This is a genomic window from Vibrio sp. Isolate24, from assembly GCF_022398215.1.
Taxonomy (GTDB): domain Bacteria; phylum Pseudomonadota; class Gammaproteobacteria; order Enterobacterales; family Vibrionaceae; genus Vibrio; species Vibrio coralliilyticus_A.
The window spans coordinates 115,343-167,724 of sequence record NZ_JAKEUU010000004.1 but is presented as its reverse complement, the minus strand read 5'-3'; the positions used below and the strand labels follow the sequence as shown (position 1 = coordinate 167,724).

Annotated in this window: 48 protein-coding genes and 1 other RNA gene (1 of these 49 cut by a window edge); 21 read left to right on the top strand and 28 right to left on the bottom strand. The window is 45.3% G+C overall.

Going from position 1 to position 52,382, the window contains the following annotated elements; genetic code table 11:
• Window positions 1-588: 588 nt before the first annotated feature.
• The 5 genes from L1D23_RS17485 to L1D23_RS17465 all read right to left on the bottom strand — a co-directional run bounded on the left by L1D23_RS17485 (window position 589) and on the right by L1D23_RS17465 (window position 4,370).
• Window positions 589-1,344 carry a hypothetical protein gene (locus tag L1D23_RS17485; RefSeq protein WP_239868993.1) on the bottom strand — a complete coding sequence of 252 codons (756 nt, stop codon included), beginning with the start codon at window positions 1,342-1,344 and terminating at the stop codon, window positions 589-591.
• A 578-nt stretch (window positions 1,345-1,922) separates the two neighbouring features.
• Window positions 1,923-2,213 (bottom strand): DUF167 family protein YggU, encoded by a 291-nt coding sequence (gene yggU / locus L1D23_RS17480; protein ID WP_239868991.1) that lies wholly within the window; start codon window positions 2,211-2,213, stop codon window positions 1,923-1,925.
• Window positions 2,213-2,770 (bottom strand): YggT family protein, encoded by a 558-nt coding sequence (locus L1D23_RS17475; RefSeq protein WP_239868989.1) that lies wholly within the window; start codon window positions 2,768-2,770, stop codon window positions 2,213-2,215. The genes yggU and L1D23_RS17475 overlap by 1 nt, the downstream gene beginning before the upstream one ends.
• Window positions 2,771-2,808: 38 nt before the next feature.
• Window positions 2,809-3,627: a pyrroline-5-carboxylate reductase gene (gene proC, locus L1D23_RS17470; protein WP_239868987.1), complete on the bottom strand. Its 819-nt coding sequence runs from the start codon at window positions 3,625-3,627 to the stop codon at window positions 2,809-2,811.
• Window positions 3,628-3,653: 26 nt separating this feature from the next.
• Entirely contained in the window at window positions 3,654-4,370 is a 717-nt protein-coding gene (locus tag L1D23_RS17465) for a YggS family pyridoxal phosphate-dependent enzyme (protein WP_239868976.1), read from the bottom strand.
• Window positions 4,371-4,394: 24 nt separating this feature from the next.
• On the opposite strand from L1D23_RS17465, the gene L1D23_RS17460 reads away from it, so the two are divergent.
• Window positions 4,395-5,432: a type IV pilus twitching motility protein PilT gene (locus tag L1D23_RS17460; protein ID WP_239868974.1), complete on the top strand. Its 1,038-nt coding sequence runs from the start codon at window positions 4,395-4,397 to the stop codon at window positions 5,430-5,432.
• 11 nt (window positions 5,433-5,443) lie between these two features.
• A complete protein-coding gene (locus tag L1D23_RS17455; RefSeq protein ID WP_239869016.1) occupies window positions 5,444-6,550 on the top strand; it encodes a PilT/PilU family type 4a pilus ATPase in 1,107 nt (368 codons plus the stop codon).
• Window positions 6,551-6,648: 98 nt separating this feature from the next.
• Here the strand turns inward: L1D23_RS17455 and ruvX are convergent, their stop codons facing one another.
• From ruvX to metK, 8 genes are all read right to left on the bottom strand, one after another.
• Entirely contained in the window at window positions 6,649-7,071 is a 423-nt protein-coding gene (gene ruvX / locus L1D23_RS17450; protein ID WP_239868972.1) for a Holliday junction resolvase RuvX, read from the bottom strand.
• Between the two features lie 17 nt (window positions 7,072-7,088).
• A complete protein-coding gene (locus tag L1D23_RS17445; protein WP_239868961.1) occupies window positions 7,089-7,652 on the bottom strand; it encodes a YqgE/AlgH family protein in 564 nt (187 codons plus the stop codon).
• A gap of 56 nt (window positions 7,653-7,708) precedes the next feature.
• Window positions 7,709-8,659 (bottom strand): glutathione synthase, encoded by a 951-nt coding sequence (gene gshB / locus L1D23_RS17440; protein WP_239868959.1) that lies wholly within the window; start codon window positions 8,657-8,659, stop codon window positions 7,709-7,711.
• A gap of 13 nt (window positions 8,660-8,672) precedes the next feature.
• On the bottom strand, window positions 8,673-9,404 hold the full coding sequence (gene rsmE / locus L1D23_RS17435; protein ID WP_239868956.1) for a 16S rRNA (uracil(1498)-N(3))-methyltransferase: 732 nt from the start codon (window positions 9,402-9,404) through the stop codon (window positions 8,673-8,675).
• A gap of 108 nt (window positions 9,405-9,512) precedes the next feature.
• A complete protein-coding gene (gene endA / locus L1D23_RS17430; RefSeq protein WP_239868954.1) occupies window positions 9,513-10,217 on the bottom strand; it encodes a deoxyribonuclease I in 705 nt (234 codons plus the stop codon).
• Window positions 10,218-10,295: 78 nt separating this feature from the next.
• The gene (locus tag L1D23_RS17425) at window positions 10,296-10,793 is read right to left on the bottom strand and encodes a SprT family zinc-dependent metalloprotease (protein WP_239868951.1); all 498 of its coding nucleotides are present in this window, start codon (window positions 10,791-10,793) and stop codon (window positions 10,296-10,298) included.
• A gap of 67 nt (window positions 10,794-10,860) precedes the next feature.
• On the bottom strand, window positions 10,861-11,655 hold the full coding sequence (locus tag L1D23_RS17420; RefSeq protein ID WP_239868949.1) for a DUF2189 domain-containing protein: 795 nt from the start codon (window positions 11,653-11,655) through the stop codon (window positions 10,861-10,863).
• A gap of 276 nt (window positions 11,656-11,931) precedes the next feature.
• Entirely contained in the window at window positions 11,932-13,086 is a 1,155-nt protein-coding gene (metK, locus tag L1D23_RS17415) for a methionine adenosyltransferase (protein WP_006958242.1), read from the bottom strand.
• Window positions 13,087-13,408: 322 nt separating this feature from the next.
• On the opposite strand from metK, the gene tkt reads away from it, so the two are divergent.
• The 5 genes from tkt (at window position 13,409) to mscS (ending at window position 20,345) form a co-directional block, all read left to right on the top strand.
• Window positions 13,409-15,403 (top strand): transketolase, encoded by a 1,995-nt coding sequence (tkt, locus tag L1D23_RS17410; RefSeq protein ID WP_239868947.1) that lies wholly within the window; start codon window positions 13,409-13,411, stop codon window positions 15,401-15,403.
• 133 nt (window positions 15,404-15,536) lie between these two features.
• Window positions 15,537-16,571 (top strand): erythrose-4-phosphate dehydrogenase, encoded by a 1,035-nt coding sequence (gene epd / locus L1D23_RS17405; protein WP_239868945.1) that lies wholly within the window; start codon window positions 15,537-15,539, stop codon window positions 16,569-16,571.
• Between the two features lie 182 nt (window positions 16,572-16,753).
• Window positions 16,754-17,914, top strand: a complete 1,161-nt coding sequence (locus tag L1D23_RS17400) for a phosphoglycerate kinase (RefSeq protein ID WP_239868943.1) — start codon at window positions 16,754-16,756, stop codon at window positions 17,912-17,914.
• A 153-nt stretch (window positions 17,915-18,067) separates the two neighbouring features.
• The gene (gene fbaA, locus L1D23_RS17395; protein WP_239868941.1) at window positions 18,068-19,144 is read left to right on the top strand and encodes a class II fructose-bisphosphate aldolase; all 1,077 of its coding nucleotides are present in this window, start codon (window positions 18,068-18,070) and stop codon (window positions 19,142-19,144) included.
• A gap of 334 nt (window positions 19,145-19,478) precedes the next feature.
• Window positions 19,479-20,345: a small-conductance mechanosensitive channel MscS gene (mscS, locus tag L1D23_RS17390; protein ID WP_239868939.1), complete on the top strand. Its 867-nt coding sequence runs from the start codon at window positions 19,479-19,481 to the stop codon at window positions 20,343-20,345.
• A gap of 42 nt (window positions 20,346-20,387) precedes the next feature.
• Here mscS and L1D23_RS17385 read toward each other — a convergent pair whose 3' ends face one another.
• Together L1D23_RS17385 and L1D23_RS17380 are read right to left on the bottom strand one after the other, a co-directional pair.
• Window positions 20,388-20,870: a YbaK/EbsC family protein gene (locus tag L1D23_RS17385; protein ID WP_239868937.1), complete on the bottom strand. Its 483-nt coding sequence runs from the start codon at window positions 20,868-20,870 to the stop codon at window positions 20,388-20,390.
• Window positions 20,871-20,874: 4 nt separating this feature from the next.
• Window positions 20,875-21,504, bottom strand: a complete 630-nt coding sequence (locus tag L1D23_RS17380) for a LysE/ArgO family amino acid transporter (protein ID WP_239868935.1) — start codon at window positions 21,502-21,504, stop codon at window positions 20,875-20,877.
• Between the two features lie 112 nt (window positions 21,505-21,616).
• On the opposite strand from L1D23_RS17380, the gene L1D23_RS17375 reads away from it, so the two are divergent.
• The 3 genes from L1D23_RS17375 to L1D23_RS17365 all read left to right on the top strand — a co-directional run bounded on the left by L1D23_RS17375 (window position 21,617) and on the right by L1D23_RS17365 (window position 25,318).
• A complete protein-coding gene (locus tag L1D23_RS17375; protein ID WP_239868933.1) occupies window positions 21,617-22,513 on the top strand; it encodes a LysR family transcriptional regulator ArgP in 897 nt (298 codons plus the stop codon).
• Between the two features lie 96 nt (window positions 22,514-22,609).
• Window positions 22,610-23,302: an oxidative stress defense protein gene (locus L1D23_RS17370; RefSeq protein ID WP_239838566.1), complete on the top strand. Its 693-nt coding sequence runs from the start codon at window positions 22,610-22,612 to the stop codon at window positions 23,300-23,302.
• Between the two features lie 129 nt (window positions 23,303-23,431).
• Window positions 23,432-25,318, top strand: a complete 1,887-nt coding sequence (locus L1D23_RS17365; RefSeq protein WP_239868931.1) for a sensor domain-containing diguanylate cyclase — start codon at window positions 23,432-23,434, stop codon at window positions 25,316-25,318.
• 34 nt (window positions 25,319-25,352) lie between these two features.
• Here L1D23_RS17365 and L1D23_RS17360 read toward each other — a convergent pair whose 3' ends face one another.
• Together L1D23_RS17360 and pykF are read right to left on the bottom strand one after the other, a co-directional pair.
• The gene (locus tag L1D23_RS17360; protein WP_239868929.1) at window positions 25,353-26,012 is read right to left on the bottom strand and encodes a GntR family transcriptional regulator; all 660 of its coding nucleotides are present in this window, start codon (window positions 26,010-26,012) and stop codon (window positions 25,353-25,355) included.
• 168 nt (window positions 26,013-26,180) lie between these two features.
• Window positions 26,181-27,593: a pyruvate kinase PykF gene (pykF, locus tag L1D23_RS17355; RefSeq protein ID WP_239868927.1), complete on the bottom strand. Its 1,413-nt coding sequence runs from the start codon at window positions 27,591-27,593 to the stop codon at window positions 26,181-26,183.
• 432 nt (window positions 27,594-28,025) lie between these two features.
• Between pykF and L1D23_RS17350 the strand changes: the two genes are divergently transcribed.
• The gene (locus tag L1D23_RS17350; protein WP_239868925.1) at window positions 28,026-28,787 is read left to right on the top strand and encodes a DeoR family transcriptional regulator; all 762 of its coding nucleotides are present in this window, start codon (window positions 28,026-28,028) and stop codon (window positions 28,785-28,787) included.
• 82 nt (window positions 28,788-28,869) lie between these two features.
• Complete coding sequence (gene glmS / locus L1D23_RS17345; protein WP_239868923.1) at window positions 28,870-30,702, top strand: glutamine--fructose-6-phosphate transaminase (isomerizing); 1,833 nt, start codon at window positions 28,870-28,872, stop codon at window positions 30,700-30,702.
• A gap of 195 nt (window positions 30,703-30,897) precedes the next feature.
• On the opposite strand, the gene leuD is transcribed toward glmS, so the two are convergent.
• From leuD to leuA, 4 genes are read right to left on the bottom strand one after another with little or no spacing between them, the layout of a single operon-like run.
• Window positions 30,898-31,500 carry a 3-isopropylmalate dehydratase small subunit gene (gene leuD, locus L1D23_RS17340; RefSeq protein WP_239838560.1) on the bottom strand — a complete coding sequence of 201 codons (603 nt, stop codon included), beginning with the start codon at window positions 31,498-31,500 and terminating at the stop codon, window positions 30,898-30,900.
• Between the two features lie 11 nt (window positions 31,501-31,511).
• Window positions 31,512-32,912, bottom strand: a complete 1,401-nt coding sequence (gene leuC / locus L1D23_RS17335; protein WP_239868921.1) for a 3-isopropylmalate dehydratase large subunit — start codon at window positions 32,910-32,912, stop codon at window positions 31,512-31,514.
• A 54-nt stretch (window positions 32,913-32,966) separates the two neighbouring features.
• Window positions 32,967-34,058 carry a 3-isopropylmalate dehydrogenase gene (leuB, locus tag L1D23_RS17330; protein ID WP_239838558.1) on the bottom strand — a complete coding sequence of 364 codons (1,092 nt, stop codon included), beginning with the start codon at window positions 34,056-34,058 and terminating at the stop codon, window positions 32,967-32,969.
• A 60-nt stretch (window positions 34,059-34,118) separates the two neighbouring features.
• The gene (leuA, locus tag L1D23_RS17325; RefSeq protein ID WP_239868919.1) at window positions 34,119-35,666 is read right to left on the bottom strand and encodes a 2-isopropylmalate synthase; all 1,548 of its coding nucleotides are present in this window, start codon (window positions 35,664-35,666) and stop codon (window positions 34,119-34,121) included.
• Window positions 35,667-36,271: 605 nt separating this feature from the next.
• On the opposite strand from leuA, the gene L1D23_RS17320 reads away from it, so the two are divergent.
• From L1D23_RS17320 to ilvN, 6 genes are all read left to right on the top strand, one after another.
• On the top strand, window positions 36,272-36,802 hold the full coding sequence (locus L1D23_RS17320; RefSeq protein ID WP_239868917.1) for a phosphatase PAP2 family protein: 531 nt from the start codon (window positions 36,272-36,274) through the stop codon (window positions 36,800-36,802).
• A 3-nt stretch (window positions 36,803-36,805) separates the two neighbouring features.
• Window positions 36,806-37,852, top strand: a complete 1,047-nt coding sequence (locus L1D23_RS17315) for an MJ1255/VC2487 family glycosyltransferase (RefSeq protein WP_239868908.1) — start codon at window positions 36,806-36,808, stop codon at window positions 37,850-37,852.
• Window positions 37,853-38,244: 392 nt separating this feature from the next.
• The gene (gene leuO / locus L1D23_RS17310; protein WP_239868901.1) at window positions 38,245-39,204 is read left to right on the top strand and encodes a transcriptional regulator LeuO; all 960 of its coding nucleotides are present in this window, start codon (window positions 38,245-38,247) and stop codon (window positions 39,202-39,204) included.
• Between the two features lie 165 nt (window positions 39,205-39,369).
• Entirely contained in the window at window positions 39,370-41,178 is a 1,809-nt protein-coding gene (locus L1D23_RS17305) for a long-chain fatty acid--CoA ligase (RefSeq protein ID WP_239868892.1), read from the top strand.
• Window positions 41,179-41,614: 436 nt separating this feature from the next.
• Complete coding sequence (locus L1D23_RS17300) at window positions 41,615-43,339, top strand: acetolactate synthase 3 large subunit (protein WP_239868890.1); 1,725 nt, start codon at window positions 41,615-41,617, stop codon at window positions 43,337-43,339.
• 1 nt (window position 43,340) lies between these two features.
• A complete protein-coding gene (gene ilvN, locus L1D23_RS17295) occupies window positions 43,341-43,835 on the top strand; it encodes an acetolactate synthase small subunit (RefSeq protein WP_006957816.1) in 495 nt (164 codons plus the stop codon).
• Window positions 43,836-43,894: 59 nt separating this feature from the next.
• Here the strand turns inward: ilvN and glpQ are convergent, their stop codons facing one another.
• From glpQ to zapA, 7 genes are all read right to left on the bottom strand, one after another.
• Window positions 43,895-44,950: a glycerophosphodiester phosphodiesterase gene (gene glpQ, locus L1D23_RS17290; RefSeq protein ID WP_239868888.1), complete on the bottom strand. Its 1,056-nt coding sequence runs from the start codon at window positions 44,948-44,950 to the stop codon at window positions 43,895-43,897.
• Window positions 44,951-45,002: 52 nt separating this feature from the next.
• Window positions 45,003-46,367, bottom strand: a complete 1,365-nt coding sequence (gene glpT, locus L1D23_RS17285; protein ID WP_239838550.1) for a glycerol-3-phosphate transporter — start codon at window positions 46,365-46,367, stop codon at window positions 45,003-45,005.
• 340 nt (window positions 46,368-46,707) lie between these two features.
• Window positions 46,708-47,937, bottom strand: a complete 1,230-nt coding sequence (gene serA / locus L1D23_RS17280) for a phosphoglycerate dehydrogenase (protein WP_239868886.1) — start codon at window positions 47,935-47,937, stop codon at window positions 46,708-46,710.
• A gap of 253 nt (window positions 47,938-48,190) precedes the next feature.
• Complete coding sequence (gene rpiA, locus L1D23_RS17275) at window positions 48,191-48,847, bottom strand: ribose-5-phosphate isomerase RpiA (protein WP_239868884.1); 657 nt, start codon at window positions 48,845-48,847, stop codon at window positions 48,191-48,193.
• Between the two features lie 63 nt (window positions 48,848-48,910).
• Window positions 48,911-49,498 carry a 5-formyltetrahydrofolate cyclo-ligase gene (locus tag L1D23_RS17270; protein WP_239868882.1) on the bottom strand — a complete coding sequence of 196 codons (588 nt, stop codon included), beginning with the start codon at window positions 49,496-49,498 and terminating at the stop codon, window positions 48,911-48,913.
• Between the two features lie 31 nt (window positions 49,499-49,529).
• A non-coding RNA gene (gene ssrS / locus L1D23_RS17265) (6S RNA) lies at window positions 49,530-49,712 on the bottom strand.
• Between the two features lie 20 nt (window positions 49,713-49,732).
• Window positions 49,733-50,041 (bottom strand): cell division protein ZapA, encoded by a 309-nt coding sequence (zapA, locus tag L1D23_RS17260; protein WP_239838546.1) that lies wholly within the window; start codon window positions 50,039-50,041, stop codon window positions 49,733-49,735.
• Between the two features lie 235 nt (window positions 50,042-50,276).
• On the opposite strand from zapA, the gene L1D23_RS17255 reads away from it, so the two are divergent.
• The 3 genes in view from L1D23_RS17255 to L1D23_RS17245 are tightly spaced (at most 25 nt apart) and all read left to right on the top strand, a layout consistent with a single transcriptional unit that may run on beyond the window.
• The gene (locus L1D23_RS17255) at window positions 50,277-50,852 is read left to right on the top strand and encodes a YecA family protein (protein WP_239868860.1); all 576 of its coding nucleotides are present in this window, start codon (window positions 50,277-50,279) and stop codon (window positions 50,850-50,852) included.
• 12 nt (window positions 50,853-50,864) lie between these two features.
• Complete coding sequence (gene ubiH, locus L1D23_RS17250) at window positions 50,865-52,043, top strand: 2-octaprenyl-6-methoxyphenyl hydroxylase (protein WP_239868857.1); 1,179 nt, start codon at window positions 50,865-50,867, stop codon at window positions 52,041-52,043.
• Between the two features lie 25 nt (window positions 52,044-52,068).
• On the top strand, window positions 52,069-52,382 hold the start of the coding sequence (locus L1D23_RS17245; RefSeq protein ID WP_239868854.1) for an FAD-dependent 2-octaprenylphenol hydroxylase. Its footprint extends 913 nt past the window's final position; only the first 314 of its 1,227 coding nucleotides appear in the window; it begins with the start codon at window positions 52,069-52,071; the stop codon falls past the right edge of the window.

Sequence of the window (52,382 nt, the reverse complement as noted above, 5' to 3'; positions counted from 1 at the left end):
GAGTTGGGCAACATCAACAGGGTTTTCTTCAAGGAAGTCGGCAAAGAAGTGTTGAATAGACATAAAAAATCGGAAACCTATAAACAGATTTCCGATTGTCTCTCATCAGAAGGATCGGTCAACCGATCCTTATCTGATCTACATTGCGCTTCAAGAGCGGGCTGTTATCATTTATTGGTTTCTAGCGTATACACATCGTAATCAAGTTTAAATAGGCCGCGCCTTTCTCGTACTTTTTCAAAAGAATAGCCATTCTTTATGAGTACGTTCTCTTTGTATTCTTTGTAGATGTATCCGCATGGAATTGATACGGCTAACAATCCGATTATTACTATTGTTGTTTTGTTGTTAGATAAGGTGGCCCACAATTCAACTGGCTCACTTCTTCTTCTAAAGTTATACAACAAAAAGGCTATGGAGTAGGCCAAAAATAGAACACTTGAATATAGAGTTATCCCACTACTAAAAGACACCTCGATTACTTCTAGTTTTTGGGCAATGTCTTCTTGAAACCCAATGTATATATTGCTGTAGGAAAACCAACACATAAACAAGCTGAAAAGTAGGAAAAAGCACATTCCTAGATATCTATACTTCAGTGGCACTTTCTAACTCCGTTGTTATTTTCTCTTGAACTTTATACTCTTCCCAAACCTCATCAACTACAAGACCAACAACAATGGCTAGTGCGGCAATTACTAATATTGGTAAGCTTGACGGGATTGCAATTAAGGCAATGACACTCACCACTCCCAATTTTAGCAATTCACTTCCCATCTCTCCGTACCAGTCGGTCATGTGGTATTCATCATTATTTACAAGCTGTTCTGTAGCTATTGCTGCACTAATAACGATGGACAAAGCTCCAGCCTTTAATGCACCTCGAATTTTTGTTTTCCGAGTAAAGCCTAATTGGTGCATTTTCGGGTTATCCATAAGGTAAGGATGATTTTTCTTTATGTTAACGCCATTTACTGTTGCGTAGTGCATTTTACTATCATTCCATACGCTAGAGATGATAATCGCAGCCTTTCCATTTTTAGTCTTGGTTTCCTTCGCCACAATACCTAACCCGCCTAAGGCTTTTGCTAAGTATGCTGCGTGAAGAATTTCTTTACCGTTGTCCAGATATCCTCGAATTTCATTCATTGTTTCGATGATTTTTGTACTGAATATCTCCCCGTCTTCTGTTCTGGCCGTCCAGTTATTCACAACATAGACCATCGTATCCCAGATAGTCATGATATGAACTTTTATGTGATTGCGTTCAAGAGCTTCTTTTAGTTTGCTGGATAGATCTTTCTCGCCTTCAGGAGCCAAAGGGTTATAAGGAGGCCACGCCATGTTTGATTGTGTTTCTGCAAAAGCAGTCTGTTGGGGTGAAGGTGTTGCAGGTGTAGCATTAGATGATTCAGCAATACGGTTTATTCTCTTGGCTTCTAAAGCTTGACTCGCAGGTGACTTTATTGGGTTACGTGCATCGTCTTGGCAACGCCTTGTTGAGACTCGTATAGAGAAACAGCCTCATCATAGCTCACTGAGGTACTGTGACTTTTCCAGTAGGCGGACGTTGGGGGTGGGAATGGATATTCAGGTTTATGCATTTAAAAAAGAACAAAAGGTTATCAACAGTAATTTGAATCCTACCAGTGCCTCATAGTATTTCTGAGGTATTCAGTTGTTAATTAGCATAATTTTTTGAAAATTGAGTGATGATCAAAAAACACCCGAACACTAATGTTCAATAACTTAATAACTATAGAGTTACCAGTATTCGTTCTAAGCAATTCTATAATTAGAAACGTTACTTATTTTCAGTAAGTGTGTAACCACATAAAAATGACCAAGTGCTTCTATGTATTTGTGTGCCCGTGGTCTTATTTGGTTATACATTTTCAATGTTTTTATAAATAAAAAGACCATCACAAGATGGCCTTTATTATTTCGGGGATATGAGTTGGGGACTGGATTCGGACTTGTTTATGTCGCCCGAGTTCCCCTTTCTCTATGGTGACTAGCCCTTTTGCTACTTTGAACTGTTTGGACAGATATTTGCTCAGGTGAGCGTTGGCTTTTCCGTCTACAGGCGGGGCTGTGATGGCGATTTTTATTTCATCGCCATGCAGCCCAATCAGCTTATCTCTGCTTGCTTTGGGCTGAATGTAGAGCCTGAGTAGGAGATCATCACCTTCTAACCAAGCGGCTTTTGCCATTATAGCTGGAACCAAACGGGACCAATGAGATCACCCATTAGGAAGTTGGCAAACTGCAGAGCAATAAACAAAACCAGCACACTTAAGTCGAAGCCACCCATGGCTGGAATCACACGACGAATCGGCGCCAGCATAGGCTCAGTTAGTTGGTGAAATACGTACTCGATAGGGCTTCGTCCTTGGCTTACCCAGCTCAGAATAGCTCGGATAAGTAGCACCCAAAATAGTAAGCCACCAGCGGCTTTGATGAGGGATAGCAGGCCAAGGTAGAAAAACTCTGCACTGAAGGAAACAGCACCACTGGAGGCAAGCAGGATCAGAGCGACAAATTTCAGTACGCACAGCACATAGGCAAAGAGTACAGTGGCCAGATCGATACCACCAACTGAAGGTACAATCCTGCGCAGCGGTGCAATCACTGGTTGAGTGGCTTTGACGATAAATTGTGAGAATGGGTTGTAGAAGTCTGCACGTGCAGCTTGCAACCAAATACGTAAGATCACCACCATGATGTAGAGATCAAACAGGGTGGAAATCAGAAAACTTATTGAATTCATAGGTTACCCTTATTTCGTAGAGCTATAGCTCAATCTAATTAAAACAGTTTTTCCATCTCTTCAGCACGTGCTACGGCGGCTTGCATCGCTTTCGCTACTATATCTGAAAGTTGGTGTTCGTTGAATGTGCGTAACGCTTCTGCCGTTGTGCCGCCTTTTGAGGTGACGTTTTCGCGCAGTGTCGATAATTCTGTCTCTGGGTTGCCGACGACCATGCTTGCAGCGCCTAAGGCTGATTGTTGCACTAAAAGACGAGCTGTCTCTTTATCAAAACCTTGGGCAATGGCTTCAGCTTGCATCGCTTCCATAAAGCGGAAGAAGTAAGCTGGAGCACTACCTGCTGCCGCGATGATGTTATTAATGCCGGACTCTTGCTCCACCCAGCAGACCTTGCCACATGACTCCATGAGCTCAGCGGCAAACGCTTTATCTTGCTCAGAAACATTAGAAGGGGCGTATAGGCCGCTCATTCCTAAGCCAAGCTGACTTGGTGTATTTGGCATAACGCGAACGATATTTAGGTTGTGCTTGAGCATCTCGCATAGACGCTGGCTGCTGATGCCTGCAGCAATCGAGATAACCAATTTACCTGACCAGTCGATCGATTGAAGCGGTTTACATACTTCTGCCATCATTTGTGGCTTTACAGAAAGAACGATGACATCCGCCTCGCTGGCAGCGGCTAGGTTGTCGCTGGTGGTCTTAATGGCGAAATCCTTCTCCAGCGGTAGTCGTCGAGTTTCAGATGGGGCTGTCGCTGTGATCATTTCAGCGGGATATCCCCCAGATACCAATCCAGAGACGATAGCCTTGACCATATTACCTGCGCCGATAAAGGCAATGTTCTTATGTTCCATTGAGTCTGTTCTTCCTGTCTTACTAATTAAGCTTTATTACTGTAGTCACGCGCGCCAAAAATAGCGGTACCGATACGGACCATGGTACTTCCTGCTTCAATCGCGGCTTCCATGTCACCACTCATACCCATAGAAAGCGTATCGAGGTTGAGATGCGGATAGCGCTGCGCCAATCGGTTTTTTAGTTCAGCTAGATGATGAAAAGCGGCAAGCTGAGACTGGTAATCGGAAACATTCGCTGGTATTGACATCAATCCTCTTAAGGTGAGGTTTGGCAGGGAAGAAATCAACTCTGCCAAAGTAAAGATTTCGTCATCGCTGGCGCCAGATTTAGAGCTTTCACTGCTGGTATTAACTTGAATAAGAACTTGCAGCGGCGCCATTTCTTCCGGCCTTTGATCGTTAAGTCGCTGTGCGATTTTGGTTCGATCCACGGTATGTACCCAAGCAAAATTCTCGGCTACAGGGCGTGTTTTGTTGGACTGGATTGGGCCGATAAAGTGCCATTTTAGGGCTAATTCAGGGTGGTTTTCTGAGAAATAGGCAATCTTATCAATACCTTCCTGTACGTAATTCTCGCCAAAAGCGACCTGACCGGCGCGAGCCGCTTCTAAAATGGCTTCAGAAGGCTTGGTTTTACTCACCGCCAGAAGTTGCACTGAGCCTAGAGGGCGTCCACACTTTTGTTGTGCCGCTTCAATCTGTGAGGTGATCTGTTCAATGTTTTGTTGAATACTACTCATAGCTAACTTTATTAAGGATTTTAAATGGATATCGCTGAATTACTGGATTTTAGTGTAAAGCATAATGCTTCAGATCTACATCTTTCTGCTGGTGTATCTCCCATGGTACGCATTGATGGTGAAGTAAGAAAGCTTGGCGTACCAGCATTCAACCATTCTGAAGTGCATCGTTTGGTGTTCGACATTATGAATGATGCCCAGCGTAGTGAATTTGAAGAGCGTCTCGAAGTCGACTTCTCCTTTGAGCTGCCAGACGTTGGCCGTTTCAGGGTTAATGCTTTTAATCAGTCACGAGGTTGTGCGGCGGTTTTCCGCACCATTCCAACCGATATCCCGACTTTAGAGCAGTTGGATGCACCGGCCATCTTTGAAAGTATTGCTAACATGGAAAAAGGCCTGATTTTGGTCACAGGGCCAACGGGCTCTGGTAAATCGACGACATTGGCAGCAATGGTGGATCATATTAATCGCCACCATAACAAGCATATCCTTACAATTGAAGATCCGATTGAGTTTGTGCATACCAATAACAAATGTCTGATCAACCAGCGCGAAGTTCATAGTAATACCCATAGTTTTAATAACGCGCTGCGCAGTGCTCTACGTGAAGACCCTGATGTTATTCTGGTAGGCGAGTTACGTGATCAAGAAACGATCAGTCTAGCGCTGACCGCTGCTGAAACCGGCCACTTGGTGTTTGGTACTTTGCACACCAGTTCGGCGGCGAAAACTATCGACCGTATTATTGATGTTTTTCCGGGCAGCGATAAAGGCATGGTGCGTTCCATGCTTTCTGAGTCTCTGCGTGCGGTGATTGCGCAGAAATTGCTCAAGCGCATTGGAGGCGGGAGAACGGCTTGTCATGAAATAATGATGGCAACGCCTGCTATTCGTAACCTGATCCGCGAAGATAAAGTGGCGCAAATGCAGTCTGTGATCCAGACAGGTGCAGCACATGGTATGCAGACCATGGAGCAGCACTCGAAACAGTTGATTGCTCAAGGTCTGGTTGATGCTGAAGAAGTGTCGAAGAAAATTGAAGTTGAGCAAGGTCTGTTCTGAGGAAGGTCATGATGGATATCAATGCTTATCTGCAAGGTATGCTGACTGAGAAAGCGTCAGACTTATACATCACTGTTGGTGCGCCGATACTTTATCGTGTTGATGGAGAGTTGAGGCCGCGTGGGGAAAGCTTATCGGAAGCCGAAGTGTTGAAGTTACTCCACAGCACCATGGATGAAGAGCTCCAGAGTGAGTATAGCCACAGTCGAGAAGCGAACTTTGCCGTAGTGCGGGATTTTGGTCGCTTTCGTGTGTCCGCTTTCTACCAGCGAGAGTTACCCGGTGCGGTGATTCGTAGAATCGAAACCACCATACCTACATTTGATGACTTAAAACTGCCCGAAACTCTGAAAGACCTTTCCATTGCCAAGCGTGGTTTGGTGTTAGTTGTGGGTGCCACAGGTTCTGGTAAATCCACAACAATGGCAGCGATGACCGGCTATCGAAATACTGAGCGCAGCGGCCATATTCTGACAGTTGAAGACCCGATTGAGTTTGTCCACGAACATCAGAAATGCATCGTCACGCAACGTGAGGTTGGCTTAGACACAGAAAGTTATGAAGTCGCGCTGAAGAACTCTTTGCGTCAGGCTCCTGATATGATCTTGATCGGTGAGATCCGCTCGCGAGAGACCATGGAGTACGCGATGACCTTCGCCGAAACGGGCCATCTGTGTATGGCGACGTTGCACGCTAACAATGCTAACCAAGCTTTGGAAAGGATTCTGCATCTTGTACCGAAAGAGCAAAAAGAGCAGTTCTTGTTTGATCTCTCCATGAATCTTAAAGGTGTTATCGGCCAGCAGTTGATTCGAGATAAAAACGGCCAAGGTCGTCATGGCGTTTTTGAAATCTTACTCAACAGCCCACGAGTATCGGATCTCATTCGACGCGGTGATCTGCATGAACTCAAATCAACCATGGCGAAATCTCAGGAAATGGGTATGCAGACGTTTGATCAGGCGCTTTACCAATTGGTGGTGAATGACAAAATTACTGAAGAAGATGCGCTGCACAGTGCGGATTCAGCCAATGACCTGCGTATTATGCTCAAGACTCAACGAGGTGAAAGCTTCGGAGGTGGTGCGCTGGCAGATGTGAAGATTGATATGGACTAGAGCCGTTTGAGGATTATAGATATTTTCTATCGTGCTCTATTTGTAGTGCTGAAATGTAAAGGGTTGGCGCAATGTGCCAACCCTTTCTGTTTTCTCGCTTAGCCGTATTGCGCTTCAAACCAGCTTTCAAGGATAACGACCGCTGACTGACAGTCGACATTCCCTTTGCTGAGCGCCTTGTAGCCGCCCATACTGAACAGATCTGAGCGAGCTTCTGTAGTGGATAAGCGCTCATCGTGCAGCTCGACAGGAAGGCCAAAACGGCCGTGAAGACGATTAGCAAACTTTTTCGCTCTAGGAGTAATCGTTTCCAGAGCTTTGCCGTGAAGGTCCGTTGGCAAGCCGACAACCAGCAGGTTGGGTTGCCATTCTTTGATCTGCTTTTCAATATCGTCCCAGTTGGGAATGCCATCGTTGGCTTTAAAGGCTTTCAGCGGTGATGCCGTGCCTGTAATCTCCTGACCAATGGCACTGCCAATACTTTTAGTGCCAAAGTCAAAAGCCATAATTGTTCTAGACATAAATTTTAGTAGTGAGGTTATGCGTGACCAATATCACTGGACAGTTGAGACGCGTCGATGCCAAGCATCTGCACGGCTTTCTGCCAACGTTCATTGATTGGTGTGTTAAACATGACATCAGGGTCAGCTTCAATCGTTAGCCAAGAGTTTTCCGAAAGCTCGTTCTCCAACTGGCCAGCTTCCCAACCTGAGTACCCTAATGCAACAATGTACTCTGGTGGTTCGGCTTCTGTACCGAGTACTGCGAGAATATCCTTAGAAGTTGTAACAGAGATACAGTCAGTCATCTGAATGCTGGACTCATAATGATCTTTTGGTTGGTGAAGAATAAAACCGCGATCTCCTGACACCGGACCGCCATTGAGAACTGGTTTCTCAAGACTGCCGATTTTCAGTTGCGGTTGAGCCGCTTCAACGTCGACCTGTTTGAGCATTTTCCCTACTGTAATGTCGATTGGAGCATTAATCATTAAACCCATTGCGCCATCATCGTTGTGCTCACACACATAGATAACGCTGCGTTGGAAGTAGGGATCTTTCATCCCCGGCATAGCAACTAAAAAGTGGTTGGTTAAATTCATAGTTACTCCAGCGTATAGTGGGCAATACATGATCGCCCAATGATCCTGTGGGTAAATTACTGCTTATTGAGACGGCGCTCAATGGCATCCATCAATTTACCCGTGATTGAGATATCAAACGCAGCCTCAATTTCGCGAATACAAGTTGGGCTGGTTACATTAATCTCAGTCAACTTGTCACCAATGACGTCTAGGCCTACAAAGATCAAACCTTTTTCTTTAAGTGTAGGCGCTACAGCCGCTGCGATCTGTTTATCTGTTTCGCTCAGTGGTCGGGCTTCACCGGTACCACCCGCCGCAAGGTTGCCACGCGTTTCGCCTTTTGCCGGAATACGTGCCAGGCAGTATGGCATTGCTTCACCGTCTACAACCAGAATTCTTTTGTCGCCATTGCTGATATCAGGAACGAATGTTTGTGCCATCGCATAGTTTTGACCGTGGTTAGTCAGGGTTTCGATAATCACAGAAACATTTGGATCGTTCTCTTTGACTCGGAAAATAGATGCACCACCCATGCCATCTAATGGTTTTAAGATCACATCTCCGTGCTGTTCGCGGAATTGTTTAATCTTCTCTGCTTTGCGGGTCACGATCGTGGTTGGGGTGAGTTCTGGGAACCAAGCTGTGAACAGCTTTTCGTTACAGTCACGCAGGCTCTGAGGTTTGTTGACGATTAACGTGCCTTTCTCTTCTGCGCGCTCAAGAATGTAGGTTGCGTAGATGTACTCAGTATCAAACGGAGGATCTTTACGCATCAATACCGCATCAAGCTCTGACAACTTAATAGTTTGCTCTGACTTAAACTGGAACCAGCCCGTTGGATCTTCTTTGAGTTCCACCACTTTGGTGTCTGCAACAGCAACACCTTGGTCTAGGTGCAGATCATGCATTTCCATGTAGTGGATTTCGTAGCCGCGGCGCTGCGCTTCAAGCATCATGGCAAAGCTAGAGTCTTTCTTGATGTTGATGGACTCGATAGGGTCCATCACGATACCTAATTTGATCATGGTTTTTCTCCGTTTAACCAAGGTCGCCAAAGCGAACTTGAAGGGCAGTAATTGCGGTAAGAGCTGCGGTCTCTGTGCGTAATACGCGTGGGCCTAGCAGAGTCTCTTCAAATTGATATTCTCGGGTTTTCTCGATCTCTTCTGCGGATAAGCCACCTTCGGGGCCAATCAACAGGCGAACTTTCTCGACCGGCGCTGGTAGCGTATTGATTGAGTATTTGGCTCTGGGGTGAAGATTGAGCTTGAGGCCGTCATAGTCTTCGGCGCACCAGTCTTCTAACTGCATGATCGGGCGGATTTGCGGAACGATATTGCGTCCACTTTGCTCGCAAGCGCTGATGGCAACTTTCTGCCATTGGGCGAGCTTTTTCTCGAAACGTTTTTGATCCAGCTTGACGCCACAGCGCTCAGAAATCAGTGGAGTAATGGTATTAACGCCCAGTTCTACGGACTTCTGAATGGTGAACTCCATCTTTTCCCCGCGAGAAATGACCTGACCTAAATGCAGGTCCAGCGGTGACTCGCTGCTGCGTTCAACACGTTCAGTGATATTCACCGTGACGGACTTTTTGGTGACTTCTTCAATCACGGCAGGAAACTCAGCGCCAAAGCCATCAAAAAGCAGAACCTCCTGCCCAACTTTCATCCGTAAGACTCTGCCTACATGGCCTGCTGCATCTTCACTAAGCGCTAAACTGCCAAGTTGGGTGATAGGTTCAGGGTGATAAATTCGAGGAATTCGCATCAGCTTTGTATCCGAGAAGACAATTGAGAATGAACCCCTAACATGGATGCTTTATGGCTAAAAAACAAGGGGCAGCCTATACATAGATCTAGAATTCATTAATGCTTATTACAAAGCTTGGCATGCTTGAAAAACGAAAGGGTTATGGTTGCCCTGAACCTTGAATATTCTGCGTTCACGTTCACACTCCCATGTGTCTACTGGGTAAAGCTTGTTCCAAGCGGTCATGAGTTGGGTTTGCTGTTTTGACAGCTTAAATCCGTATTCCTCACCCATGTAAAGGTAAGTACGAGCAATCGATCCTTTAGCGCGATCTGGCGGCATGACTCTGCGTTGTTTAAAGTTAACCTGCACTTCACATTGACCATAGGTGGCGCCATCCACGCCATTCCACTGGCTGAAATGGTAATTAGATCGGTCACCATTAACTTCACCGATAGCTGGTGTGAGGTTATGTAGATCTGCCTCCATCAAGCGAAAGGTACGATCGTTTTTGGTGCAGTTCTTTCTACCACCAGACTGCCAGCATTGTCGTTGGTGGCCAAACTGCCATGCGGGTACTACGTGCTCCCATTCAATTCTGGAGGCACGCTTTTGTTGCTTTCTTACTGAGTAGCCACATGAGGTTAAATCAGGAATACCTTTCTTTCCCTGCCAAGTGATATCACATCCGCAATAAAAGCTTGTGGGATGATCCGCGTATATCTTTAGCGCTTCTTTTTTGGCTTTCGAAAACGAAGATGGAGGGGCAGAGAGTGCCTGAGATGAAGCAATAAGTAAGGTCAAGCAAATAAAAAATGCACGAAGTTTCATGTCGATAAGTATTAGAAAAGTATGACTTATCGCAGTCTAACATGCATTTGTTGGGGGTTTTACTGATAGTACGTTGAGTTATGAGAGTTGTCTGCCAGTAAACGTAAGGGTTTGTTGGCAGTTCTGGCAGCGATAGCTGCTTTGCTGACGTAGAACTTGATTATGACGTCTGATGGTTAGCGGATAGATCTGGCATCCGCAGCGGTACTCGAAGGTTTTCCCTTGTACGGAAGTTATTTCAAAACTGTGTGTAGTACGAGCAGGGACGCCGAATACGCTTTCCATGACCGATTGCCATTCTTTACCGTGAGGTTTGACCCTGCCATAGACTTGATAGGTCACCAAGTGAGCGACTTCATGCGGAATCACTTCATCGAAAAAGGCTTGCTGGTTTTCGATAAATAAAGTTGGATTGAGACGAATTTCATTGAGCTGGAGGTAGGCTTTGCCTGCGGCTTTCCCCCGTAGTTTGTAGCTGACAGAAGGGAAAGAGAATGAACGCTGAAAAGCACTCTGGGCTTGAGTGATACAATGAGCGACGATTTGTTGTGTGCGATAGCTGAGTTCTTTATCCATCAATGATTCGAAAAAATTCGCCCCTTACTTTGAAGGGGCGAATCATATACTGGATTAGAAGTTGGTGCTAATGGTGCTTTTTCTTGATGGTTTCATGATAGGCGTGCCAAGTACCGTAGCCAAGAATGGGCATCGTAAATAACATGCCGATTCCGTAAGTCGCAAAGCCAATTAAAATACCGCCACAGATCACGCCGGCCCATACGATCATTGCAGGAATGTTTGACTTGACCGCGTTAAAGCTGGTGAACACAGCTGTCATCATATCAACCCGTCGTTCCATCATCAGAGGAATGGAGAAGGCTGAAATACTAAACACAATTGCTGCCAGTACCATGCCGACTAAAGAGCCGATAACAAGGAAGGGTAGGAAATCGGTTAATGGAGCACCTTGAACGGACGGGTAAAGCGCATGAAGCAGCGCGGCAATACGCATCCAGAAAATCATACACACGGCAAGCATCACAGCAAACGCCCATTGTGATGAAGAATTGCGTCCAATGGCTTTCATGGAGTGAATCAAGCTAGCGTTATGGCCTTTTTCTCGTTCCCAACTAGCGTCATAGAGTCCTAGAGCTAAGAAAGGACCAATTAACATATAAACGACCAAACTAGGCATCACGACTAAGTGTGTGCCTTGCCATTGAACTAATAAAACAATACCAATCGCTGCTGCCATAAAACATAAACCGTAAAAGGCACTGATCAGTGGCATGCGAACAAAATCGTGTAGCCCTAGTGATAGCCAATGAAACGGGGCCGATATGCTGAGCTGATTGCACGGGATAGTACGTGCGTATTCGTTATCTGGGACTTCCTTGCGTTTCTCGTTGAAGTCTTGTGGATTCACCGTACGAGGCATACATCCTCCTTGATCGATTCTCGGTCATAGGCCACCCGTTATTTCAAGGTGACATGGAACTCGATGCTCGGCTTTGCGACTGCTGGGTAAGCTGCGCATCTGTTTGACTTGTTAGAAGAAACTCACTTAGCTTTGAGTTTGCTCTTTTAACATATTGTTAACTATTGACCCCATGACAAAAAAATACAAATTTGTTGTTTGATTTTTGCGCACAAAAACAAAGGGCTTCTGGTTCCCCAGAAGCCCTTGAATAGCAAATTAGTGCGGTAATTTAAATTACTTAAGGCCAGCGAAGTCGCGTAGAAGTGCAGCTTTATCAGTCGCTTCCCATGGGAACTCTTCACGACCGAAGTGGCCGTATGCCGCTGTTTTCTTGTAGATTGGTTGAAGTAGGTTCAGCATTTCTTGTAGGCCGTATGGGCGAAGATCGAAGTGCTGGCGTACCGCTTCAACAATGATGTCTTGAGATACTTTTTCAGTACCAAATGTTTCCACCATGATAGACGTTGGATCAGCGACGCCGATTGCGTAAGAAAGCTGAATCTCACAACGGTCAGCAAGGCCAGCCGCAACGATGTTTTTCGCAACGTAACGTGCAGCGTAAGCCGCAGAGCGGTCAACTTTTGATGGATCCTTACCAGAGAAGGCACCACCACCATGACGAGCAGCACCACCGTAAGTATCAACGATGATCTTACGACCAGTCAGACCACAATCACCCATTGGGCCACCGATAACAAAACGGCCAGTTGGGTTGATGAAGAAGTTAGTGTCTTTGTTTAGCCACTCTGATGGTAGAACTGGCTTAATGATCTCTTCCATAACCGCTTCACGCAGGTCTGGAGTAGAGATTGAATCACAATGCTGAGTCGAAAGAACAACAGCATCAATACCAACGATCTTACCTTGGTCGTATTGGAAGGTTACCTGAGATTTTGCATCAGGACGTAGCCAAGGAAGTGTGCCGTTTTTACGCACTTCCGCTTGTTTTTGAACAAGTAGGTGAGAGTACGTAATTGGAGCTGGCATTAGTACGTCGGTCTCGTTCGTCGCGTAGCCAAACATGATGCCCTGGTCACCCGCACCTTGCTCTTTTGGATCCGCTTTATCAACCCCTTGGTTGATATCTGGAGACTGTTTACCGATGGTGTTCAGTACCGCACAAGAATCGGCATCAAAACCCATGTCAGAGTGAACGTAACCGATATCACGAACGGTTTGGCGAGTTAACTCTTCGATATCTACCCATGCTGATGTAGTGATTTCACCACCAACCATCACCATGCCAGTTTTTACGTAGGTTTCACACGCAACACGGGCTTTTGGATCTTGCTCGATGATTGCGTCTAGAACTGCATCAGAAATCTGATCTGCAATTTTATCTGGATGGCCTTCTGATACCGACTCAGAAGTAAACAGGTGCTTAGCCATGTTAGCTCCACTTTAATTTGGTTTAGAGTCAGTGAATGTGTTTAATCACTGACATTGAATAATATTAATAATTGTAGGTGTATCTACATCTAGACGTCTATTCTAATTTTCATTGTTTGAATTACAAGCTCTTTTTTAATTTAATACATATCCAAACGTTTGCTTCTAAAGAGTTAAATATTAATAACTTTGATAGAAATGGTGGAAAATAGGCGGAAATCCCCTGTATTCAGACTGTAAAACGTTTGCAGAGCTCAGGCGCCTTTGAGAGAATAATCGCCCACCAAAATTAGTTTTTCGCTTAACGCACTCAGGAGCAGACATGTCTTCCCGTAAACATCTAGCAAATGCAATCCGTGCTCTTAGCATGGACGGCGTACAACAAGCCAACTCTGGCCACCCAGGCGCACCTATGGGGATGGCGGATATCGCTGAAGTTCTTTGGCGTGACCACCTAAACCACAATCCAGCTAACCCAGAGTGGGCTGACCGCGACCGCTTTGTGCTTTCAAACGGCCACGGCTCTATGCTGATTTACTCTCTGCTTCACCTTGCGGGTTACGAGCTGTCCATCGATGATCTAAAGAACTTCCGTCAACTGCACTCCAAGACTCCGGGTCACCCTGAGTACGGTTACGCTCCGGGTATCGAAACAACCACCGGCCCTCTAGGTCAAGGTATCACGAACGCTGTGGGTATGGCGCTAGCTGAGAAGACTCTAGCAGCACAGTTCAACAAAGAAGGCCACGACATCGTTGACCACTTCACTTATGCCTTCATGGGTGACGGCTGTCTGATGGAAGGTATATCTCACGAAGCATGTTCGCTAGCAGGTACACTAGGTCTGGGTAAACTGATCGCTTTCTGGGATGACAACGGCATTTCTATCGATGGTCACGTTGAAGGTTGGTTCTCTGACGATACACCTAAGCGTTTTGAAGCATACGGCTGGCACGTAATCCCTGCAGTAGACGGTCACGATCCAGAAGCGATCAATGCCGCTATTGTTGCAGCGAAAGCTGACCCGCGCCCTACTCTAATCTGTACTAAGACCATCATCGGTTTTGGTTCACCTAACAAGTCTGGTTCTCATGACTGTCACGGTGCACCACTAGGCGCTGACGAAATTGCAGCAACTCGTAAAGAGTTAGGTTGGGAACACGGTCCGTTTGAAATCCCAGCAGATGTATATGCACAGTGGGATGCAAAAGAAGCAGGCGAAGCTAAGGAAGCAGCGTGGAATGCGAAGTTTGACGCGTACGCAGCTGCGTACCCAGAAGAAGCGGCAGAGCTTAAGCGTCGTCTAAACGGTGAATTGCCAGCACAGTGGGAAGAGAAAGCAAACGCAATCATTGCTGACCTTCAAGCAAATCCTGCGAACATTGCATCACGTAAAGCATCTCAAAATGCACTAGAAGCGTTCGGTGCTATGCTACCTGAATTCCTAGGTGGCTCGGCTGACCTTGCGCCTTCGAACCTAACCATGTGGTCTGGTTCGAAGTCGGTATCAGCTGAAGACGCGTCAGGTAACTACATCCACTACGGTGTGCGTGAATTCGGTATGACGGCTATCATGAACGGTATTGCTCTACACGGTGGTTTCGTACCATACGGTGCAACTTTCCTAATGTTCATGGAATACGCGCGTAACGCAATGCGTATGGCTGCTCTGATGAAAGTTCAGAACATCCAAGTGTACACGCATGACTCTATCGGTCTTGGCGAAGATGGCCCAACTCACCAACCAGTTGAGCAAATGGCTTCTCTACGTCTAACGCCAAACATGAGTACATGGCGTCCATGTGACCAAGTGGAATCGGCAGTCGCTTGGAAACTGGCAATCGAGCGTAAAGATGGCCCAACATCGCTAATCTTCTCTCGTCAAAACCTTGCACAGCAAGAGCGTAGCGAAGAGCAAGTGGCAAACATCGCTCGCGGCGGTTACATCCTGAAAGATTGTGAAGGTAAGCCAGAGCTTATCCTTATCGCGACCGGTTCTGAAGTTGAGCTAGCGGTGAACGCTGCGGTTGAACTAACTGCGGAAGGTAAGAAAGTACGTGTTGTTTCAATGCCATCAACGGATGCATTCGACAAGCAAGACGCAGCTTACCGTGAAGCAGTACTGCCTTCTGACGTAACAGCTCGTATCGCTGTTGAAGCGGGCATCGCTGACTTCTGGTACAAGTACGTTGGTTTCGGTGGCAAGATCATCGGTATGACAACCTTCGGTGAATCTGCACCAGCAGGTGAGCTATTCAAGATGTTCGGTTTCACGACTGAAAACGTAGTAAACACAGCGAAAGAGCTATTGGCTTAACTGTGGTTAGCTATGAAAGCCGAGTCCTCGTGACTCGGCTTTTTTGTTTTGACCCGATAGGATGAACCGGATGAGTTTTATAAATCTATCAGGTACTATTTGTGACACGAAAAAGATGTAGAGCGATGGAATCATGCTAAAAGTTGCGATCAACGGATTTGGACGTATTGGGCGTAATGTGTTACGAGCAGTCTATGAAAGTGGCAAGAGTCAAGAGATTAAAGTAGTAGCAGTCAATGAGCTGGCACAGCCTGATGCGATGGCCCATTTGCTGCAGTATGATACGAGTCATGGCCGTTTTGGTAAGAAGATTACGAACGATCAAGAACATATCTATGTTCACCATGAAAGTGGAGAGTTTGACTCCATTCGCATTCTCCACCTGGCGGAAATCGACTTGCTGCCATGGCGTGATTTAGAAGTTGACCTAGTTTTGGACTGTACTGGCGTATTTGGCTCGCAAGCCGATGGTCAAGAGCATATCAAAGCAGGAGCTAAGAAAGTTTTATTCTCACACCCTGGTGCCAATGATCTCGACAATACCATTATCTATGGTGTGAACCACGACACGTTGAAAGCGGAACACAAGGTGGTATCAAACGGCTCATGTACGACTAACTGTATTGTTCCGATAATTAAGGCATTAGATGAAGCCTTTGGCATCGAGTCAGGAACCATCACTACTATTCACTCTTCAATGAATGATCAGCAAGTTATTGATGCTTACCATTCAGATCTGCGACGTACCCGAGCCGCGAGCCAATCGATCATACCTGTGGACACCAAGTTGCATAAGGGTATTGAAAGAATCTTCCCGAAATTTTCTAACAAATTTGAGGCAATTTCAGTCCGAGTGCCGACTGTAAACGTCACAGCGATGGATTTAAGCGTCACAATTAATACAAATGTGAAAGTTAATGACGTAAATCAAACCATTGTTAACGCATCTCAGTGTACATTACAGGGCATTGTTGACTATACTGAAGCGCCGCTTGTTTCCATCGACTTTAATCATGATCCCCATAGTGCGATCGTTGATGGTACTCAAACCCGAGTCAGTAATGGCCATTTAGTTAAAATGCTGGTTTGGTGTGATAACGAATGGGGTTTTGCGAACCGTATGTTAGATACGGCCCTCGCGATGCAAGCCGCTCCCCGTCATGCTTGACGCTGCAACGCCAACTATCTTAGGGCTGTTGTAGACAGGTGGCGATGGAGAAATGTTTATTTCCAGCCTTGAAATAAATATTGATAATCTCCATATCTAAATCAGTTTGAAGAATTATTGAGCTTGGCAGGGTCGCCGAGCTTCTAAAAACTTTACTTTTTGAATATTTGAGAGGACACATCATGTCTGTAATCAAGATGACTGACCTGGATTTAGCAGGTAAACGTGTATTTATCCGTGCGGACCTAAACGTACCTGTGAAAGAAGGCAAAGTGACTTCTGATGCACGTATCTTAGCATCTCTACCAACGATCACGCACTGTCTAGAAGCTGGCGCTAAAGTTATGGTTACGTCTCACCTAGGTCGTCCTACTGAAGGTGAATACGCAGAAGAGTTCTCTCTACAACCTGTCGTTAATTACCTAAACGACGCACTAGATTGCGATGTTAAGCTAGCAAAAGATTACCTAGAAGGCCTAGAGCTGAACACTGGTGAGCTTGTTGTTCTAGAAAACGTTCGCTTCAACAAAGGCGAGAAGAAGAACGAAGAAGAGCTATCTAAGAAATACGCAGCGCTTTGTGACATCTTCGTAATGGATGCATTCGGTACGGCTCACCGTGCTCAAGCATCTACTCACGGTGTTGGCATGAACGCACCTGTTGCGTGTGCTGGTCCTCTTCTAGCCGCTGAACTTGAAGCCCTAGGTAAAGCAATGGACAACCCAGAGCGTCCACTGGTTGCTATCGTAGGTGGTTCTAAAGTTTCTACTAAGCTAACCGTTCTAGAATCTCTATCTAAAGTTGCTGACCAACTTGTTGTTGGTGGTGGTATTGCAAACACATTCATCGCAGCTGATGGCCACAACGTAGGTAAGTCTCTATACGAAGCGGACCTAGTTGAAACAGCGCAAAAGCTAATGAAAGAGTGTTCAATCCCAGTAGCAACTGACGTTGCATGTGCGAAAGCATTTGATGAAAACGCAGAAGCTGAAATCAAGCACGTTTCAGAAGTGGCTGATGACGACATGATCTTCGACCTAGGTCCAGAATCAACTGCAGCACTAGCTGAAATCATCGCTAATGCAAAAACTATCCTATGGAACGGTCCTGTAGGTGTATTTGAATTCAAGAACTTCGAAGCTGGTACAAAAGGTATCTCAGAAGCAATCGCTCAGTCTGCAGGTTTCTCTGTAGCAGGTGGTGGTGACACGCTAGCGGCTATCGATAAGTTCGGTATTAAAGCTGACGTTTCTTACATCTCTACGGGTGGTGGTGCATTCCTTGAGTTTGTGGAAGGCAAAGTCCTACCAGCCGTAGCGATGCTAGAAGAGCGCGCTAAGTAATTAAACCAAAGCGGGGGAGTCTCTCCCGCTTTGTTGTTTGCTGCAAGTCACATTATTCTTTGTTAGAATGGCGCACGTTGTGAGCAAACGTTTGCAAGAATTTAAACTTAACAAGTTTTATTTTTAAAACGACAGATAAATAGGATTACATCCATGTCTAAGATCTTCGATTTCGTAAAACCAGGTGTTATCTCTGGTGATGACGTACAGAAAGTTTTTGAAGTAGCAAAAGAAAACAACTTTGCGCTTCCAGCAGTAAACGTTGTTGGTACTGACTCAGTTAACGCAGTACTTGAAGCTGCAGCAAAAGTAAAAGCGCCTGTTGTTGTTCAGTTCTCTAACGGTGGTGCCGCTTTCTTCGCTGGTAAAGGCCTAAAATTAGAAGGCCAAGGTGCTCAAATTCTTGGTGCTGTTGCTGGTGCTAAGTACGTTCATGCAGTCGCTGAATCTTACGGTGTTCCAGTAATCCTACACACTGACCACGCAGCTAAGAAACTTCTACCATGGATCGACGGTCTTCTAGACGCAGGTGAAGAGTTCTTTGCTCAAACGGGTAAGCCACTATTCTCTTCTCACATGATCGATTTATCTGAAGAATCTCTAGAAGAGAACATCGAAATCTGTGCTAAATACCTAGAGCGCATGGCTAAGATGAACATGACGCTAGAAATCGAACTAGGTTGTACTGGTGGTGAAGAAGACGGCGTTGATAACTCTGATATGGACGCTTCTGAGCTTTACACTTCTCCAGAAGACGTTGCATACGCATACGAGAAATTAAGTGCAGTTAGCCCACGTTTCACTATCGCAGCATCTTTTGGTAACGTACACGGCGTTTACAAGCCAGGTAACGTTGTTCTAACTCCAACTATCCTACGTGACTCTCAAGCATACTGTGCAGAGAAATTCGGTATCGCACCAAACGCTCTAAACTTCGTATTCCACGGTGGTAGTGGTTCTACTGAAGCTGAAATCCAAGAGTCTATCGGCTACGGTGTTATCAAAATGAACATCGATACTGATACTCAGTGGGCAACTTGGGATGGTATCCGTCAGTACGAAGCTGAAAACCGTGATTACCTACAAGGTCAAATCGGTAACCCAACAGGTGAAGATGCGCCAAACAAGAAGTACTACGATCCACGCGTATGGCTACGTGCTGGTCAAGCTTCAATGGTAGCTCGTCTAGAGAAAGCATTTGCTGACCTAAACGCAGTAGACGTACTATAATTCGTCTCAAATCAGCACTCTGTTAATGCTAAAACCCGTTCTTAGAACGGGTTTTTTTGTATTTAGCGATTTGTTTTATGAATGGGAGCGTGCGCACTAAAAATAATGGCGAAAAGATAAACCATTGCGTATCTTGTAACGAGTCTATATCAGTTTGCTATAACCCTTTGTTTTTGCATTCTTTGCATAAACTTCACTTTATGTATTGTCATAACTGATATATGGTGCCAAAAATCTGACTTATATCAGATGAGCAATAAGGGCACCATCGCCTATTCGTGATAGAAAGCAGTGTGATTCATAGGATCGCCAGAACTTATAGAGGAAATATATTATGGCAGGAGAGTCGGTGGAGATTGAAACTCCATTAGTTGATGGCTTGGCGCAGGCTGAATCTTGGATTACCAATAATTCTGACTTGCTGATTCAGTATAGCGTGAATGTACTTGCAGCCATCCTTATTCTATTCATCGGTAATATTTTTACTAAGATGGTGGCGAACAGCGTTGCAAAGATGCTGAAAAAGAAAAATATGGATAAGGCGGTTATTGAATTTATCCATGGCTTGGTGCGCTACTTGTTGTTTGTGATTGTACTAATTGCGGCACTCAGCCGTATCGGTGTGCAGACCGCCTCTGTAGTTGCTGTTATCGGTGCGGCAGGCTTAGCGGTTGGTTTGGCGCTTCAGGGATCATTATCTAACTTTGCTGCTGGGGTACTGATTGTTGCTTTCCGTCCATTTAAATCTGGTGATTATGTCGAAATAGGTGGAGTAGCGGGTAGCGTTGAGTCTATCCAAATCTTCCAAACGGTTTTGAAAACACCGGATAATAAAATGATTGTTGTCCCGAATGGTAGTGTAATTGGAGGCCCAATTACTAACTACTCGCGTCACGAAACTCGCCGTATTGATTTGGTAATCGGAGTGTCTTATAACGCTGATTTGCAGAAAACCAAAGAGCTACTAACAAAGATTTGTGAGTCGGATGAGCGAATCCTTAAAGAACCTGCGATTCAGGTTGGTGTCCATACACTGGCAGACTCCTCGGTCAACTTCGTTGTTCGCCCATGGGTTAAAACTTCCGATTACTGGGGGGTGTATTTCGACCTAATGCAAGCTATCAAAGAAGGTCTAGATAACGAAGGTATTGAAATTCCGTTCCCGCAGATGGATGTTCATTTAAATAAGGTTGAATCTTAATCGGTTTCATCTATGCAAAAGCGAGGCTTCTAGCCTCGCTTTTTACATTTCAGTGATGGAGTTTGGCAGAGCGTTAAGCAAAGTCGGCAGGACAGCCCCTTGAATACCTATGGTCCGTTCTGGGTAGCCGGGTGTATAGAGAATTTCAGGATGATGGTATAGCGAGCGATCGACTAGAATTTCGATACTTTCAGGCATCCCAAAGGGGCATACGGCACCGGGCATGCAACCGAGCTGCTGCATCATTTCTTCATCACTGCATATAGACGGGCGTTTTCCCAGTTTTTGTTTGATTGCTTTACTGTCTAAACGCGCATCTTTGTGAGTTAGAAATAGGGCGTGTCCAGCGCCTTTGAACTTAAGAAACAGACTCTTACTATGCGTACCTGTCCAACCTAGTTGCTCACCGACGCGTAAATCGGTGGCAAAATCTAGAATTGGCTTATGTCGCCACTCTTTGTATTGAACATTAAGCCGCTTAAGAAGTGCTGTATTGTATTGATAAATACTTTCAAGTCTATCCATGTTGCTATCCGTGTTGAGCTATTAATTCGTTGATCAGCATGAATGCGATGGAGAACATCATTAGTGCTATCGCAATGTCTATCCCTTGTTTTACTTTTGGTTTTGACAGTGTCGGACCAAGTTTAGCTGCGCCTATCGATAAGGTATAGAACCACACGAATGAGGCCAAGATAGTGCCAAGAGCAAAGGCCATTCGGTCTTGTCCTTCGAACTGACCACCAATTGAACCTAGGATGACGACAGTATCAAGATACAGGTGTGGGTTGAGTACTGTGACAGCTAATGCCCCAAGGATCACGGCACGACGGCCGCGAGCAGACACTTGATGTGTTGACTCTGACATCTGGTCACTTTGTCGTGCACTTTTGAGTGAAAGTAAGCCATAGAAGGTCAAAAATGCAATACCGCCCAGAGTCACTACGGTCAGTAGCGTTTTGTTTTGTGATAACAAAGCTCCACCACCGAAAACACCGAGTGAGATGAATATCACATCGAGAACACTACAAATCGTTGCAGTGGTTAAGTGATGGTTTCTCTTAATACCTTGATTAAGAACGTAAGCGTTCTGTGCGCCAATAGGAATGATCATGCTGGCACCGAGCCCAAAGCCTTGTAATAACACCCATAAGTTCACGTTTTTCTCTCCAAGTGAGCTGACAATTTGAGTGTTGAGAATAGAGACAGTAAAGTTATAAGTATAATTAATGATTTTAATATATTATCAGTTTTTCTTATTAGGTAGGGCGATGCGAGGATTAGATTACAAATGGATTGAAGCTCTTGAATCTGTGGTCACTCAAGGTAGCTTTGAACGAGCGGCAGAATCGCTCTACATTTCTCAGTCTGCGGTATCACAACGTATTAAACAGCTCGAAAAATTTCTCGCTCAGCCAGTACTCGTCCGTGAGCAGCCGCCTCGCGCGACTGTAGTTGGTAAAAAGCTGCTGGGCCTTTACCATAGGGTACAATTGCTAGAAAGTGAGCTGGTTCCAGAATTAACCAATAGTGATTCAGAGCGGCCACTCGCGATTTCTATTGCTACCAATGCCGATAGTTTGGCTACTTGGTTACTACCGTCATTACAGCAGGTACTAACCACTCGTAACATTGAGCTCAGGCTTGCTGTGCTTAATGAGGTTAGAGCGATAGAAAAACTGAAAAGTGGTGAAGTCACAGGAGCGATCAGCCTAGAATCAAGACCGATTCCTGGCTGTCAGGCTGATTACCTTGGTCGGGTCGATTATGTCTGTGTAGCGAATCCACAGTTCGTTGCGCGTTATTTTTCTCATGGTGTAAATTATGACTCTTTGCTTCAAGCCCCAGCCGTAGCGTACGATCAACATGATGAACAGCATCAGCAATTTCTCAAAGAACACTTTAATATTTTGCCAGACAACGTGAGAACACATCGAGTAGCCAGTTCTGAAGCGTTCGTGAAAATGGCTGTTGCAGGAGTGGCATATTGCTTGATCCCCAGCTTCCAAATTAAACGCGAGCTGGAGGAGGGGACTTTAGTTGATATATTACCTGGCTTCTTAAGCTCTTATCGCATCTATTGGCATCACTGGCAGTTAGAGTCTGGTGTGTTGGAAGAAGTCACGCAAGCCATTGTCACTTATGCGAAAAAGGTATTATCGAGTTAGTGCTTGGTCAAAGTTATGTCAGAACACGGAACAAGGCTCCTCAATTAGTATCTAAACGCTATGATGTATGTAACTAGTTAAATAAGGTGAACAATAATGAAGAGAGTTTCTAGCCTAGCGATTGCTGTTTCAGGCTTAGTGAGTATCGGTGCTTATGCGGATACACCTAACTTCCCGCACCTAGCAACGACCGGTTATGGTGAAGTCGTAGCAAAGCCAGACATGGCAAAATTTACAGTTCGTGTGGTGGAAACCACAATGACGGCAGAGCAAGCTAAGCAGACGGTGGATAAAGTTGTCTCTGACTTTTTGTCTGAGCTGAAAGATGAAGGCATGAGTGCGGATAACATCACAAGTTCTAACCTTTATATCTCTCCTCAATACCATTACCCGAAAGATGGCAAACCTGAGCTGGTAGGCTATCGTGCATCGAGAACGGTCAACGTGACGGTTGATGAGTTAGCTAATCTTAATCAGTACCTAGATATTGCGTTGAACTCCGGTATCAATCAGGTAGAAAATATTCAATTAAAGGTCAAAGAGCAGGCTAAGTACCAAGAACAAGCACGTCAAGCGGCCATTAAGGACGCTAACAGCAAGGCTGAGTCATTAGCTTCTGGTTTTGGTAAAGATATCAATGGCGTATGGCGAATCGATTATAATATGCCAAGTTCTCAGCCCGTCCTCATGCGTTCTATGGCGATGGATGCGAAAGCGGAGTCTAATACCTACCAAGATTCAACAATTGTGATTCGTGATCGAGTTGACGTCATTTACCAGTTAGATTAACCATCAAAAGCGCCTTTTTTAGTAATAACTAAGGCGCTTTATAAAATTATCAATTGCCGTTCGGGTTATTCTTAACCACTTTTTTATTCGGTGATATACTGCCCCGCCTTCGATTTAGGAGCAGTGGTAGTGAGACAACAAAAAAACATCTTTTGGCACTTGTGCATTACCACTATTGTGTTGGTGTCAGTGGTGTTCGCTTACTATGCCCAGCGCTACCAAAGCCTCCAAAAAGACACTGTCGAGTTAACAGCTAAGCAGGCCATGCATCAATTGGCCTACAGTGAGCGTGAGTATCAGGGTGTCCGCAGTCAGTTTGTTTCCATTATTAAACTTCTTTCGCATAGTCGAAGTTTGTACGATTATATCTTAGTGCCGAATGATGATAATCGTCAGGTGGTGGAAGAAATTTGGTCATCGGTTGCTATTAACCAAAAATGGTATACCCAAATTCGTTTCCTTGATAATTCTGGCTATGAGAAACTCAGACTTAACTATTTACTGAGTGGCAATCGCGCCAGCATTGTAGACCAACTGCAAGACAAATCGCATCGTGGTTATTTCCGCTACGCTCAACAGCTGAAAGATGATCAGATTGGTGCATGGGGCATTGACCTCGAGATGGAAAATGGCGAACTGGTTTATCCTTATAAACCCGCCTTGCGTTTGATCACGCCCGTTGAAGTTGGAGAAGAACGAGTAGGTTATTTGATCCTCAATATTGATGTTTGGTATCTGAGCTCTCGTCTTAACTATTCGCCTGATGACTTCTTTCGTCCAGAGCTTGTTGGCGAAAAAGGTTTTTACTCGGTGAGTGACGATCCGAGTAAATTATTTGGTAATTTATTAGCCAGTCGTAGTCAGCATAACTTAGCGAGTCTCTACCCTAAGACTTGGCAAACCATGCAAACGAAAAAGTCAGGTTATGTGATAGAAAATGATCATCTGGTGGTATTCAATCTACTGCAGATATCCCCTCGCCATAAATTGTATCTGGTAATCGATTTAAGTCGTGACGAGCTCAAAGCCCGCAGTGAAAGAGACTACCAGTTGTTAGTAAAAGAAGCTTCGATTGTACTGCTGGTGGTGCTCGCTTTTACGATTCCTGCAACCTGTATCTTGGTTTACTATCGCAAACGCAGCCTTGAAAGTCAGCTAGCCAGAGCTGCACTAAGTGGTATGTCAGCCGTGGTGATCTCAGACAAGCGCCACCGAGTCGTGCTTGTTAATCATGAGTTTGAAAAGCTGACAGGTTATCGCCAAAAAGAGATCTCCTCCAAAAATATAATTCAAACATTGGTAGGAGAGAAGACGTTTGCTTCCATGCTTGCCTTGTTCAAGAAAGCGACTTCTAGCCAAACGTGGGAGGATGAAGTCAGCATTGAGAATCCCAAAACAGGCTCTAAGGTGACAGCAATAATGCGAGTGCAGTGTGTGTTGGCGAAAGGAAAAAAAGTCAGTTACTACATTACCTCGCTGGTGGATATTTCAGAGCGTAAGGAACTTGAAGAGCGTTTACGTATTTTGAGTGAGAAGGATGAATTGACGCAGCTCTGGAATCGCCGGAAATTTGAGCAAGAACTGCGCCGCAGTGCCAAGTTAACGCAACGCTACCCTAAGGTGCAGGACACTTGCTTGGCGTTACTGGATATTGACTTCTTTAAGCGAGTGAATGATGAGCAAGGTCATGATGAAGGTGACAGAGTGATAAGCCGTGTAGGCGCTATTATTATTGAGACCTTGCGTGAGACGGATTTTATTGCTCGTATTGGCGGTGAAGAGTTCGCGATTATCATGCCGCATAGCAGTATTGATGAAGCAGAGCAGGCGCTGAACCGGGTGCGAGTTGCGGTTGAAATGGCTTCAGATGTCCCTGTCACTGTCAGTGTTGGGTTGACGGATCTGACGGCAGATAGCACTCGCTGTTATAAATGTGCAGATATTGCTCTGTACGAGTCTAAGACGCTAGGGCGAAATCGAGTCTCTGTGTGTAAAAGCAGTGATGAGATTGCTTGAAAATCGAGCCGAGGCTCGATTTCTCTTTTCAGGATTAAGCCGCGTGCTCAATGGTGGTTTGGATTTGTTCCATTGAACGATGAAGGTGACGATCAAATTGCTCGGCAGCTTGTTCTGTTTCTTTGGCCAGCACCAACTTCATGATTTTTTCACACTCATCGATTTCAAATTGACGTGGGTCTAGGCCGTTATTACGCGCAAAGTAGCGATAACGCTTAATTTGGTTGATAAGATCTGTGAAAAACTCAAACATATTGCGTGAATTGGCACCTTCGAGCAGGGCGATATGGAATTGATGCAGACGCTCTTCCCATTCTTTCCAGTCGAATTCATCATTGGTTAGGCTGACTCGCGATAACTTATGAAATGATGTTAGCACTTCCAGCTCCCACTCTTCTCCTCCTGAACGAATCGATTTTTTCAACAATACGGCGGCGACAGTGCGTAGGCTTTCGTAGAGATCAGCCAGTTCATCAACACATACTGGCGACACCCAACAGCCCTTTTGTGGCTCTAAACTTACATACTTCGTCCATGAGAGTTGCACAAGTGCTTCTCTGATTGGTGAGGCCCCCACGCGGTATCGGTTTTTTAGATCTGCGACAACAAGCTTTTGGTTTGGTTTGAGCTCACCACTTAGGATGTCTTGGTAGATCATTTTCGAGACTTTATCAGTCAACGTTGGGCTAGACACTTTCCTTTCCTCATATGCATAAATACCGCGTTATATAAAACCGCGGTGAATTTAATGGTACGCAATACTTTGGTCGATAATACAGCGTGCTGAATAGTGAGACAAGGGGAGGGGATAAAAAAAGAGGGCTAGAGCCCTCTTTTATAAATATGAATTTTTATTCAGTTCTTACAGAACGTGTACAGAAGCTGTATTAGTTGTACCAGAAGCGACTAGAGCACCTGATACCATAACAACGATATCGCCTTTTTTGCCTAGACCTGACTCTAGCGCTAGCTCTTTACCTAGAACGTAGAACGCGTCAGTACTATCGATAGAATCAACCAATACAGGACGAACGCCTTTTGTTAGTACAAGCTGAGCAGCAGTTTTTGCATTATTAGTCAGTGCAAGGATGCTTGCTGTTGGGAAGTACTTACGTACTGAACGAGCTGATTTACCGCCTTCAGTTGCAACAACAATCAGTGGAGCTGCTAGCTTTTCAGCAGTGTCTACCGCGCCTTTACATACTGCTTCTGTGATACGTAGACGAGGGCTGTCTAGGCGAGAACCAAGTTCAGCTTTTAGTGCTGCGTCTGTGCGGTTTGCGATCTGAGCCATGATAGTAACTGCTTCAACAGGGTACTTACCTTTGGCTGTTTCACCAGAAAGCATCACAGCATCAGTACCGTCCATCACAGCGTTCGCTACGTCACCTGCTTCTGCACGAGTAGGACGTGGGTTGTTGATCATAGAATCAAGCATTTGAGTTGCTGTGATAACCATCTTACGAGCACGGTTACATTTCTCGATCATCATCTTCTGAGCGAAGATCACTTCTTCCGCTGGGATTTCAACACCTAGGTCACCACGAGCAACCATGATACCGTCAGACAGCTCTAGGATCTCATCGAAGTTATCAACACCTTCTTGGTTTTCGATCTTAGAGATGATGTGGATGTTTTCACCGCCGTTAGCCGCAAGTACTTCGCGAATTTCTTTTACGTCAGACGCTTTACGGATGAAAGAGGCTGCAACGAAGTCAACGCCTTGCTCACAACCAAACTTAAGGTCGTTCTTATCTTTTTCAGATAGAGCAGGTAGGTTTACTGAAACGCCAGGTAGGTTAACGCCTTTGTTTTCGCCTAGTGCGCCGTTGTTCAGTACCTTACATTTCACTTCAGTTTCTGAAGTTGCTAGTACTTCCATTTCGATTAGACCGTCGTCCACTAGGATCGTGTTACCAACGTTAAGGTCTGCTGCGAAACCTGCGTAAGTTACCGCTACTTTGTCTTTGTCGCCCACAACTGAAGTGTCAGTTGTGAAAGTGAACTCCTGACCAGCAACCAGATCAACATCGTCGCCATTTTCTAGCTTGATAGTACGGATCTCTGGACCTTTAGTATCTAAAAGGATAGCCAGTTGCTTGCCAGACTCTTCCATTACTTTACGGAAGTTCGCAATACGAGTGCCATGCTCTTGGTAGTCACCGTGAGAGAAGTTTAGGCGCATTACGTTCATGCCTGCATTTACGAGTTCAGTTAGCTTCTCTACAGATTCAGTTTTAGGGCCAATCGTACATACGATTTTGGTCTTTTTCATGGAAGATATTCTCCGGTCAATAATAGTTACAATTTGAAAGTCATTTATCTCGCTGAAGTCGAGGGTTCCCGATTGGCATCTTGCGCCTTCTGTATATAAGAGAACATCACTGTTTTTGTCGACTCCAGAACTGAAAGTCTTTCAACAAGTTTAGTCATTTTATGACCAAACTGTCTGGATAATACTCAGAATTTTTGTGACTAACCTAGGATATAGGTGGTTAGTTGCAAAAAAATAACGGTCAATTCTGTAATTTTTTTTCTTTTCGGTGGCGAATTCTACCACTGATTCATTCCAATATCACTGGTTAAGAATTGTCTTAGGACAAGGTTTTGCCGCTATTTTTTTATTTTTTGGTTCAAAATAAATGGACATAAAAGTTTCGATTTGACTATAATTTGTTTCGAACCGAAATATTTAAGAATAAATTAGATGTCGAAGCGAAACACACAACTAAGAAGACACGCAATTTCTAATCTAGTGAATGAGAAAGGAGAGGTCAGTGTTGAGGCTTTGTCTCTCCAGTTTGAGACTTCTGAAGTCACAATTCGAAAGGATCTCGCCTCTTTAGAGAAAAATGGCCAATTACTGCGTCGCTATGGTGGTGCTATCGCATTACCAAAAGAAGTCGTCAGCGATGAATTGAGCGAAAATGTTTCGATTCGTAAGAATGAACTCGCCCAAGCGGCCGCCAAGCTGATCCGCGAGCACAATCGCATTGTGATCGACAGTGGCAGTACCACTGCTTCATTGATCAAGCAACTGGATGGTATGCGTGGTTTGGTTGTGATGACCAACTCACTCAATGTGGCGAACGCGCTTAATGAGCTTGAAAGTGAGCCTACGTTATTGATGACGGGCGGGACTTGGGATGCACATTCTGAGTCTTTTCAAGGACAAGTGGCGGAGTCGGTACTACGCTCATATGACTTTGACCAGCTATTTATTGGTGCTGATGGCGTTGACTTAGAGCGAGGTACGACAACATTTAATGAATTGGTCGGCCTAAGTAAAGTGATGGCTGAAGTATCTCGTGAAGTGATAGTGATGGTCGAATCGGAAAAGATTGGCAGAAAGATACCTAACTTAGAACTCGCTTGGGATGTCATCGATATCTTAATTACTAACAAAGACTTAGACCAAGAGCTAAAAACAAAAATCGAATCTCATGGTGTCAAAGTCCTTTGTGCATAACGTTAAAACGAATTTTTAATCTTACTTCTCCGAACTTGGCCTTTGCTTGCTGCCTATCGGAATCAACAAATTGGAGTTGAATATGTGTGGAATCGTCGGTGCTGTTGCACAACGAGATGTCGCTGAAATTTTAGTAGAAGGATTACGTCGCCTTGAGTACCGTGGTTATGACTCTGCAGGTGTTGCTGTAGTCGATGGTGACTCTAATCTGACTCGCCTTCGCCGTCTGGGTAAAGTTCAGGAACTGGCGGATGCTGTGGACGCAGCGGAAGTGGTCGGTGGGACAGGTATCGCCCACACTCGCTGGGCGACACACGGTGAGCCTTCAGAGGCTAATGCGCACCCACACATGTCAGGTGATATTGCTGTTGTCCATAATGGCATCATTGAAAACCATGAAGAGCTGCGTGAGCTACTTAAATCTCGTGGTTACGTATTTGAGTCTCAAACGGATACTGAGGTTATTGCTCATATGGTGGAGTGGGAGCTTCGTACTGCAGAATCACTACTTGAAGCCGTGCAAAAGACCGCAAAGCAGCTTGAAGGCGCTTACGGTACAGTTGCTGTTGATCGCAAAGATCCTTCACGCATTGTTGTTGCTCGCTCTGGTAGCCCGATCGTGATTGGTTTCGGTGTCGGTGAAAACTTCCTCGCTTCAGATCAACTTGCACTGCTTAATGTCACTCGTCGCTTTATGTATCTGGAAGAAGGCGATGTGGCAGAAATAACTCGTCGTGAAGTGAACGTATTTGATCTTTCTGGTGAGCGTGTCGAGCGTGAAGTGATTGAATCAAACGCAGAGCACGATGCGGGTGACAAGGGCCAGTACCGCCACTTCATGCAAAAAGAAATCTATGAGCAACCTACTGCTCTGATTAACACAATGGAAGGACGTTTGACGTCTGATTCTGTGGTGACGGAAGCGATTGGTGTCAATGCCGCTGAGATTTTGAGCAAAGTTGAACACGTCCAGATCGTTGCGTGTGGTACGTCTTATAATGCGGGTATGACTGCGCGTTATTGGTTTGAAGATATTGCTGGTGTAAGTTGTGATGTCGAAATTGCATCTGAGTTCCGCTACCGTAAATTTGTGACTCGTCCAAACAGCCTACTGATCACGCTTTCTCAGTCTGGTGAGACAGCAGATACTTTGGCAGCGCTTCGCCTTGCCAAAGAGAAAGGCTACATGGCGGCAATGACGATTTGTAACGTTGCAGGCTCTTCGTTAGTTCGTGAGTCTGATTTTGCTTTCATGACACGTGCTGGCGTCGAAATCGGCGTTGCATCTACTAAAGCCTTCACCACCCAGCTTTCAGCACTGCTAATGCTAGTGACGGCACTTGGTAAGCAGCAAAACCGTGTAAGCAAAGAGAAAGAAAAAGAGATCGTTGAAGCGCTGCATGCATTGCCAAAACAGATCAACTCGGCACTTTCATTTGAGAAAGATATTGAAGCTTTAGCGGAAGATTTTGCGGATAAGCATCACACTTTGTTCCTTGGTCGTGGTGAGTTTTACCCGATTGCCATGGAAGCGTCGTTGAAACTTAAAGAGATTTCTTACATTCACGCTGAAGCTTATGCAGCAGGTGAATTGAAGCATGGTCCACTAGCACTCATTGATGCTGACATGCCAGTCGTTGTCGTCGCACCGAGCAATGAACTGCTGGAAAAACTTAAGTCGAATATTGAAGAAGTGCGTGCTCGTGGTGGCTTGCTGTATGTATTTGCGGATGCGGATGCGGGCTTTGAAGCTGATGAAACCATGAAGATCATCACTATGCCTCACGTAAGCGAAATCACAGCCCCTATCTACTACACGATTCCGATGCAGCTGCTATCGTACTATGTCGCGCTCATCAAAGGGACAGATGTAGATCAACCACGTAACTTGGCAAAAGCGGTAACGGTAGAGTAACTTAATCCAGAAAACAGAGTTTCATACTGTAATTAAGGCTCAAATATAAACCAAGATTCTCAAGTTGAGAGTCTTGGTTTTTTTATGTGCGCCTTTCGGGAGCCCACGTTGCGTGTGACAAGAGCAGTCACTCAGTGACTGCTCTATTACTTTCAGCTTACGCTTTTACAAACGGTTTAGTTTTACGCTTCTCAACTATTTAAGAAACGAAGGAATGCGATTTTCGTATTCAGCGATTTTGTCTTCGTGTTGAAGAGTTAAGCCTATGTTATCTAAACCGTTTAATAGACAGTGGCGACGGAACTCGTCAATCTCAAATGTGTATTCTTTTCCATTTGCGCGAACCACGTTGGCTTCTAGATCAACTTCTACTTGCGCGCCTTCATTGGCTTCAACAAATTGGAAGATCTCATCGACTTCTTGCTCTGTGAGACGAACTGGTACCATCTGGTTGTTGATAGAGTTACCGTAGAAGATATCGGCAAAGCTTGGTGCGATCATTGCTTTGATGCCGTAATCTGCTAGTGCCCAAGGCGCGTGTTCACGGGATGATCCACAACCAAAGTTTTCACGAGCAAGAAGAATCGAAGCGCCTTGATAACGAGGAGCATTCATTACGAATTCTGGATTGGGTTGCTCACCTGCATCATCAAGGAAGCGCCAATCATGGAATAAATGTTTACCAAATCCTAGGCGAGAAACCTTTTGTAGAAATTGTTTGGGGATAATAGCATCGGTATCGACATTCGCTGCATCTAGAGGAACAACCAAGCCTGTGTGTTGTTTAAAACCTGACATTTGTTCTCTCCTTAGTCCAATTCACGAATATCAACAAAGTGACCAGCAATAGCGGCTGCCGCTGCCATCGCTGGGCTCACTAGATGGGTACGACCGTCACGGCCTTGGCGACCTTCAAAGTTACGGTTTGAGGTTGATGCACAACGCTCATGTGGACCTAGGCGGTCATTGTTCATTGCCAGACACATAGAACACCCTGGTAGGCGCCACTCAAAGCCGGCGTCTTTAAAGATGATATCCAAGCCTTCAGCTTCTGCCTGCGCTTTTACCTGTTCAGAGCCAGGTACGATAAGCGCCTGTACGTTGTCAGCGACTTTGCGTCCTTTGGCGATTTCAGCCGCGGCACGCATATCTTCGATACGAGAGTTCGTACAAGAGCCGACAAAAACTTTATCTACTTTGTAGTCAGATAGCGCTTTGCCTGCTTCTAGCCCCATGTAGGCTAAGGCTTTTTCTGCTGATGCTTTTTCTACAGGGTCCGCAAAGCTTTCAGGAGCAGGGATTGGCTCATCGACAGCGATGACCTGACCTGGGTTTGTTCCCCAAGTGATCTGAGGCTTAATGTCTGCTGCGTTAAGTGTGACAACCGCATCAAACTCTGCATCATCATCCGTTTTTAGTGATTTCCAGTATTCAATTGCCGCGTCTAGATCTTCACCTTGTGGTGCGAACTTGCGGCCTTTGATGTATTCGAATGTGGTTTCATCGGGTGCGATTAGACCCGCTTTCGCCCCCAATTCGATAGCCATATTACAGACTGTCATGCGACCTTCCATTGTAAGATCGGTAATCGCTTCACCGCAGAACTCGACCACATATCCCGTACCGCCAGCCGCCGTGGTTTCACCGATGATAGCAAGTACGATATCTTTTGCTGTGATGCCCGGTGCAACCTTACCTTTCACTTCGATTTTCATGGTTTTGGCGCGCGCTTGCTTTAGCGTTTGAGTCGCTAAAACGTGCTCCACTTCTGACGTACCGATACCAAAAGCTAGCGAGCCAAATGCACCATGGGTTGCTGTGTGTGAGTCACCACAGACAATCGTCATGCCCGGAAGCGTAATGCCTAGCTCTGGGCCCATAACGTGCACAATGCCTTGGTATTTGTGATTAATGTCGTACAGGGTGACACCAAATTCTTCACAGTTTTTCGATAGTGTTTCCATCTGGATACGTGCCATCTCGCCGGAGGCATTGATGTCTTTCGTCTGGGTGGAAACGTTGTGGTCCATGGTGGCAAACGTCTTGCCAACTTGACGTACTTTACGGCCTTTTTCGCGCAAGCCATCAAAAGCTTGTGGAGAGGTCACTTCATGCACTAAATGACGGTCGATGTACAAGATAGGGTTTTCACCCTCTGCGGCCACAGCAACGTGTGCGTCGTAGACCTTTTCGTATAGTGTTTTGCCCATTATTACTGTCCTGTGTGTTGCTCCTGACAACGGCTTATCAGGAGCAAATAATTATTATGAATTTAGAATGTACTCGGCGATTTTGTCGCCCATTTCTGCAGTTGAAAGTGCTGGATTATTACCTGCTAGATCCGCTGTCAGCTCTCCAGCAGAAAGGGCTTTGGATACAGCAACTTCGATATCCTGAGCAGCAGCTTCTTCACCTAAGCTGTACCGCAGCATGAGTGCGGCAGAGAGGATTTGCGCAACTGGGTTGGCGATGTTTTTACCTGCAATGTCTGGTGCACTACCCCCTGCTGGTTCGTAGAGGCCGAATTTACTCTCATTTAAAGAGGCTGAAGGCAACATGCCCATAGAACCAGTGATCATGGCACATTCATCAGAAATGATATCGCCGAAAATATTTGAGCAAAGCATAACGTCAAACTGGGCTGGATCTTTGATGAGCTGCATTGTCGCATTGTCGATATACATGTGTGATAGCTCGACATCTGGGTAATCTTTAGCTATTTCTTCGACTACTTCTCGCCATAGAATCGAGCTCTGCAGAACATTGGCTTTATCGATAGAACATACTTTCTTGTCACGCAAACGCGCGGACTCAAAGGCAATCTTTGCAATGCGCTCAATTTCAAAACGATGATAAACTTCAGTATCAAACGCTTTTTCATTTGCGCCTTCACCCTCACGGCCTTTTGGTTGACCGAAGTAGATTCCTCCAGTCAGTTCACGTACCACGACAATATCAAAGCCGTTGCCAGAAATATCTGCGCGCAGTGGTGAGAACGCCTCTAGACCCTTGTGAATTTGCGCTGGGCGTAAATTACAGAAAAGTTGGAAGTGCTTACGTAGTGGGAGTAGAGCGCCACGTTCCGGTTGATCATTTGGTGGTAAATGTTCCCATTTAGGGCCACCAACAGAGCCAAATAATACGGCATCGGATTCTTCACAGGCTTTGATTGTGCTGTCCGGAAGTGGGCAACCGTGATTGTCAATAGCGATACCACCAACATCGTGTTCATCGCGAGTCAATTCGATAGAGTGTTTCTTTTCGATGGCATCTAGCACTTTGTGTGCTTGCTGCATTACTTCTGGGCCAATACCGTCTCCTGGTAGCACGGCAATTTTGTAAGATTTGTCTGTCATGGTAATCCTTTAATTTTTTATTTTGGTTCCAGGGGAACGACTCTCGTCCCTGGAGTCTATTTATACTGTTGCGATTTTTTTCTGTTTAATTTCTGCAATTTTGTCGGCACGGTGAATGCTGTTGATTACATGCAATAGCGCCTGACCAGAAGCTTCTACGATATCGGTGGAAACACCGGTACCGTGGTATTTTCGGCCTTTATAGTTAGCGATGATGTCTGCTTGACCTAAACCGTCTTCACCTTCGCCTTTAGCTGTCAGATCAAACTTATCTAGCACGATATCATAACCTGTCACGCGATAGATACATTGGTATAGAGCATCAACTGGGCCATTACCTACCGCGGCTTCGCATTGCTCTTCATCACCACATTGCAATTTGATACTGGTGGTTGCCATGACGCTGCCGGACTGAACGCTTAGGTAGTTTAGCTTGTAGAAATCGTCTTCTTCGCGAAGGTTTGAGAAGTGCATCAAGGCTTCTAAATCGTAGTCGAACACTTGTCCTTTACGATCTGCAAGCTTCAAGAAATCTTCATACAAAGCCTCTAGGCTGTATTCTTCCTCTTTGTAGCCCATGCTATCCATGTGGCTTTTCACTGCGGCGCGACCACTCCGACTGGTTAAATTCAATGCCTGATTCTTAAGGCCAATTGACTCGGGCGTCATGATCTCATAGGTGTTTTTATTCTTTAGCATGCCATCTTGGTGGATGCCGGAAGAGTGGCTGAATGCGTTGGCACCAACAATGGCTTTATTGCTCTGGATAGGCATGTTACATAGCTGACTGACCAATTTGCTGGTGCGATGAATCTCATCGTGCTTAAGACCCGTGTGAACCCCTAAGAATTCCTGACGAGTTTTGATGATCATGGCTATTTCTTCTAGAGAACAGTTACCGGCACGCTCACCAATACCATTAATCGTTCCTTCTATCTGGCGTGCTCCTGCTTGCACGGCAGCAATCGAGTTCGCAACCGACATGCCCAAGTCGTCGTGACAGTGAACAGAAATGATGGCTTTATCAATGTTAGGAACACGGTTAAATAAGGTTTGAATGATACCGCCAAACTCATTGGGTACTGTGTAGCCCACTGTGTCCGGGATGTTGATAGTCCTAGCACCTGCATCAATTGCCGCTTCGACCATGCGACATAAGTTGTCAATTGGAGTGCGTCCTGCGTCTTCACATGAGAACTCGACATCATCCGTATATTGACGAGCATGTTTAACTGCTTTGACTCCCATTTCTACGACATCATCGTAACTGCGGCGTAGTTTATCTTGAACATGAACAGTGGAAGTAGAAATGAAGGTGTGAATTCGGAATTGCTCAGCAACTTTTAAAGCTTCAGCCGCGGCATCGATGTCTTTCGCAACGGCACGCGAAAGGGCACAGATTCGGCTGTCTTTAATGTGTTTGGCGATGGTTTGTACTGACTCGAAATCACCAGGCGAAGACACAGGAAAGCCGGCTTCAATCACATCAACGCCGAGTCTTTCCAGCGCATAGGCAATCTGCAGTTTCTCTTTAACTGTCAAGCTTGCTGACAACGCTTGTTCGCCATCACGTAATGTGGTGTCGAATATTATGACTTGATCGTTCATGTTGCTTCCTTCCTGATGTTTGTGTTTTGTACGCAGTAAATCGTTTTCTTCCGCTTAGCTATAAAAAGCTAGGTATAAAAAAACCCGCATCTGTGTGCGGGTTTGTGAAATCTTGTTGTGGTTATTTTTCTTCCACAGCCTACCCGCGCGATCTGGTCACGATAAGGAGGAGGCTCAGCAGGATAGAAAAACGCTTCATCATTGTTAACGGTTCCTGTAAGGGCGTTAAATAAACCACAAAATTAAGTTAACAAATTAGTACCGCACTCCACAGTGCACGTCAACCCTTAAGTTGTTTTTTTATTCATCAATAAGTAAATGAAAAGAAATAGTGGGATTATTCATAGTGAATTTGCTGGATTAAGCCAATCAAGCATAGAAGCAATCAATGGTAAGGCCTGTTCGCCAGTTACATCTTTGGTTTACCCCTCGCGCGCTATTGTGGACGACAAGATCAAATAACAAGAGAAAAGTGGTCGTGCACTCTTGTACCCATCGTTAGATTGGATTTTGACAATGTAACTGAATCAACCTCAAAGCTTCACTGATTTGTCATTTCAGTCTCTTAAGTTTGAAGGCATAACCGCGGTAACAAGGAGCCGGTCATGCGTTCAATCGAGCCTATTGCCAAGTTTGATCTGGCGTTTTCACTATTTTGCTTGCAACATAAATTCTCTTATCCGCTTTCCCGCTTGAGTAAAGCGATATCGCATACAGGGGATGGGCATTTGTATGCTGTTATTGGTTTGCTCGCTTGGGGGCTAGGTGGGGAAACAGGCACGCTCTTTCTGCTGGCTGGTTTACTTGCTTTTGTGGTGGAGCTTCCGATTTATTGGGCAGCGAAAAATGTCTTCAAGCGTCGCCGTCCGGAAGAGCTGTCTGAGTTGGTCACTTCGTTCATCACCCCTTCAGATCGTTATAGCTTACCTTCAGGCCATACCGCCGCCGCTTTCTTAATGGCTACATTGATCAGTGTCTTTTATGTCGAGCTCGAATTGTTTGCTTTTGCTTGGGCTACGTTGATTGCTACTTCGCGTATTTTACTCGGCGTACACTTTTTGACTGATGTGGTGTTGGGGGCTCTGCTGGGTATTGGCTGCGCGCAAATGGCACTATCTGTGATTATGGGAGCGTAACGAATGAGAATCCTCTACGGTGTTCAAGGAACAGGTAATGGTCATATCGCTCGTGCGAGAGCGATGAGCTATGCACTTAAGAAGCGTGGTATTGAGGTTGAGTTCCTTTTCTCTGGCCGCGCCGCCGATAAGTATTTCTCCATGGAAGCGTTTGGTGATTATCAAACACGGCGTGGCTTAACATTCGTAACTGAAAATGGTCAGGTCAGCTATCAAAAAACCTGTTTCAGTAATAACCTATTAGCCTTCTACCAAGAAGTGAAGCAGCTTGATTTAAATCACTTTGATTTAGTGCTGAATGACTTTGAGCCAGTGTCTGCTTGGGCGGCGAAAATGCGAGGTAAAGCGTCTATCAGCATTAGCCATCAAAATGCATTTCGTTACTCAGTGCCACTCAGGGGAGCAAGCTGGCTAGACAAAAAAATCGTCAAGTACTTTGCGCCTGCGCAGCATCATATCGGCTTACATTGGTATCATTTTGATCAGCCCATTCTTCCTCCTATCGTTCATACCCATAAAGAGCACGTCGTAGGCGAAGATTTTGTCCTCGTATATCTGCCGTTCGAGAGCATTCATGATATTGCCGAATTATTGCTACGTTTCTCACAGCAGCGATTTGTTTGCTTTCATCCTGAGGTGATGGAAGAACAGATTGTCGACAATGTTCACTATTTGCCACTCAGTTTCCAAGGGTTTCAATATTCGCTTAATCGTTGTAATGGTGTCATTGCCAATGGTGGTTTTGAGTTGCCCTCTGAAGCGTTGACGCTAGGTAAGAAGTTATTACTCAAACCACTCAGCGGGCAATTTGAACAGATGAGCAATGTTGCAACACTGGAGGAGCTGGGATTAGCCAGCTGTATGGAGATGCTTGATGCCTCTGTTGTACGTCGTTGGTTAGATGAAGAGCAGGCTGAAAGTGTCAGCTACCCCGATGTGGCTGACGCGATTGCAGATTGGCTGCTCAAAGAGGACTGGGAGAATAAGATGGAGTTGACTCAGAGTCTCTGGGATAAAGTTGATTTCCCTAGTTACGTTACTAATATTTAGCTCACTATTATGTCTTCATGACTTCAACAGCATCAAATTATTGATGCTGTTTTTGTTTCAACCTATGGAATTATTTTTCTTGCAAATAGTTCCGGTCTGACTCTTCACACTCCCCCATAGACTTAATTGATCCATTAAATCCTTACAGTATGAGAGATTTATACTTTTTTACATATGTCGTAAGTTAATGATTAATAAGTTTAATTTTATGACTTAAGTAAAAAATACTGATTAATTATCAATCTTGTTGCTAATCATTGATTGATTCGTTGATAGTAGAAATCCGCCAGAACACATCTGACGGATAAATATAACAAGATCTGGGTTATCTATTCCCAACCAACATTCATTTTAAGAACCATTTACATTGACGAATACAAGAGGCTTGCCTGATGATTGATAAAAAAGAGTCTATGAGTGCGATTGCTAGCTACCGAATGGAAAGCACTCTACGTGGAGTAGATCTAAACCTTCTCACTGTGTTTGATGCAGTAATGCAAGAGCAAAATATTACCCGTGCCGCTCATAACCTTGGCATGTCTCAACCCGCAGTTAGTAATGCTGTAGCACGTCTAAAAGTTATGTTTAATGACGAGTTATTTATGCGTCAGGGACGTGGCATTCAGCCGACTCAGCGTGCACGCCAGCTATTTGGCCCTGTTCGCCAAGCACTGCAACTTATCCGTAATGAGCTGCCAAGCTCTATTTTCTCGCCTGAAACATCAACGCGTTTGTTCAAACTGGCGATTTGCAGCCCATGTGATATGCGCTTTGCACCAAAGATTATGTCGACAATTCATGATCAGGCTCCTAATGTTCAACTTCACCTTGATGCGGAATTTGATCGCCAACTGGCTGAAAGAATGCGCTACCAAGAAATCGACTTTGTGATTGATTACGCTCGCTTTGATGAGCAAGGTTTCTCAAGCACAGAAATCTTCCAAGATGAGCTAGTGGTAGTGGCGTCTAAGTCTCACCCACGTATCCAAGAAGCCGTAACGGCAGACCTTCTGAAAGGTGAACGTCATGCGAAACTGTCTCGCGTACATGGTCAACGTAGCTTCTCAGAGCAAGCATATTGCGACTTAGATGTTCAGGCATACTATGAAGGCACCAGCCTGAGCAATGTTCTTTATGTTGTAGGTCAGTCTGAACTTGTTACGATTGCACCACGCTGGATGGTAGAAAACGCAGCGAACAAAGATCAGTTACAAGTGTTGGATTTTCCATTCGAGAATAGCAAAATTAGCGGCTTCCTAAGCTGGCATGAATCAAGCGAAAAAGACAAAGGTCATATCTGGCTACGTGACCAGCTAATGATGATCTGCGGTGAAGTCGTTGCTCTAGACTAATTAGCTGTTATTTAAGAGAAGAATGAAACCTTGGGTGTCGATAAGGCATTCAAGGTTTTTTACTATTTAATTGATAAGTTTGATACCCGTCAGTTGCCTTTTACGAACTGAAATGTACACTTGTGCGCTGAAAAAGCTTACAGGTGTAAGCTAAAGGTAGAAGAGATGACCAACTTAGATTTTCATGTTGTAAAAAGAATTCGTGAACAGATTGCCAAGAGTGGTGATCGTATTGCTCTCAAACACAAAGTGGGCGATATGTGGAATGGCATTAGCTGGAAGCAGTTTGGCCAGCAGGTGGATGCTTTATCACTGGCGTTGTTGACGCACAATATTAAAGTCCAAGATAAAATCGGTATCTTTGCCAACAATATGCCGCAGTGGACAATCGCAGATATTGCGGCGTTACAAGCTCGTGCTGTGACTGTGCCTATCTACCCAACCAATACAGCGGCTCAATCCTCTTATATTTTGCAAAATGCCGATGTTCGTATTCTCTTTGTCGGTGAACAAGCGCAACTGGATGCGGCCATCTCTATTTTTGAACAATGTCCACAGTTGGAACTGATTGTGGTCATGTCTGACGATATTAGTACGGGTTTACCTTCATTTGTCCGTACTTGGCAGCAATTTTTAGCTGCCGCAGATGGTGCAATGCAAAGCGAGTTAGATGAGCGTTTAGCCAACGCTAATATTGATGACCTTCTGACTCTGATATACACCTCTGGCACGACAGGTCAGCCTAAAGGGGTCATGCTGGATTATCGTAATATTGCCGCTCAACTAGAAGGACATGATTCGCGCCTGAGCTTAACCCAAGACGATGTTTCGCTTTGTTTCCTTCCTTTGTCACATGTGTTTGAACGAGCGTGGACTTTCTATGTGCTCTACCGTGGTGCGACGAACTGCTATTTGCAAGATACCATGCAGGTGCGTGAAGCACTGAGTGAGGTTCGCCCAACAGTCATGTGTGCGGTTCCGAGGTTCTACGAAAAGATCTTCTCCGCGATTCATGAAAAAGTCGCTAAAGCACCCATGATTCGCAAAGTTTTGTTCACATGGGCTGTGAACATGGGGGCCAAAATGGCGGCTTGTGCTCAGGAAGGGCGAGAACCATCCTTAGTCTTGAAAAAATCTCATCAGTTAGCCGATAAGTTAGTGCTTTCTAAGTTACGTGCACTATTGGGTGGACGAATTAACTTTATGCCTTGTGGTGGAGCGAAACTGGATGAAACAATTGGTCGCTTTTTCCATGCAATGGGGATCAACGTCAAGCTGGGCTATGGCATGACAGAAACTACGGCCACGGTCTCCTGTTGGGGGGATAATAGTTTTAACCCAGACTCTATTGGGACGGCGATGCCCGGTGCACAAGTGAAAATCGGCGAGAATAATGAAATTCTTGTGCGTGGCCCTATGGTGATGCGTGGTTATTACAAGATGCCGGAAGAAACGGCGAAGACTTTTGATGAGCATGGCTTCCTCAAAACTGGTGATGCGGGCCATATTGATGAGGATGGTCATCTGTTTATTACCGACCGCATCAAAGAATTGATGAAGACGTCTGGTGGAAAATATATTGCGCCTCAGATGATTGAAGGAGCAATCGGTAAAGACCACTTTATCGAGCAGATCGCCGTGATTGCGGATACGCGCAAGTTCGTTTCCGCATTGATAGTGCCGTGCTACGACAGTCTGGAGGAGTACGCGAAAGAACTGAACATCAAGTACCATGATCGTGTTGAACTGATTAAGCATCATCAAGTGGTGGAGATGTTGGAAAAGCGAGTGAATGACCTACAAAAAGAGCTTGCCAAGTTTGAACAGGTGAAGAAGTTCAAGCTGCTACCCAAAGCATTTTCGATGGACGAAGGGGAGTTGACGCCTACTCAAAAACTGCGGCGTAAGGTCATTAATGACAAATACCAAGATGAAATCGAAGAAATGTACACTGATAATGCAGTAAAAAAGTGATTCTTGAACAGGTTAATTTTTAAAGTGCTTAAAAATCCCTCAATCTAGCTTTAGTGGCTGATGAGGGATTTTTTATACCTCACTTTTACGAGATAGGTTGGTTTCAATGTTGTAAAAGTGCATTACTGGATAATATTTTATTCTGTATTTCTACTGTTAATTTTGCAAACTATCTATTTGTTTCTGTGTGTTTGGTGTTCCTTCCTTATATTAGTTTGATAAGTAGCATCTTGTTTAAAATGAGAGTTAAGTCGCATTAGATCCTTTGATAAGAAAACGTTACATTTGTTGCGTGAACTTGTTTTCTGTTACGACAGAACAAGACATAGCCGAAAAGTGGAAGTATTTCGATTTAGGCTACGAATAAGCCCTAGACTATGTAAAACCAGCCCAATTAGTTGACCTTATTAATTGGTAAACTGGTGAGGAGAATAATATGGCAGCAATGTTGTCCGGTGCGGAGATGGTTGTTCAATCTCTGATCGAAGAAGATGTTGAACAAATTTTCGGGTATCCAGGCGGTTCTGTTTTGGATATCTACGATGCTCTTCATGCTAAGACAGATCAAATCAAGCACGTCCTAGTTCGTCATGAACAAGCCGCTACCCATATGGCAGATGGCTATACCCGTGCAACTGGCAAACCAGGCGTAGTTCTGGTGTGCTCAGGTCCAGGCGCGACCAATACTGTGACAGGTATTGCGACCGCGTATATGGACTCAATTCCAATGATCGTGATTTCAGGTAACGTACCTAACAACCTGATTGGTAATGATGCCTTCCAAGAGTGTGATATTGTCGGTGTCTCGCGTCCGATTGTTAAGCATAGCTTCTTGGTAAAGAAAGCAGAAGATATTCCTGAAATCATGAAGAAAGCTTTCTATATTTCGACAACAGGGCGCCCTGGCCCAGTTGTTATCGATCTGCCTAAAGATGTAATGAATCCGCAGATCAAACTGCCATATGAATACCCTGCGACTATCTCAATGCGTTCGTACAAACCAACCACATCGGGGCATAAAGGCCAAATCAAAAAAGCTTTGAAAGCATTACTTGCAGCGAAAAAACCTGTGCTTTATGTCGGTGGTGGCGCGGTTATTTCAGAAGCCGATGAGCAGATTCTGAAGCTATCAGAGGCGTTAAACTTACCTGTCGTTAGTACCTTGATGGGGCTAGGCGCCTTCCCGGGTACGCATAAAAATTCTCTTGGTATGCTGGGGATGCACGGTGTGTATGAGGCCAATATGGCCATGCACAACGCAGACTTAATCTTTGGTATCGGTGTGCGATTTGATGATCGAACCACCAACAATCTGGAAAAGTATTGTCCGAATGCCAAAGTAATGCATATTGATATTGACCCGTCATCTATCTCGAAAAACGTCAAAGCAGACCTGCCTATCGTTGGCTCAGCTGAGAAAGTGCTGGCGAGTATGGTGTCACTGCTGGAAGAGCAAGGCGCGACCAATGATGGCGAAGCACTTCAAAGCTGGTGGGATGATATCCAGACTTGGCGTGACCGTGAATGCCTGTCTTATGAATCCACGCCTGAGCGTATTAAACCTCAACAGGTGATTGAAGTACTACACAAGCTGACGAATGGCGATGCGTACGTTGCTTCTGATGTGGGTCAGCACCAGATGTTTGCAGCGCTTTACTATCCGTTTAATAAACCACGTCGCTGGATTAATTCTGGTGGTCTCGGCACGATGGGCTTCGGTCTGCCAGCTGGCCTTGGGGTTAAATTTGCTAAGCCTGATGAAGAGGTGGTAGTGGTGACCGGTGATGGTAGTATCCAGATGAACATTCAGGAACTGTCAACGGCGCTGCAATATGATATCCCAGTCAAGATCATTAACCTGAATAACCGTTTCCTAGGTATGGTGAAACAGTGGCAAGACATTGTTTACCAAGGAAGGCATTCTAACTCATATATGAGCTCCGTTCCGGACTTCGTTGCGATTGCTGAAGCGTACGGACATGCGGGGATTCGCATTGAAACTCCAGACCAGCTTGAGTCTGGTTTGAAACAAGCATTAGAAATGAAAGATCGTTTAGTGTTTGTTGATATCAATGTTGATGAAACTGAGCATGTGTACCCAATGCAAATCAAAGGCGAAGGTATGGACAAGATGTGGCTAAGCAAAACGGAGAGAACATAATATGAGACACATTATTTCACTGCTAATGGAAAACCAACCGGGGGCATTATCCCGAGTGGTAGGTCTGTTCTCACAACGTGGCTACAACATTGAGTCACTAACTGTATCACCGACAGATGATGAAACGCTGTCGCGCTTGAACATCACAACGATTTCCGATGATATGCAGCTTGAACAGATCCAGAAACAGCTCAATAAGTTGATTGATGTGCTCAAAGTTCAGGAAGTCACTGAGCTTGATCATATTGAGCGTGAGCTGATGATGGTCAAAGTGAAAGCCAGCGGTTTTGCTCGCGCCGAAGTAAAGCGTACAGCGGATATCTTCCGTGGTCAGATTGTTGATGTCACCGCCTCTCAATACACGGTTCAACTGGCTGGTACTAGTGAAAAGCTCGATGCGTTCATTCAAGCGATTTCAGAAGTGACTGATGTCATTGAGGTTGCCCGAAGTGGTGTGGTAGGGATTGCACGCGGTGAGCGTTCGCTGAAGCCTTAAGCTGATACAAGCTGCTAAAAAAAGCCTTAGTCATGGACTAAGGCTTTTTTGTTTAGGGATTATTTGTTAAGGAAGTTGACCGCTTTATCTGGGAAATCGGTAAACAGACCATCTACTTTGACTTGATTATAGAAGATATCCATCATGCCCTCGAAGCTATCCGTGTAACTTGGAATACGGCCTGGGTCTGCTCGGAAAGTGTATGGGTGAACATCTAGGCCTGCTGCTTTTGCCTCTTTCATCAACGGCTTGATAATAATGTTATCTTTGGTTGATTTATCATCGACCAGCATTGGTTTCCAAGGGCCAATACCTTCGGCGTACTTGGCAACTTCCTTCATTGCGCCTGATTCGAACATCCAATCATAGCTGTACGGGGCTGCCGTATCACCTTGGTAGACCATGGTTTCGTTCCAGTCAGTGTAAGCCATCAGCTGCACTAACTTGAGATCCATGTCCATACTAGGCATGAGTTCATCGTTAATGCGTTTGAGCTCATTGGCGTCAAAGCATTGCAAGTACACTTTGTCATCCTGACTGTCATAGCCGTACTGTTTTAATAACTTAAGCACTGCGGAAGAGATATCTTTGCCTTCATGACGGTGGAACCAAGGGGCTTTGATTTCAGGGTAGATACCAATATCGTAACCAAGTGTCTTGTTGAGCCCTTGAATCAGCTCAATTTCTTCGGCCAGTGTAGGGACGCTGAAGTCGGACTTCCACATCGGAAAACGGGTTGGATAACCCGCGACTTTATTGCCATTGTCGTCAATATTGAACCCTTCTGTCACCTTCAATGTTTTGATTTCGGCGAGCGTAAAGTCAATCGCATAATAGCGGCCATCAGCGCGAGCACGATCAGGGTAGCGCTCTGCGATATCGGTGACCCGATCAAGGTAATGATCGTGTAAAACAACCAGTTGATCGTCTTTGGTCATAACGACATCTTGCTCAATGTAGTCCGGTTTCATTGCATAAGCTAATGCCTTAGCCTCTAAAGTGTGCTCGGGTAGGTAACCTGAAGCACCCCGGTGAGCGATGACCAGAGGATGAGCTATGGCACTGGTTGATAGGCTAAGAGCCAGAAACGTAGCGCAAACTGACGTTGTTTTCATTGTTCTTTCCTTGATTGATATAGAGGTAGCATGGCTACCTCTGTTATAGATATTAAGCGAGTGCCGCTTTTTCACTGTCTTTTTGTTTATGGTGATCACGTTCGCCAACAAATGCATACACTAGGCAGACGATGGATGCGATACAAGAAGCGATAAGAATGGCAAAGCCACCATCCCAACCAAAGTGATCCACGGTATAACCTAGAATCGCATTAGCGGCAACCGCACCACCAAGATAGCCAAACAAGCCTGTTAGACCTGCTGCGGTACCTGCGGCTTTTTTCGGTGCTAACTCGAGAGCGTATAGGCCAATCAGCATTACTGGGCCGTAAATCAGGAAGCCGATTGCGACGAGTGCCATCATGTCGACAGCAGGATTGCCAGCAGGGTTGAACCAGTAAATCAATACAGCAATAGTGACGAGTGCCATGAATAAGATGCCAGCTGGAGCACGGCGCCCTTTGAACAACTTATCGGAAATCCAACCACACAGTAACGTTCCTGGAATACCCGCCCACTCGTAAAGGAAGTAAGCCCATGAAGATTTATCAACCGTGAAATCTTTCGCTTCTTTGAGGTAAACGGGAGCCCAGTCAAGCACGCCGTAACGAATTAAATAGACAAATGCGTTTGCAATGGCGATTGACCAAAGCAGTTTGTTAGAAAAAACGTATTTGAAGAAGATTTCTTTCGCCGTCATTTCCTGTTCATGCGATTTATCGTAATCATCTGGATAGTCATTTTTGTATTCTTCAATCGGAGGCAAGCCGCAAGATTGAGGAGTGTCTCGAACTGTCATCCAGATGAAGATAGCAACCAACGTGGCAAAAAAAGCAGGAACGTAAAAAGCGGTGCGCCAGTCGTCATTAAATGCCCAAAGTCCAAGGATAAAGAGAGGACCAATCAAACCACCACCCACGTTATGGGCCACATTCCATACTGAAACGATTTCACCACGTTCCTTGCGTGACCACCAATGCACCATGGTTCTACCACAGGCAGGCCATCCCATGCCTTGGAACCAACCGTTGAGGAAAAGCAGGATGAACATTGCCGTGATACTGCCTGTTGCCCATGGCATAAAGCCGAAGCAGAACATGATCAATGCCGACATCAGTAAGCCGCCACTGAGGAAGTAACGAGGGTTAGAGCGGTCAGAGACACTGCCCATTAAAAACTTGGATAAACCGTACGCAATTGATACAGCAGCAAGTGCAACCCCAAGGTCACCACGGCTGAATCCTTGCTCAATTAGGTAAGGCATTGCCAAACTGAAGTTTTTACGGACTAGGTAATAGCCAGCATAGCCGACGAAAATACCGATAAAGAGTTGCCAACGTAATCGGGAATAGGTGCCGTCGATGCTATCTGAAGATAAGCGATCGATGTGCGCCTTAGGTTTGAAGATTCCAAACATGAGGACCTCATTTTTATTGTGCGATGGTAAGGTAAAGGAAAGTGAACGAGCAAAATTTATTTCGTTCGAAAGTGTTGGGCATTGTATGAATAATGGTATTAATTTCTGTGATAAATGTTGCATAAGTATTAAATTTTACTTAAATACAGAAAGTTAGAAGGGAAAATTTCGATGTCGATTCCGGATTACGCACTTTTGGTTACGAACGAAAACTTTTCTATCGAACAGCTTTTGTTCATAAGAGAACATTAATTAGAGAGGGAATAAGAAAGGCTGGATTTATGAAGCAGAAACAAAAAGCCACCGCACAGACGGTGGCTCTTTTCTGGAAGGCGAAAGTTTAATGAAGGATACGTGCGCGTAGTGTCCCTTCGATCCCTTTGAGTTTCTTCAGCGCTTCTTCTGAGCGACTGGTTTCAACGTCGATCACAACATAACCAATATTCGCATTGGTTTGTAGATACTGACCGGCGATGTTGATACCTTCTTCTGCAAAAATGGTGTTGATTTGCGTCAGGATGCCAGGGCGGTTTTTGTGGATATGCAGTAGACGTGAGCAATCACGATGCTCAGGCAGAGAAACCTCAGGGAAGTTAACACTCGAAAGTGTCGAACCATTGTCAGAGTATTTCGCTAGCTTGCCTGCCACTTCAACACCAATATTCTCTTGCGCTTCTTGTGTTGAGCCGCCGACGTGTGGTGTCAGGATAACATTGTCAAACTTTTGCAATGGTGACTCAAATGGGTCTGCGTTGGTTTTAGGCTCGGTTGGGAATACGTCAATCGCGGCCCCGGCAAGGTGGCCTGATTCCATCGCATGACAAAGTGCTTCAATATCGACCACAGTGCCCCGTGCGGCGTTGATGAAAATTGAGCCCGGTTTCATACGAGCAAATTCTTCCGCACCCATCATGTTTTTGGTACCCGCGGTTTCTGGAACGTGCAGAGAAATCACATCACACTTGTTTAGTAGTTCACTCATGGTATGCACTTGAGTGGCGTTACCAAGTGATAGTTTGTTCTCAATATCGTAGAAGTAAACACGCATCCCTAGGTTTTCCGCGATAATACCCAACTGCGTGCCGATGTGGCCATAGCCGATAATACCTAAACGTTTACCTCGTGCTTCGTACGAGTTGTCGGCGCTTTTTTTCCAGATACCACGGTGTGCTAGGGCGTTCTTTTCTGGAATCCCGCGCAGTAGAAGCAGGACTTGACCAAGAACCAATTCCGCTACACTGCGTGTGTTAGAAAATGGGGCGTTAAACACTGGAATACCGCGAACAGCGGCTGCATTAAGATCGACTTGGTTGGTACCAATACAGAAACAACCAATCGCTACGAGCTTCTCTGCTGCGTTAATCACTTCCTGCGATAGGTTAGTGCGGGAACGGATACCGATGAAGTGAACATCCTTCACTGCTTCTAGCAATTCGTCTTCCGGTAACGAGCCTTTGTGGTATTCAATATTGGTGTAACCAGCAGCCTGAAGCACCTCTACCGAAGATGGGTGAAGACCTTCAAGTAAAAGGATCTTAATTTTGTCTTTTTCCAGTGAAACTTTGGCCATTGTTTTCGTCCTTAAAATGGAAATTTGGGGCTTAACTGGCGCACAAGCGGTGTAATGTTATTAAAGCAAACGTTTTATTAGCAAAAAGCCTGACGCAAACGTTTTCCTTGTGCGTCTTCTGTTCACTAAGTTAACAAAAAAAATACACTTTGGGTAAGAAAATTACGGAATAAGGAATAATTTTTATAGGATAAAAGACAAAAACGGCACCTAATGGTGCCGTTTGTAATGAAATAACTGAAACTGTCTTCAATTAGTCTTCGATTTTAGCCCCTTGTGGCGTGCCAGTGATCACGACATCCGCACCACGGTGAGCAAACAAGCCAACCGTCACAACACCAGCGATAGCATTGATTTTATCTTCCATTTCTTTCGGGTTGGTGATCTGCATACCATGCACATCAAGGATCACGTTGCCGTTATCTGTTATCACACCTTCACGGTATACAGGATCGCCACCAAGTTTTACCATTTCACGGGCGACGTAAGAACGCGCCATTGGGATGACCTCTACAGGTAACGGGAACTCACCAAGAACGTCAACGGCTTTGGTGCCATCTACGATACAGACAAACTTATCGGAAATAGCGGCAACAATTTTCTCGCGTGTTAGCGCCGCACCACCACCTTTGATCATGTCGCGCGTTGCGTTGATTTCGTCAGCACCGTCAACGTAGACATCCAAGTTCGACACTTCATTACAATCGAAGACTTCAATACCTAAACCTTTGAGTTTTTCAGTCGATGCCTCTGAGCTAGAAACCGCACCTTTGATATCGTCTTTGATTGTACCGAGTGCATCGATGAAGTGATTTACCGTAGAACCTGTACCAACACCGACAATGCTGTCTTTTTCAACATACTTAAGTGCTGCCCAACCAGCTTCTTTCTTCATTTCATCTTGAGTCATGCCCATCTCCTGAACGAGGTTTGAAATTAACGTTTGCGGCGCGATTATATGATCAATCAGAGACTATTCCCAATCCCAGATCTGCTTTGGTGTCACTATTTTTGGCAAAGGTACATCCCAAGATTCAACAGGTAGCTTGTCGACTTGTTGGCAATCATGCGCAAGGCCGATAGGTTTAGCGCCTGACTTGTGGTGAAACCAAGGCTCTAGCGTCCGATCATAATAGCCGCCCCCCATTCCAAGTCGGTGGCCGTGATGATCAAAGGCGACTAAAGGGGTAGTAATGAGATCCAATTGTTGAACGGGGATAATACGCGTTTGATCTAGCTTAGGTTCTTGAATGTTATAGCGATTACGTACCATTGGTGTATCGCTATCATATCGAAGGAACAACAATTGGCCTGCTGAAAAAGGGTGAATAACAGGAAGGTAAATGTCTTTACCTTGCTGTCTGAGCCAGGCGATTAATGGAGCGGTATGGATCTCACCGTCAGTAGAAAGATACAGAGCAATATGCTGAGCTGAAGATAATTCTGGCAGTCGAGCAAATTGAGTGATCAAATCCGCTCCCGCTTTTAGCTGCGTCGCCTCATTGAGTTGATTGCGTCTGGTGCGGATGAGTTTTCTGAAGTCTTGTCGGGAAAGAGTCATAAGAGTACCCATAGTTACTGGGTACCGAGGAGGATACCCCAGAGTGCCGTTGGAGATTTTGACCCTTGAACCAGCTGGTTCAAGGCGGATCAGCAATGATAACCGTAGGCTTCTCGGTTCAAGCCGAGCTTGCTCAATAGCTATCAAGTACTAACCCTTGGGTATTGCTTATCGGCTCAGGGACGTAATCCCCTCACGAACACTCCAGGGTAAATTCTTGTTTGGCGGTAAAGGCTATTGCTGTCCTGGCTTTACTTTACTTAGTGCTTCCGTCAGTGATGCGCTGAGCTTTTCCAATTGCTCATTGAGTGCATTCTGCTGCTTTTCATCTACTGTATCACGGCTTTCGAGCTCATGACAGACGTTCAGAGCAACAAAGGTCAATAGTTGAACTTCATTGGTAATTTTGGTTTTTGCAGCCATGTCTTTTAAGCGTTCATCAAGGTTTTGAGCTGCATTACGCAAAGACTCTTCTTGTCCTGACGGGCAATTTACCAGAGTTAGCTTACCTAAAATTTCGACTTCAACTGCTTGATTACTCATACCGACTCTAAATGCGTTAGTAGGGGTGATGTGCAGACAATCACCGAGGGGGAAACTATAGGAAAAGGCTTGTTAAGATTCAAGCTTTTCCCCGCTAAGGTGAACAAATCATAACGCAATAACACAGTAATTGGGCAAATTGTGTAAAAGCTACCCACAATTGCGTAATCGCTCGTTTTCGCTGCTCTTGGTAAATGGTAGGATTGGCATTATTTAGCAAATTTTGGGTCTCTTTATGAGCGAACGCAATCTTCCAGAATACCTGACATTAGCAAGTGAACTTCAGTCTGCTGGTCTGGCGGTGAACCCTGCGGAACTGCATGGCCTTTTAGCGGGAATGCTAAGCGGTGGGTTAAGTCTGACAGACAAAAGCTGGCAACCGCTAATCTTTGATTACACCAATGATGGTATGGGCTGGCCTGCTAAGTCACTGCAATTAGCTCAGGCGACATTGGACGCAACCATCGTAGAATTTACCGGCTCAGGCATGGATATCTCAATGTTGATCCCTGATGAAGATGCCAGTGCAAGCCTGTTTGACACAGCAGATGGTGTCGCAGAATGGGTCAATCACTTCATTTCAGGTCTGGGGTTAGTTGGTGCTGAGCTGAAGAAAGCGTCTAAGGATGCCAAAGAAGCGCTGGCCGATCTGGAAGAGATTGCCAAGCTTGGCATTGATGAAGATGATGACATGGAAGAGCAGGCGCTGTTATTGGAGCAAGTGATTGAGCACGTTAAAGCTTGTGCGCTGACTATTCATTCTGAATTTGGCCAAAAGCCAGCAGAACAAAAAGCACCAACTATCCACTAATCAGGACTTCCCATGAAGCAGTTTGATGTTGTAATTGCTGGTGGTGCAATGGCGGGTATGACGCTGGCATTAGCGATTAATACACTTTCTCGACAGCCGATTTCTATTGCAGTTATTGAGCCTTATAAAGCTGATCACCAAGCTCACCCAGGCTTTGACTCCCGTTCTATCGCTCTATCATATGGCACCGTAAATATTTTAAAACAATTCGAGCTGTGGGAAGACATTTCAAAATTAGCGACCGCCATTGAACATATTCATGTATCTGATCGCTCGCATGCAGGCATGACAGACATCGACCATAAAACAGTGGGTGTAGAAGCTCTAGGCTATGTGGTCGAGTTAGCGGATATTGGTCGCTTGTATCATGATAAAGCGGCTCAAGATCCTAATATTACTTTGCTTTGCCCTGCATCGGTGAACCGTGTTGAACGTTTGCAGGAAGAAGTGCATGTTTCTCTTGATAATGAGCAGGTGATCAGTGGAAAGCTATTAGTCGCCGCTGATGGTGCGGTATCAACCTGTTGCCAGCAAATCGGATTAGAGCTCAACGAGCATGATTTTGAGCAAGTAGCAGTGATTGCCAATATCAAAACAGCTCAAGCTCACCAAGGTCGTGCGTTTGAGAGGTTCACTGCATCTGGTCCAGTCGCCTTGTTACCAATGAGCGAACAGCGAATGTCGTTAGTTTGGTGTTTAAGCTCAGATGATGCACAGCGAATCATGTCTCTGAGTGAAGACGCATTTCTTGAAGAGTTGCAGCAGGCTTTCGGTTGGAGACTGGGTAAGCTGGAAAAAGTCGGACAACGAGCTGACTATCCATTGCTGCTGCGTTACAGATCTCAGAACACCTCTCACCGATTTGCCCTTGTGGGGAATGCTGCCCAGACGCTGCACCCAATCGCTGGACAAGGCTTCAATTTAGGGATCCGGGATGTTGCGACATTAGCCGAAGCGATTGCCAATCATGAGCATGATCCAGGTGCATACTCGGTTTTACGCCAGTTTAAGCATCGTCGTGAAAGTGACCGCCGCGCGACCATCACTTTGACTTCGTCTTTGGTGCATATTTTTTCCAATGACTACCTTTCGTTGCGTATTGGCCGAAATATCAGTTTAGCAGCGATGGACAATATTCCAGCTTTAAAAGCCCCTTTATTAGCGAGAACTTTAGGTTTAGTTTCTCGCTAGCAGATTGAATAAGGATTGAATTTAGATGATGCAAAGCGTTGATATTGCAATTGTCGGTGGAGGCATGGTCGGTCTAGCTTTGGCGGCGGCGTTTAAAGAGACTGACCTGCGTATAGCAGTAATCGAAAGCCGTGTTCCGGATAGTGAACTGGCTGAACTACCAGATGTCCGCGTCTCAGCTTTGAGCCGTTCAAGTGAAAATATATTACGTAACTTAGGCGCATGGAATGGCATCGTACAGCGTCGCGCCGCACCGTATTCAGCCATGGAAGTATGGGAGCAAGATAGCTTTGCCCGGATTGAGTTTGATGCTCAGAAGTTAGCCCAGCCAGACTTGGG

Bases quoted from the DNA above. Each gene is read 5' to 3' on its own strand.
- L1D23_RS17485 (WP_239868993.1), bottom strand. From the start codon at position 1,344: ATGGCGTGGCCTCCTTATAACCCTTTGGCTCCTGAAGGCGAGAAAGAT.
- yggU (WP_239868991.1), bottom strand. From the start codon at position 2,213: ATGGCAAAAGCCGCTTGGTTAGAAGGTGATGATCTCCTACTCAGGCTC.
- L1D23_RS17475 (WP_239868989.1), bottom strand. From the start codon at position 2,770: ATGAATTCAATAAGTTTTCTGATTTCCACCCTGTTTGATCTCTACATC.
- proC (WP_239868987.1), bottom strand. From the start codon at position 3,627: ATGGAACATAAGAACATTGCCTTTATCGGCGCAGGTAATATGGTCAAG.
- L1D23_RS17465 (WP_239868976.1), bottom strand. From the start codon at position 4,370: ATGAGTAGTATTCAACAAAACATTGAACAGATCACCTCACAGATTGAA.
- L1D23_RS17460 (WP_239868974.1), top strand. From the start codon at position 4,395: ATGGATATCGCTGAATTACTGGATTTTAGTGTAAAGCATAATGCTTCA.
- L1D23_RS17455 (WP_239869016.1), top strand. From the start codon at position 5,444: ATGGATATCAATGCTTATCTGCAAGGTATGCTGACTGAGAAAGCGTCA.
- ruvX (WP_239868972.1), bottom strand. From the start codon at position 7,071: ATGTCTAGAACAATTATGGCTTTTGACTTTGGCACTAAAAGTATTGGC.
- L1D23_RS17445 (WP_239868961.1), bottom strand. From the start codon at position 7,652: ATGAATTTAACCAACCACTTTTTAGTTGCTATGCCGGGGATGAAAGAT.
- gshB (WP_239868959.1), bottom strand. From the start codon at position 8,659: ATGATCAAATTAGGTATCGTGATGGACCCTATCGAGTCCATCAACATC.
- rsmE (WP_239868956.1), bottom strand. From the start codon at position 9,404: ATGCGAATTCCTCGAATTTATCACCCTGAACCTATCACCCAACTTGGC.
- endA (WP_239868954.1), bottom strand. From the start codon at position 10,217: ATGAAACTTCGTGCATTTTTTATTTGCTTGACCTTACTTATTGCTTCA.
- L1D23_RS17425 (WP_239868951.1), bottom strand. From the start codon at position 10,793: ATGGATAAAGAACTCAGCTATCGCACACAACAAATCGTCGCTCATTGT.
- L1D23_RS17420 (WP_239868949.1), bottom strand. From the start codon at position 11,655: ATGCCTCGTACGGTGAATCCACAAGACTTCAACGAGAAACGCAAGGAA.
- metK (WP_006958242.1), bottom strand. From the start codon at position 13,086: ATGGCTAAGCACCTGTTTACTTCTGAGTCGGTATCAGAAGGCCATCCA.
- tkt (WP_239868947.1), top strand. From the start codon at position 13,409: ATGTCTTCCCGTAAACATCTAGCAAATGCAATCCGTGCTCTTAGCATG.
- epd (WP_239868945.1), top strand. From the start codon at position 15,537: ATGCTAAAAGTTGCGATCAACGGATTTGGACGTATTGGGCGTAATGTG.
- L1D23_RS17400 (WP_239868943.1), top strand. From the start codon at position 16,754: ATGTCTGTAATCAAGATGACTGACCTGGATTTAGCAGGTAAACGTGTA.
- fbaA (WP_239868941.1), top strand. From the start codon at position 18,068: ATGTCTAAGATCTTCGATTTCGTAAAACCAGGTGTTATCTCTGGTGAT.
- mscS (WP_239868939.1), top strand. From the start codon at position 19,479: ATGGCAGGAGAGTCGGTGGAGATTGAAACTCCATTAGTTGATGGCTTG.
- L1D23_RS17385 (WP_239868937.1), bottom strand. From the start codon at position 20,870: ATGGATAGACTTGAAAGTATTTATCAATACAATACAGCACTTCTTAAG.
- L1D23_RS17375 (WP_239868933.1), top strand. From the start codon at position 21,617: ATGCGAGGATTAGATTACAAATGGATTGAAGCTCTTGAATCTGTGGTC.
- L1D23_RS17370 (WP_239838566.1), top strand. From the start codon at position 22,610: ATGAAGAGAGTTTCTAGCCTAGCGATTGCTGTTTCAGGCTTAGTGAGT.
- pykF (WP_239868927.1), bottom strand. From the start codon at position 27,593: ATGAAAAAGACCAAAATCGTATGTACGATTGGCCCTAAAACTGAATCT.
- L1D23_RS17350 (WP_239868925.1), top strand. From the start codon at position 28,026: ATGTCGAAGCGAAACACACAACTAAGAAGACACGCAATTTCTAATCTA.
- glmS (WP_239868923.1), top strand. From the start codon at position 28,870: ATGTGTGGAATCGTCGGTGCTGTTGCACAACGAGATGTCGCTGAAATT.
- leuD (WP_239838560.1), bottom strand. From the start codon at position 31,500: ATGTCAGGTTTTAAACAACACACAGGCTTGGTTGTTCCTCTAGATGCA.
- leuC (WP_239868921.1), bottom strand. From the start codon at position 32,912: ATGGGCAAAACACTATACGAAAAGGTCTACGACGCACACGTTGCTGTG.
- leuB (WP_239838558.1), bottom strand. From the start codon at position 34,058: ATGACAGACAAATCTTACAAAATTGCCGTGCTACCAGGAGACGGTATT.
- leuA (WP_239868919.1), bottom strand. From the start codon at position 35,666: ATGAACGATCAAGTCATAATATTCGACACCACATTACGTGATGGCGAA.
- L1D23_RS17320 (WP_239868917.1), top strand. From the start codon at position 36,272: ATGCGTTCAATCGAGCCTATTGCCAAGTTTGATCTGGCGTTTTCACTA.
- L1D23_RS17315 (WP_239868908.1), top strand. From the start codon at position 36,806: ATGAGAATCCTCTACGGTGTTCAAGGAACAGGTAATGGTCATATCGCT.
- leuO (WP_239868901.1), top strand. From the start codon at position 38,245: ATGATTGATAAAAAAGAGTCTATGAGTGCGATTGCTAGCTACCGAATG.
- L1D23_RS17305 (WP_239868892.1), top strand. From the start codon at position 39,370: ATGACCAACTTAGATTTTCATGTTGTAAAAAGAATTCGTGAACAGATT.
- L1D23_RS17300 (WP_239868890.1), top strand. From the start codon at position 41,615: ATGGCAGCAATGTTGTCCGGTGCGGAGATGGTTGTTCAATCTCTGATC.
- ilvN (WP_006957816.1), top strand. From the start codon at position 43,341: ATGAGACACATTATTTCACTGCTAATGGAAAACCAACCGGGGGCATTA.
- glpQ (WP_239868888.1), bottom strand. From the start codon at position 44,950: ATGAAAACAACGTCAGTTTGCGCTACGTTTCTGGCTCTTAGCCTATCA.
- glpT (WP_239838550.1), bottom strand. From the start codon at position 46,367: ATGTTTGGAATCTTCAAACCTAAGGCGCACATCGATCGCTTATCTTCA.
- serA (WP_239868886.1), bottom strand. From the start codon at position 47,937: ATGGCCAAAGTTTCACTGGAAAAAGACAAAATTAAGATCCTTTTACTT.
- rpiA (WP_239868884.1), bottom strand. From the start codon at position 48,847: ATGACTCAAGATGAAATGAAGAAAGAAGCTGGTTGGGCAGCACTTAAG.
- L1D23_RS17270 (WP_239868882.1), bottom strand. From the start codon at position 49,498: ATGACTCTTTCCCGACAAGACTTCAGAAAACTCATCCGCACCAGACGC.
- zapA (WP_239838546.1), bottom strand. From the start codon at position 50,041: ATGAGTAATCAAGCAGTTGAAGTCGAAATTTTAGGTAAGCTAACTCTG.
- L1D23_RS17255 (WP_239868860.1), top strand. From the start codon at position 50,277: ATGAGCGAACGCAATCTTCCAGAATACCTGACATTAGCAAGTGAACTT.
- ubiH (WP_239868857.1), top strand. From the start codon at position 50,865: ATGAAGCAGTTTGATGTTGTAATTGCTGGTGGTGCAATGGCGGGTATG.